This is a genomic window from Propionivibrio pelophilus DSM 12018, assembly GCF_059569095.1.
On record NZ_JCANUT010000013.1, the window covers coordinates 1 to 56768 of the forward strand.

Annotated in this window: 55 protein-coding genes and 2 tRNA genes (1 of these 57 running past the window's edge); 42 read left to right on the forward strand and 15 right to left on the reverse strand. The window is 60.8% G+C overall.

What is annotated here, in order from left to right; genetic code table 11:
- Positions 1-286 (forward strand): IS3 family transposase (locus BO74_RS07720; protein ID WP_496441289.1); only part of this gene is annotated, 286 nt, incomplete at its 5' end.
- A 30-nt stretch (positions 287-316) separates the two neighbouring features.
- Here the strand turns inward: BO74_RS07720 and BO74_RS07725 are convergent.
- A complete protein-coding gene (locus BO74_RS07725; protein ID WP_496441291.1) occupies positions 317-514 on the reverse strand; it encodes a hypothetical protein in 198 nt (65 codons plus the stop codon).
- Between the two features lie 58 nt (positions 515-572).
- Positions 573-2615 carry a transposase gene (locus tag BO74_RS07730; RefSeq protein WP_496441292.1) on the reverse strand — a complete coding sequence of 681 codons (2043 nt, stop codon included), beginning with the start codon at positions 2613-2615 and terminating at the stop codon, positions 573-575.
- A 97-nt stretch (positions 2616-2712) separates the two neighbouring features.
- Between BO74_RS07730 and BO74_RS07735 the strand changes: the two genes are divergently transcribed.
- Entirely contained in the window at positions 2713-2973 is a 261-nt protein-coding gene (locus BO74_RS07735) for a hypothetical protein (protein WP_496441293.1), read from the forward strand.
- 323 nt (positions 2974-3296) lie between these two features.
- On the opposite strand, the gene BO74_RS07740 is transcribed toward BO74_RS07735, so the two are convergent.
- Entirely contained in the window at positions 3297-3509 is a 213-nt protein-coding gene (locus tag BO74_RS07740) for a DNA-binding protein (protein WP_496441294.1), read from the reverse strand.
- A 123-nt stretch (positions 3510-3632) separates the two neighbouring features.
- Here BO74_RS07740 and BO74_RS07745 point away from each other — a divergent pair, with 123 nt between their 5' ends.
- Positions 3633-4421: a S24 family peptidase gene (locus BO74_RS07745; RefSeq protein ID WP_496441295.1), complete on the forward strand. Its 789-nt coding sequence runs from the start codon at positions 3633-3635 to the stop codon at positions 4419-4421.
- Between the two features lie 349 nt (positions 4422-4770).
- Here BO74_RS07745 and BO74_RS07750 read toward each other — a convergent pair.
- Positions 4771-4847, reverse strand: a tRNA-Arg gene (locus BO74_RS07750).
- 159 nt (positions 4848-5006) lie between these two features.
- On the opposite strand from BO74_RS07750, the gene hfq reads away from it, so the two are divergent.
- The 8 genes from hfq to BO74_RS07790 all read left to right on the forward strand — a co-directional run bounded on the left by hfq (position 5007) and on the right by BO74_RS07790 (position 12436).
- Positions 5007-5246 carry an RNA chaperone Hfq gene (hfq, locus tag BO74_RS07755; RefSeq protein WP_496441296.1) on the forward strand — a complete coding sequence of 80 codons (240 nt, stop codon included), beginning with the start codon at positions 5007-5009 and terminating at the stop codon, positions 5244-5246.
- A 95-nt stretch (positions 5247-5341) separates the two neighbouring features.
- Entirely contained in the window at positions 5342-6490 is a 1149-nt protein-coding gene (hflX, locus tag BO74_RS07760) for a ribosome rescue GTPase HflX (protein WP_496441297.1), read from the forward strand.
- A gap of 38 nt (positions 6491-6528) precedes the next feature.
- Entirely contained in the window at positions 6529-7782 is a 1254-nt protein-coding gene (hflK, locus tag BO74_RS07765; RefSeq protein ID WP_496441298.1) for an FtsH protease activity modulator HflK, read from the forward strand.
- Complete coding sequence (hflC, locus tag BO74_RS07770; protein WP_496441300.1) at positions 7782-8672, forward strand: protease modulator HflC; 891 nt, start codon at positions 7782-7784, stop codon at positions 8670-8672. The genes hflK and hflC overlap by 1 nt, the downstream gene beginning before the upstream one ends.
- Positions 8672-8857 carry a DUF2065 domain-containing protein gene (locus BO74_RS07775; RefSeq protein ID WP_496441302.1) on the forward strand — a complete coding sequence of 62 codons (186 nt, stop codon included), beginning with the start codon at positions 8672-8674 and terminating at the stop codon, positions 8855-8857. Before hflC ends, BO74_RS07775 begins: the two co-directional genes overlap by 1 nt.
- On the forward strand, positions 8854-10008 hold the full coding sequence (locus BO74_RS07780; RefSeq protein ID WP_496441303.1) for an ATP phosphoribosyltransferase regulatory subunit: 1155 nt from the start codon (positions 8854-8856) through the stop codon (positions 10006-10008). Before BO74_RS07775 ends, BO74_RS07780 begins: the two co-directional genes overlap by 4 nt.
- Positions 10009-10014: 6 nt before the next feature.
- Positions 10015-11322 (forward strand): adenylosuccinate synthase, encoded by a 1308-nt coding sequence (locus tag BO74_RS07785; protein WP_496441305.1) that lies wholly within the window; start codon positions 10015-10017, stop codon positions 11320-11322.
- 91 nt (positions 11323-11413) lie between these two features.
- Positions 11414-12436, forward strand: coding sequence for a hypothetical protein (locus BO74_RS07790; RefSeq protein WP_496441307.1), 1023 nt, complete (start codon positions 11414-11416; stop codon positions 12434-12436).
- A gap of 133 nt (positions 12437-12569) precedes the next feature.
- Here BO74_RS07790 and BO74_RS07795 read toward each other — a convergent pair.
- Positions 12570-12656: transfer RNA gene (locus BO74_RS07795), tRNA-Leu, on the reverse strand.
- A 39-nt stretch (positions 12657-12695) separates the two neighbouring features.
- Here BO74_RS07795 and rnr point away from each other — a divergent pair.
- Positions 12696-15053, forward strand: a complete 2358-nt coding sequence (gene rnr / locus BO74_RS07800; protein WP_496441308.1) for a ribonuclease R — start codon at positions 12696-12698, stop codon at positions 15051-15053.
- Here rnr and BO74_RS07805 read toward each other — a convergent pair.
- Entirely contained in the window at positions 15050-17896 is a 2847-nt protein-coding gene (locus BO74_RS07805; protein ID WP_496441309.1) for a cation-translocating P-type ATPase, read from the reverse strand. The two genes, rnr and BO74_RS07805, sit on opposite strands and share 4 nt — an antisense overlap.
- 119 nt (positions 17897-18015) lie before the next feature.
- Between BO74_RS07805 and rlmB the strand changes: the two genes are divergently transcribed.
- On the forward strand, positions 18016-18753 hold the full coding sequence (rlmB, locus tag BO74_RS07810; RefSeq protein WP_496441310.1) for a 23S rRNA (guanosine(2251)-2'-O)-methyltransferase RlmB: 738 nt from the start codon (positions 18016-18018) through the stop codon (positions 18751-18753).
- A gap of 34 nt (positions 18754-18787) precedes the next feature.
- On the opposite strand, the gene BO74_RS07815 is transcribed toward rlmB, so the two are convergent.
- Positions 18788-19261 (reverse strand): YbaK/prolyl-tRNA synthetase associated domain-containing protein, encoded by a 474-nt coding sequence (locus tag BO74_RS07815; protein ID WP_496441312.1) that lies wholly within the window; start codon positions 19259-19261, stop codon positions 18788-18790.
- Between the two features lie 80 nt (positions 19262-19341).
- Between BO74_RS07815 and BO74_RS07820 the strand changes: the two genes are divergently transcribed.
- The 5 genes from BO74_RS07820 (at position 19342) to BO74_RS07840 (ending at position 25813) form a co-directional block, all read left to right on the forward strand.
- Positions 19342-19812 (forward strand): DUF1178 family protein, encoded by a 471-nt coding sequence (locus BO74_RS07820; protein WP_496441313.1) that lies wholly within the window; start codon positions 19342-19344, stop codon positions 19810-19812.
- A 164-nt stretch (positions 19813-19976) separates the two neighbouring features.
- Positions 19977-20216, forward strand: a complete 240-nt coding sequence (locus BO74_RS07825) for a hypothetical protein (RefSeq protein ID WP_496441315.1) — start codon at positions 19977-19979, stop codon at positions 20214-20216.
- Between the two features lie 157 nt (positions 20217-20373).
- The gene (locus tag BO74_RS07830; RefSeq protein WP_496441316.1) at positions 20374-21414 is read left to right on the forward strand and encodes an efflux RND transporter periplasmic adaptor subunit; all 1041 of its coding nucleotides are present in this window, start codon (positions 20374-20376) and stop codon (positions 21412-21414) included.
- Positions 21415-21419: 5 nt separating this feature from the next.
- Positions 21420-24647, forward strand: a complete 3228-nt coding sequence (locus tag BO74_RS07835; protein WP_496441318.1) for an efflux RND transporter permease subunit — start codon at positions 21420-21422, stop codon at positions 24645-24647.
- Positions 24647-25813 carry an MFS transporter gene (locus BO74_RS07840; RefSeq protein WP_496441387.1) on the forward strand — a complete coding sequence of 389 codons (1167 nt, stop codon included), beginning with the start codon at positions 24647-24649 and terminating at the stop codon, positions 25811-25813. The genes BO74_RS07835 and BO74_RS07840 overlap by 1 nt, the downstream gene beginning before the upstream one ends.
- 35 nt (positions 25814-25848) lie before the next feature.
- Here the strand turns inward: BO74_RS07840 and BO74_RS07845 are convergent, their stop codons facing one another.
- Complete coding sequence (locus BO74_RS07845) at positions 25849-26736, reverse strand: LysR family transcriptional regulator (protein ID WP_496441320.1); 888 nt, start codon at positions 26734-26736, stop codon at positions 25849-25851.
- 119 nt (positions 26737-26855) lie between these two features.
- Between BO74_RS07845 and BO74_RS07850 the strand changes: the two genes are divergently transcribed.
- Complete coding sequence (locus BO74_RS07850) at positions 26856-28013, forward strand: L-talarate/galactarate dehydratase (protein ID WP_496441322.1); 1158 nt, start codon at positions 26856-26858, stop codon at positions 28011-28013.
- 289 nt (positions 28014-28302) lie between these two features.
- Here the strand turns inward: BO74_RS07850 and BO74_RS07855 are convergent, their stop codons facing one another.
- Together BO74_RS07855 and BO74_RS07860 are read right to left on the reverse strand one after the other, a co-directional pair.
- Positions 28303-28503 carry a hypothetical protein gene (locus BO74_RS07855; RefSeq protein ID WP_496441324.1) on the reverse strand — a complete coding sequence of 67 codons (201 nt, stop codon included), beginning with the start codon at positions 28501-28503 and terminating at the stop codon, positions 28303-28305.
- A 123-nt stretch (positions 28504-28626) separates the two neighbouring features.
- Positions 28627-29634, reverse strand: a complete 1008-nt coding sequence (locus BO74_RS07860) for a LacI family DNA-binding transcriptional regulator (protein ID WP_496441325.1) — start codon at positions 29632-29634, stop codon at positions 28627-28629.
- A gap of 257 nt (positions 29635-29891) precedes the next feature.
- Between BO74_RS07860 and ptsP the strand changes: the two genes are divergently transcribed.
- The 3 genes from ptsP to BO74_RS07875 are packed head-to-tail and all read left to right on the forward strand — an operon-like array spanning position 29892 to position 35140.
- On the forward strand, positions 29892-32369 hold the full coding sequence (gene ptsP, locus BO74_RS07865; protein WP_496441326.1) for a phosphoenolpyruvate--protein phosphotransferase: 2478 nt from the start codon (positions 29892-29894) through the stop codon (positions 32367-32369).
- Entirely contained in the window at positions 32366-33346 is a 981-nt protein-coding gene (gene pfkB / locus BO74_RS07870) for a 1-phosphofructokinase (RefSeq protein WP_496441327.1), read from the forward strand. Before ptsP ends, pfkB begins: the two co-directional genes overlap by 4 nt.
- Before the next feature lie 57 nt (positions 33347-33403).
- Entirely contained in the window at positions 33404-35140 is a 1737-nt protein-coding gene (locus tag BO74_RS07875) for a PTS fructose-like transporter subunit IIB (protein WP_496441328.1), read from the forward strand.
- Positions 35141-35266: 126 nt separating this feature from the next.
- On the opposite strand, the gene BO74_RS07880 is transcribed toward BO74_RS07875, so the two are convergent.
- Together BO74_RS07880 and BO74_RS07885 are read right to left on the reverse strand one after the other, a co-directional pair.
- The gene (locus tag BO74_RS07880; RefSeq protein WP_496441330.1) at positions 35267-36616 is read right to left on the reverse strand and encodes a nicotinate phosphoribosyltransferase; all 1350 of its coding nucleotides are present in this window, start codon (positions 36614-36616) and stop codon (positions 35267-35269) included.
- A gap of 2 nt (positions 36617-36618) precedes the next feature.
- On the reverse strand, positions 36619-37188 hold the full coding sequence (locus BO74_RS07885; RefSeq protein ID WP_496441331.1) for an isochorismatase family protein: 570 nt from the start codon (positions 37186-37188) through the stop codon (positions 36619-36621).
- A gap of 128 nt (positions 37189-37316) precedes the next feature.
- Between BO74_RS07885 and BO74_RS07890 the strand changes: the two genes are divergently transcribed.
- Genes BO74_RS07890 through BO74_RS07905 form a run of 4 tightly spaced genes read left to right on the forward strand, consistent with a single transcriptional unit; the run spans position 37317 to position 40428 of the window.
- Positions 37317-37892, forward strand: a complete 576-nt coding sequence (locus BO74_RS07890; RefSeq protein WP_496441332.1) for a phosphoribosyltransferase family protein — start codon at positions 37317-37319, stop codon at positions 37890-37892.
- 6 nt (positions 37893-37898) lie between these two features.
- Complete coding sequence (locus tag BO74_RS07895; protein WP_496441333.1) at positions 37899-38537, forward strand: phosphoribosyltransferase; 639 nt, start codon at positions 37899-37901, stop codon at positions 38535-38537.
- A gap of 16 nt (positions 38538-38553) precedes the next feature.
- Complete coding sequence (locus BO74_RS07900) at positions 38554-38967, forward strand: archease (RefSeq protein WP_496441335.1); 414 nt, start codon at positions 38554-38556, stop codon at positions 38965-38967.
- A gap of 27 nt (positions 38968-38994) precedes the next feature.
- Positions 38995-40428 carry an RtcB family protein gene (locus BO74_RS07905; RefSeq protein ID WP_496441336.1) on the forward strand — a complete coding sequence of 478 codons (1434 nt, stop codon included), beginning with the start codon at positions 38995-38997 and terminating at the stop codon, positions 40426-40428.
- A gap of 25 nt (positions 40429-40453) precedes the next feature.
- On the opposite strand, the gene BO74_RS07910 is transcribed toward BO74_RS07905, so the two are convergent.
- Positions 40454-41266, reverse strand: a complete 813-nt coding sequence (locus tag BO74_RS07910) for an inositol monophosphatase family protein (protein ID WP_496441338.1) — start codon at positions 41264-41266, stop codon at positions 40454-40456.
- Between the two features lie 80 nt (positions 41267-41346).
- Here BO74_RS07910 and BO74_RS07915 point away from each other — a divergent pair, with 80 nt between their 5' ends.
- From BO74_RS07915 to BO74_RS07980, 14 genes are all read left to right on the forward strand, one after another.
- Positions 41347-42138, forward strand: a complete 792-nt coding sequence (locus BO74_RS07915) for an RNA methyltransferase (RefSeq protein ID WP_496441339.1) — start codon at positions 41347-41349, stop codon at positions 42136-42138.
- Between the two features lie 62 nt (positions 42139-42200).
- Entirely contained in the window at positions 42201-42953 is a 753-nt protein-coding gene (gene cysE / locus BO74_RS07920; RefSeq protein ID WP_496441340.1) for a serine O-acetyltransferase, read from the forward strand.
- A 54-nt stretch (positions 42954-43007) separates the two neighbouring features.
- Positions 43008-43499, forward strand: a complete 492-nt coding sequence (iscR, locus tag BO74_RS07925) for a Fe-S cluster assembly transcriptional regulator IscR (protein ID WP_496441342.1) — start codon at positions 43008-43010, stop codon at positions 43497-43499.
- Positions 43500-43508: 9 nt separating this feature from the next.
- Entirely contained in the window at positions 43509-44666 is a 1158-nt protein-coding gene (locus BO74_RS07930; RefSeq protein ID WP_496441344.1) for a cysteine desulfurase family protein, read from the forward strand.
- Positions 44667-44695: 29 nt separating this feature from the next.
- Entirely contained in the window at positions 44696-45907 is a 1212-nt protein-coding gene (locus BO74_RS07935; RefSeq protein ID WP_496441345.1) for an IscS subfamily cysteine desulfurase, read from the forward strand.
- A 55-nt stretch (positions 45908-45962) separates the two neighbouring features.
- The gene (gene iscU / locus BO74_RS07940; protein WP_496441346.1) at positions 45963-46346 is read left to right on the forward strand and encodes a Fe-S cluster assembly scaffold IscU; all 384 of its coding nucleotides are present in this window, start codon (positions 45963-45965) and stop codon (positions 46344-46346) included.
- A gap of 31 nt (positions 46347-46377) precedes the next feature.
- Entirely contained in the window at positions 46378-46701 is a 324-nt protein-coding gene (iscA, locus tag BO74_RS07945) for an iron-sulfur cluster assembly protein IscA (protein WP_496441348.1), read from the forward strand.
- A 52-nt stretch (positions 46702-46753) separates the two neighbouring features.
- Positions 46754-47302: a Fe-S protein assembly co-chaperone HscB gene (gene hscB, locus BO74_RS07950; RefSeq protein WP_496441349.1), complete on the forward strand. Its 549-nt coding sequence runs from the start codon at positions 46754-46756 to the stop codon at positions 47300-47302.
- A 22-nt stretch (positions 47303-47324) separates the two neighbouring features.
- Positions 47325-49229: a Fe-S protein assembly chaperone HscA gene (gene hscA, locus BO74_RS07955; protein ID WP_496441351.1), complete on the forward strand. Its 1905-nt coding sequence runs from the start codon at positions 47325-47327 to the stop codon at positions 49227-49229.
- Complete coding sequence (gene fdx / locus BO74_RS07960) at positions 49226-49567, forward strand: ISC system 2Fe-2S type ferredoxin (protein WP_496441352.1); 342 nt, start codon at positions 49226-49228, stop codon at positions 49565-49567. The genes hscA and fdx overlap by 4 nt, the downstream gene beginning before the upstream one ends.
- On the forward strand, positions 49564-49758 hold the full coding sequence (gene iscX, locus BO74_RS07965) for a Fe-S cluster assembly protein IscX (RefSeq protein ID WP_496441354.1): 195 nt from the start codon (positions 49564-49566) through the stop codon (positions 49756-49758). The genes fdx and iscX overlap by 4 nt, the downstream gene beginning before the upstream one ends.
- A 109-nt stretch (positions 49759-49867) precedes the next feature.
- Positions 49868-50290, forward strand: a complete 423-nt coding sequence (locus BO74_RS07970) for an Hsp20/alpha crystallin family protein (protein WP_496441355.1) — start codon at positions 49868-49870, stop codon at positions 50288-50290.
- Positions 50291-50521: 231 nt separating this feature from the next.
- Positions 50522-52135: a methyl-accepting chemotaxis protein gene (locus tag BO74_RS07975; RefSeq protein WP_496441356.1), complete on the forward strand. Its 1614-nt coding sequence runs from the start codon at positions 50522-50524 to the stop codon at positions 52133-52135.
- 16 nt (positions 52136-52151) lie between these two features.
- Entirely contained in the window at positions 52152-52649 is a 498-nt protein-coding gene (locus BO74_RS07980; protein WP_496441357.1) for a low molecular weight protein-tyrosine-phosphatase, read from the forward strand.
- Between the two features lie 122 nt (positions 52650-52771).
- Here BO74_RS07980 and BO74_RS07985 read toward each other — a convergent pair whose 3' ends face one another.
- Positions 52772-53566, reverse strand: a complete 795-nt coding sequence (locus BO74_RS07985; RefSeq protein ID WP_496441358.1) for an outer membrane lipoprotein-sorting protein — start codon at positions 53564-53566, stop codon at positions 52772-52774.
- 52 nt (positions 53567-53618) lie between these two features.
- Here BO74_RS07985 and BO74_RS07990 point away from each other — a divergent pair, with 52 nt between their 5' ends.
- The gene (locus BO74_RS07990) at positions 53619-54350 is read left to right on the forward strand and encodes an ABC transporter ATP-binding protein (protein ID WP_496441360.1); all 732 of its coding nucleotides are present in this window, start codon (positions 53619-53621) and stop codon (positions 54348-54350) included.
- 21 nt (positions 54351-54371) lie between these two features.
- The gene (locus BO74_RS07995; RefSeq protein WP_496441362.1) at positions 54372-55772 is read left to right on the forward strand and encodes a DUF1302 family protein; all 1401 of its coding nucleotides are present in this window, start codon (positions 54372-54374) and stop codon (positions 55770-55772) included.
- 77 nt (positions 55773-55849) lie between these two features.
- Here the strand turns inward: BO74_RS07995 and pepA are convergent, their stop codons facing one another.
- Positions 55850-56768, reverse strand: partial view of a flocculation-associated PEP-CTERM protein PepA gene (pepA, locus tag BO74_RS08000; RefSeq protein ID WP_496441364.1) — the 3' portion only. 44 nt of this gene lie beyond the right edge of the window; only the last 919 of its 963 coding nucleotides appear in the window; the start codon falls outside the window, past its right edge — the gene reads right to left on this strand; its stop codon occupies positions 55850-55852.

Sequence of the window (56768 nt, forward strand, 5' to 3'; positions counted from 1 at the left end):
GTACTGCGCCCACGCTTATCGAAAGCAACTGCAACAATTCGGCATGCAAGCTTCCATGAGCCGCAAGGGCAATTGTTGGGACAACGCGCCGATGGAGAGTTTCTGGGGTTCCCTGAAAAACGAGTTGGTGCATCACAGGCGCTTTACTACGCGCACACAGGCCCGGCAGGAAATCACCGAGTACATTGAAATCTTCTACAACCGAATTCGTAAGCAGGCGAGACTGGGCTATCTGTCGCCGGCACAATTCACCCAGCAATACCATGCAAAACAGATAGCCGCTTAACCCGTTGGACTCTACGGTTGACGACCTACCTCAGTTCATGCCGACGTGCCCCTTGACCAGCACGGCCCCGGAGGCCGCGCCCCAATGGCTGATGTTGCGCGTCTTGCCCACGCCCGGCTCGCCGTGCAGCAGGCACAGGCAGGCGCTCGGACTGCCGCGCTCTTCCATGAACGAGACGGCGGCCATCAGTAGCCGGTGGTTCTCCGTTTTGACGAAATGCTGTTTCATGCGTCTTCCTTTCTTGTTGCTGTTGTAGAAAAATCGTCGCGTTAAACGGCGCCGGTTTTTACCGGGCCGCGTTCTCCCCGGACGCCGCGTCGCTGCTTCCTTCCTCGTCGTCCGCATCCTTCGGTCCGTACAGCCAGCGCACCATCTCCTCGTGGCTCATCGTTTTTTCCGGCGCTTCGTCCTCGTCCACCGGCACCGGCATGTAATCCGGCTGCGCCACCGGCATCGTCACGGCCGGGGCCAGGTCGATGACCTCGCCCAGCTCGGCCTGCGCTTCCTTGATGATTTCCTCGCCGCGCTTGACCTTGCCGGCCGCGCGGTCGGCGCGCAGCCTGTCCATCTTCGGCACCGGGAAGGCGGCGACGCTGTTGCCGTTCCACAGCGCCTCGCCCAGGAACACCCCGTCGAGCGTCAGCAGCCAGACCTTGCCGGCGTCGTGCAAGTCGTAGCGCACGCGCACCTTCTCCCCCTCGCGCAGCACGTCGACGAGGTCGCGCTTGAAATACTCGTTGCCGAACAGGCTGACCTTGCCGCGCTGCGGCTTTCTAACCTCCTCCGGCATCCACAGGGCGTGAATCTCGTTGTCCGACGGGCCGAACTGGATCGAGTCGCGGTCGAGCTTCGCCTGGTACTCGTCTTCCGGCGTGTTGCCCTTCAGTTCCCGGTGCTCGTGCTCCAGGTTGTACCGGGCGACGCACTTCTCCACGTCGTCGAGCAGCTGCCGGAACGAGGGGATGACGATCCCGCCCTGATCCTTGCGGTTCAAGAGCTTCAGCATCTTCGTCGTATGGTTCTGGTCGGCCCCGCGCCAGGTGCAGGTGGGGTAGGTGCGCGCCAGCGGAATCAGCGTCACCTGCCACAACCGCTCCAGGATGCCGCGCCCCTGCGGGTTGCCCGGAATGCCGGTTTCGTGGGCAATCCCTTGCCGTGCCAGCGTTCCGGCGATCGGGCAATCGATCATCTTGCCGGTCTGGCCGCTGCCGTTGTCGCTGTAATAAACCAGCGGCCGGGCGCGGGTCACCAGCTGGGCGTGGCGGAAAGCATCCGACACCGCCACGGTCGATTCCGAAAGGGCCACCGACCAGCCGACGATCTTGCGGCTGACCCAGTCCAGGATGAAGGTGATTTCCGGCGTGAAGGGCTGGCCGTGGATCGGGTGCTGCACCTTGGCCTTGAAACTGTGCCCGTCGCCAACCCAGATATCGTTGGCGTGGAACATCGACACGTCGCGATCGACGTAGGGTTTGAGGCCGCGCCACTCGCTTCCGGTGACCCGGCCGCGATACTTCAGCGTGACCGGCAGGCTCTTTTCGATGCGCGTCACCGTCGAATAGGACGGCACGTCGATCCCTTGCTGTACCAGCCACGTCTTCATCTGCCGGTACGCTTCGGACACCGGCGGGCGCGAGGGATGGCAGTAAAAACGCAGGAAGGCGGCGATATGCACCGGGTTATGGCCTTCCTTCTCGCGTTTCCCGGCGACCAGGAACAGACCGACATCACCGGCCAGCCGCCCCTGCTCGAAGAAGGCCATCATCCGCTGCAGGCGGGCGGCCAGCGCCTCGACACCGCCGAAAGAAGGCGCATTGCGGCGCGGTTTTACGTAGGTAACACCGGCGGCGTAGAGCAATTCCGGCCGCGCCTCGCCGGCCACCAACCGTCCCGCCAGTTCATGGCAGGCCCGCTTGATCGAACAATCCGTCGCAGCCATCGCCGCCTCAACCGCCCGGCAGAGCACCACGGCACCGTCGCGATAGGCCCGCTGGCTGTCGTCCAGGGAGGTTTCGTCGCGCTTCCGGCGCACCTGGCCACGAACGGTGACCGCATTGGAGGGGGCCTTCACGGCGGGTAGCGGGGACGTTTCGGCGACAGCGGGTAGGGCGGTCGGCGCAGCGAAGGCGAGGCCGAGAATGTGGCGTTGGGTCGCCTCGGGGAGTGAACGCAGGGCGTATTCAGTGCCTTTGCCGCGCACTTTGGTGCGATTTGCCCACAAATTTTTTTTCGCAGAACGAATCACCGCAGAGTAACTCTCTGGCATTCCCGGTAACCCGGCCAGTTCCTGGGCCGTGTACCAGCCCTTGGAAGGATCAAGCGCTTTCATGGCACTTCTCGATAAGGGGGAGGCGTCCCGCCGCTCCGCTAGAATGGCTAGGCAGGCTACCAACTTGCATATCCATCAATTTCACGGGAGACGCCTCATGGGAAAAGAAATTGCACATAGCTTCGATGCACTAGAAGACAAGGTTTACGCGCTGGAATGGGCTTATATGGCGATGGCTAAGGCGTTGCATCAGGCGAAAGCGCTGGATCTGCTTCATCTGGTGGGCGCTTTGCAGGATTGCTCGGCTCAGATGCGGGCGGGATCGCATCAGGAGCCGTATGATCTTGGGCCTGTTGCCGACGAAGTCGACTCGCTGCGCGCTTCTGTCTGGTCGCTTCAATCAACGATTGAGGAATAGCCATCGGCGCGCGTTGCGGAAGACTGGATTGGCGCTGGAGTTGCTCTCCAACGAGTGCTTGGCGGTGCATTTGATTGGCCCAGGCAATGAGCGGTTCGTGTGCCTTCTCTATTGAGTACTGGCGGCGCACGGGCCCATAGAGTCGCACCGTCGTGTGAAGTACTTCGCAGTCATCGGCCGCGGCCAGCAACGCGGCCGCAATCGCTCGTGCATCTGCCGGGGTCAGTTCCGCCCCCTCTCCGGGTAGATTGGCCAGTTCCAACAGGGGAGATTCCGTGTACGTGACGGTGTGTTTGACCATCAAGGTGCGTGGCATGCCCATCTCATTCCTCCTCGATCACGCCGTCCTTCAGCCCCAGAAGGACGGCAATCTTGTGCGACTTGCCACGGTGGCAGGGGCGTCTACCCTTCAAAATCTCATGCACCATCGAAGGGGAAAAACCATGTTCCAGCGCCCAGGCCGTCATCGTCGTCCCCGTTCGGTGAAACTGCGCCAGCGCCTTATCGCATCGCGCCTTGGACAATCTCGATTTCATCGCTTAACCTTTCTCTTTGTTTCTTTGTGTTGTGCGAATTATTCGCCGTTAAGTGCGACAAGTCAACACGAAAAGGCGATTTATTTTCGCGTCACATTCTTTTTTTTGCCAAAGGAGTAATAAATGGCGGTGAACCGCGTGAACACTGAGGTTCCAGAGAAAGTGACAACGTCACTTTCTTCAGCACCGTCGCGTCACATTCCATCGGCAGAAAGTGACGCTGTGGCAAAGCGCATCGCAGAGATCATCGGAGACCAAAAAGTGTCGTGGTTTGCGAAGGAGTGTGGCTTTGGTGAAAGCCTTCTGAGGAAGTATCTGCAAGGGGCTCAGCCGAACACGTCAAATCTTGTTTCTATGGCCAATGCAGGAGGGGTCACCGTAGATTGGTTGGCCACCGGTCGTTTGCCGAAGACGCGCTCTTCCCTTGCTGATGGAGGCTATGCGCGGCCAGAGCCTTCGGCCCCGCAAGGCACAGGGGAGGCGCGGGCCGACTATGTTGCAATTCCGCTTTATTCGGAGATCCGCGCCGCTGCCGGCTACGGCGTCGTCAATGGCCACGCGATGGCTGATGATGCCCTGATGTTCAAGGAAGAGTGGATTCGCCACGAGCTGGGCGCTCGCCCGCAGGATCTCTGGCTGATCCGCGTGCATGGCGATTCGATGGAGCCGACCTTACGGGCCGGGGATGTCATCCTGGTGGATAGTCGGGCGTCCAGGCCTGATCGGGAGGGTATCTACATCCTGCGCTTGGGCGATGCGCTGCTCGTGAAGCGCCTGCAGGTGATGCCGGGCCGAAAAATCCGCGTAACCAGCGATAACACAGCCTTTGAGCCGTGGATGATTGATCAGGAAGGAGGGGGCGACGATATGGCGATAATTGGTCGCGTCGTCTGGTCTGGAAGAAGGATGTAGCTGACCGCCTATATGTATACAGCCAGTGCCGCGTTACTTTTTTTTGGGGAATTTAAAATGCGGCCATTTATTTAACGCACGTAGACCAAATTTCGTGCAAATCCGACCATTTTTTAAGCAGTTCCGATAAAAACCGTCGCAAATGCGCGGCGCCGATTTTTTCCGGCCTCCGCCCGCCAATCCCTTGCAACACAAGGCGTCTATTACGGGGCCGCTTTTTTTGGTGCCCTGACCAGGGCGTGTCAAATGATCAGCTCCCCCATAATATGCTGGACTGAGTTCCGGTTGGCTGGAACCATAAAGCAAAAAAGCCAGTCATAAGACTGGCTTGATTGATTTTTCGCTGAATTGGCGCGCCCGGAGCGATTCGAACGCCCGACCCCTTGGTTCGTAGCCAAGTACTCTATCCAACTGAGCTACGGGCGCGCTGCAGCAACGAAGACACGCATTATATAGATGTTTTTATTTTTTTCAAGACTTTTTTAATTGAACGAGTTTGTGGTCCAGTGGTCTGTCTGTAGCCAACGTTCTGAAAATCAATTAAGCTTAAAAATCGTGCTAACAATTAGACATGGAGTATGAACCATGAGTAATAAAGGGCAACTGTTACAAGACCCCTTCCTGAACGTGTTGCGTCGCGAGCATGTTCCTGTTTCGATCTATTTGGTTAACGGGATTAAGTTACAAGGGCAGGTCGAGTCGTTCGATCAGTACGTGGTGCTGCTGAAGAATACCGTTACACAAATGGTTTACAAGCACGCTATTTCCACTGTGGTGCCCTCGCGTCCGATCAGTATTCAACAGGATGGCAATAGCGCTGAGTAGTGCAATTTTTTCTTCAGCATCGGCCTTGCTTGATCACCCACCGGCTGTTTTCGGCTTTCGTCGGTTGCCCGTTCGGGGTGCTGTGAGTTTGTGTCATGTTTGACCGGCACGCGGGTGGCGAGCGGGTTGTCATCGTTCAACTCGACTTTGGAGAGGGCGACTGCGACGAGCGTCTTGAAGAGGTTCGTCTGCTCGTGGAGTCGGCTGGTGCCGAGGTGTGCGGCGTGGTCGGCGGTCGAAGGCAAAGTCCGGATCCGGCAACGTACGCTGGCAAGGGAAAGGTCTTGGAGATCGCGGCGGAAGTGTCTGCATCCCAAGGTGAGCTTGTGGTGTTCAATCATGAGCTGTCCCCTGCGCAGGAAAGAAACCTTGAGCGATCACTGCAGTGCCGGGTCATCGATCGTACCAGTCTGATTCTCGATATCTTTGCGCAACGGGCGCAGAGTTCCGAAGGAAAACTGCAGGTCGAGCTGGCTCAGCTTGACCATTTGGCAACGCGCCTCGTTCGAGGGTGGACTCACCTTGAGCGACAGAAGGGTGGTATTGGCTTGCGCGGTCCGGGCGAGACCCAGCTCGAAACCGACAGGCGGTTGCTTGGCAACCGGGTGAAGGTATTGCGCGAGCGGCTTGGTCGACTTCAGCGGCAACGGAAAGTGCAGCGCAAGGCAAGATCCCGGGGCGACGTGCTTAGTGTCTCGCTTGTAGGGTATACCAATGCGGGCAAGTCGACGCTGTTTAATGCCCTGACGCATGCAGGGGCTTATGCGGCGGATCAACTATTCGCGACGCTCGATACGACTTCCCGGCGGCTCTGGATCGGCGATGCGGGCAATATCGTGATTTCCGATACGGTGGGTTTTATTCGGGATCTGCCTCACGAGTTGGTCGCTGCTTTTCATGCAACCCTCGAAGCGACGGCTGATGCTGACGTGCTGTTGCACGTGATTGATTGTGCAAGTCCGGCGAGAGAGCGCCAGCGGGCCGAGGTAAATAAGGTTTTGGAAGAAATCGGCGCGAGCCAGGTGCCTCAGTTGTTGGTGATGAACAAGCTTGATCTGACGGATTTACCGCCGGGCGTCGAGAAAGACGAGTATGGTAGAATTTCGAAGGTTCGGCTTAGTGCAAAAAACGGAGATGGCATGAGCTTCCTGCGTGATGCACTTGCTGAAATTGCAATGGATAGGGTTCGTTCTTCTCGCGAACGGTCAGATAAAACTGGCACAGATTTGTCCCTGGCGATTTGACGTCAGGTTCCCTCTACGAATAGACCATTGGAGTGCTTATGTCGCTTAACGACCCGCAGTGGGGAAATCGCGGCAGTGATAATGGAGGCGGCCGGCGACCCAATCAGGGCCCGCCGGATCTTGAGGAGTTGTGGCGCGACCTCAATAAAAAGCTCTCCGGGTTCCTCGGCAACAAGCGTGCTGGTGGTAATGGGGATGGTGGGGGAAGTGGCGAGCCTCCTGTCGAGATCAATCCGAGATTTCTCGGCGGTGGCATTGGCTTATTGGTCGTGCTCGTGTTGCTGGTATGGCTCGGAAGCGGTTTTTACATTGTCGATGCATCCCAGCGCGGAATCGTGCTGCAATTCGGGCGATACAAGGAAAGCACCGAGTCGGGGTTGCGTTGGCGTTTGCCTTATCCGATCCAGTCGCATGAACTTGTGAATATTTCCGGGGTTCGAACGCTTGAAGTTGGCTATCGCGGCAGCGAGAAGAACAAGGTTCTCAAAGAAGCGCTGATGCTTACCGATGATGAAAACATCATCAATATCCAGTTCGCGGTCCAGTACATTTTGAAAGACCCTGTCGACTACGTTTTCAATAACAGGGGGCCGGACGAGGCGGTTATGCAGGTTGCAGAGACGGCAATCCGTGAGATCGTCGGCAAGAACCGGATGGATTTCGTGCTCTACGAGGGGCGTGAGCAGATCGCCGTCAAGGCGGCCGAGCTTATGCAGACGATTCTCGACCGTTATGAAACAGGTATTCTGATCTCCAAAGTTACGATGCAGAATGCGCAGCCTCCCGAACAGGTTCAAGCGGCATTTGACGATGCGGTAAAAGCGGGTCAGGACAGAGAGCGTCAGAAAAATGAAGGCCAGGCGTATGCGAATGATGTAATCCCGAAAGCGAGGGGAACCGCCGCTCGCCTTTTTCAGGAAGCGGAAGGTTACAAGCAGCGGCTGATTGCCATGGCCGAAGGTGACGCCAGTCGTTTCAGGCAGTTGAATTCAGAGTATGCGAAGGCGCCGGAAGTAACTCGCAATCGCCTGTATCTCGAGACGATGCAGCAGGTTTATTCGAATACGAGCAAGGTTATGGTCGATGTGAAAGGGCAGGGCAATCTGCTGTACTTGCCGCTCGACAAGCTGATGCAGGCATCGGGCGCAACTGTTCCACAAATGAGTGGCGTGGCAGGTGATGCCATCGGTTCCTCAAGGCAAGGTGTTGGAGGGGAGGTGTTCGTGCCGGCTGATAGGGCCGATACGCGTTCCCGTGACGCCTTGCGTTCAAGAGACAGGGAGGCTCGTTGATGAGAGCAGGTCTGAATTTTTCGATAGGCATCCTCGCTGCGATCATTGCCGTTCTGGGAACGTCGATCTTCACCGTTGATCAGCGGCAATATGCGATCGTCTTCCAGTTGGGAGAAGTGCGTGATGTTCTTTCAGAACCCGGCCTTTACTTCAAGTGGCCGCTGATTCAGAACGTTCGCTACTTCGATAAGCGTATTCTCACGCTGGATACTTCGGAGCCCGAGCGCTACATCACTTCGGAGAAGAAGAACGTCCTCGTCGATTCCTTCGTCAAGTGGCGTATCGTCGATCCGAAACTGTACTACGTCTCCGTCGCGGGTGACGAGGCTCGCGCAAAAACCCGATTGTCGCAGACCGTCAATGCAGGCTTGCGTGAGGAATTCGGCAAACGCACCGTGCATGATGTTGTATCCGGTGAGCGTGACCAGATCATGGAACAGATGCGCGAGAAGGCTGACCAGGATGCGCGCAAGATCGGCGTCCAGATTATCGACGTTCGTGTGAAGCGTGTTGATTTGCCGACTGAGGTTAGCGAATCGGTCTACCGGCGGATGGAAGCGGAGCGGAAGCGTGTTGCCAACGAACTGCGTTCCGAAGGCGCCGCGGAAGCGGAGAAAATTCGTGCCGATGCCGACAAGCAGCGTGAGGTGATCGTCGCGGAGGCTTATCGCGATGCCCAGAAAGTCAAGGGCGAGGGGGATGCGAAAGCGGCGGCCACCTACTCTCAGGCGTTCAACCAGAACCCCGAGTTCTACGCGTTCTACAGGAGCTTGGAGGCCTATCGCAACAGCTTCAAGGGGAAATCCGACGTCATCGTCGTAGAGCCCAATTCTGACTTCTTCAAGTACATGAAGAGCATGGGCCGGGGAGGCGAGCACGCGGGTAAATAATGAATGCCTCGTTGCTGCTTGCCTTCGCGTTGATGCTCGTCCTCGAAGGATTGATGCCTTTTGTCGCGCCGGCGGTCTGGCGTGAGACATTTCGCCGCCTGATTCAGTTTACTGACGGCCAGATTCGTTTTGTCGGTCTCGCCTCGATGGCGCTTGGGTTAATTATTTTGATGGTTTTTCAATGAACTGGCTTCTTCCCGAACATATTGCCGATGCGTTGCCTCATGAAGCTGCGCGAATCGAACGGCTCAGGCGCACCGTCCTTGATCTGTTCCGCGTTCATGGCTACGAGCATGTCATGCCGCCGATGCTTGAATATCTGGACTCGCTGCTTACGGGGACCGCATCGGACCTGAAACTGCGTACTTTCAAGCTGGTCGATCAGCTTTCCGGGCGAACGCTTGGGCTGCGTGCCGACATGACTCCGCAGGTAGCACGAATCGATGCTCATCTGCTCAATCGACAAGGTGTTACTCGGCTCTGCTACTGCGACAGTGTGTTGCATACGCTTCCTGCGTCGCTGGCGGCGAGTCGCGAACCTATTCAACTTGGGGCGGAGATCTACGGGTTTGCCGGGATCGAGGCTGATATTGAAGTCATTCGCCTCATGGCGGAGTCGCTTGTCGCAGCGGGCGTGCCAGCATCGCGAGTCGACATCAGCCATGTCGGGGTATTCCGGGCGCTGGTGAAAGCGGCCTCGTTGTCTGAGGATCTAGAATTACGCATCCTGCAATTGCTTCAAAGCAAGGATGTACCGGGGCTTGCCGATTGCTGCGTTGCGGTGGCAGAACCGTATCGCTCGGCGTTACTTCGCTTGCCGGAACTCTACGGCGGGGCGGAGTTGTTCGAGCGAGCCGCTTCCGTACTGCCAGCGCTGCCGGAAATCGAGTCGGCCCTGAAAACCATGCGAGACCTGCAGGCCGCCATGCCGGAATTGCGTTTGTCATTCGACCTGGCCGATCTGCGCGGTTACAACTATCACAACGGTATTGTTTTTTCCGCCTATTTCCCAGGCTTTCCTAGTGCGATCGCGCAAGGCGGACGCTACGATGGTGTCGGCCAGGCGTTCGGGCGTGATCGCCCGGCAACGGGTTTTTCGATGGATTTGCGCGAAATCGCCCGGTTAAACAGAGAGGACGCGCCGAAAACGGCCATCCTGGCTCCGTATGCTTCGGGTAACCCGGCTCTATCCCAGCGGATTGCCGCCCTGCGCGGAGCTGGTGAGATCGTGGTGGAGCTTTTGCCCGGCGAGTCGCGGTGTGAGGGGCCCGTTTGTGGCAAACGATTGGTCGAGCGCGACGGACAATGGATTATCGAGACTGCTGACGGAGAATAATTGAAAATGGCCAAGAACGTTATCGTAGTGGGGACCCAGTGGGGGGACGAGGGGAAAGGCAAGATCGTCGACTGGCTGACGGATCACGCCAAAGGCGTCGTGCGTTTTCAAGGAGGGCACAACGCCGGGCACACTCTGGTTGTCGGCGAAAAGGTGTACAAGCTGAATCTCGTCCCGTCGGGAATCGTGCGTGATGGCGTCAATTGCTACATTGGCAACGGCGTCGTGCTGGACACGCACCACCTGCTCCACGAAATCAAGGAATTGGAAGCTGGCGGGATCGAGGTGCGCTCCCGCCTGAAGATCAGCCCGGGATGTCCGTTGATTCTCCCCTATCACTCGGCGCTGGACCGCGCGCGCGAAGCGGTGAAAAGTGCCGATACGCGTATCGGGACGACCGGCAAGGGGATCGGGCCAACGTATGAAGACAAGGTGGCGCGGCGGGCGTTGCGCGTCTATGACCTCTTTTATCCCGAGCGCTTCGCCGAGAAGCTCAAGGAAAACCTTGACTACCATAACTTCGTGCTGACCAAGTATCTTGGCGCGGAAGCTGTCGATTATGACGAAGTGCTGACGCGGGCGATGGCCGACGCCGAGCAGATCAAGCCCATGGTTGCAGACGTCTCTGCGGCGTTGCACGCGGTCAACAAGGCGGGATTCAACCTGCTGTTCGAAGGTGCGCAAGGCGCCTTGCTCGATATCGATCACGGTACCTATCCGTTCGTTACCTCGTCGAACTGTGTGGCGGGCCAGGCTTCGGCCGGATCCGGCGTCGGTGCCTGCATGTTGAACTACGTGCTGGGAATCACCAAGGCTTACTGCACGCGTGTTGGCGGTGGTCCGTTCCCGAGCGAACTGGATATCGAAACTGCCGGAACGCCGGGGTACCAGATGTCGCAAAAGGGGCGGGAATTCGGCACGGTCACCGGACGCAAGCGTCGTTGCGGCTGGTTCGACGTACCTGCGCTCAAGCGTTCGGCCCAGATCAACGGCGTGACCGGTTTGTGCATCACCAAGCTGGACGTGCTCGACGGCCTCCCGGAACTGAAGATCTGCACGGGCTACCGGTTGCATGGAGGCGTCGTTGATTTGTTGCCGATGGGTGCGGACGATGTCGCCGGTTGCGAGCCGGTGTTCGAGACCTTGCCGGGATGGAGCGAATCGACCGTTGGCGTGAAATCGTTCGACGCGCTCCCCGCCGCGGCGCGGGCCTATCTCCAGCGAATCGAGGCATTGTGTGAAATGCCGATCGACATCGTTTCGACCGGACCGGAGCGCGACGAGACGATTTTGCGTCGCCACCCGTTCCAGTAGTTCGTGCAAGCCTCGGTCATTCGTCCCGAAAACCGGCGTTACGCCGGTTTTCTGCTTTCGTTGAGCGGAAATACTGAGGCACGGGTAAATCATGGGGCTGCTTGACTGGTTCAAAAACCGATCGGAGCAGTTCAGCTCCGACGAGCCCACCGACGAAATTCTGGCGAGGGCAGTTGAGAAAGCGGTGACGCTGACCAATCCGCGCCTGAAACTCGTCGATGATTATCTGGAAAGACTGCGCGGGCCGGTGGCTCGCAGTGTTGACTACCTCCGTACGAAACTGGCGGATCTTCCTCCGGAAATAGATGTTTCGGTTGCCAATTGGGCAACAGAACCGGCATTGCGCGCATTTTTCGCCAGACCGGAGGATTTGTCCGGCGCCTTGGGGCGCTCGCGCAATCTGCGAACCTTTTTCGGGAAATATCCGGAACTGGAGCAAGCCCACATCATTCTCGGGATGACCTACAATGAACGACATGTTCAGGGGTTATCTCTGCGCGGTGATGTCATCAGGCAGGACGCCACGCAAGCCGTCATCGACTTCTCCGTGCCGCGAATGAGAATCTGCGGTCACACGGATCAGGAGGTCAGGCGCTTGCTCGGGGCGCAGTCGTTCGAATATCTCGTTGCCCAGGCGATGACCGAGATTTCGGAAGTGCGTTCGGAGCGTTTGGAACTCGAGGATAGCCGTAACCTGATTCGTGCCAGGCTACGTCTCCTGCAACAGCAAGGGCCGGGGCTCGGGTCTGTTTTCGAGGCGGCTCCGGAGAGCGCGGAACACATGAAACTGGAGTCCGCGCTCCTCGAAAACGAGCGGCTGCTGGATGAACTGGGCAGTTCGCAGGAAGTCCTGGAGCACGAACTCCAGGCTCTCTGCAAGGTGCTGGATGATCCGGAGCGATACTTCCGTTTCGAGCGTACACGGCTACGCCTGAGTACGTTGAACGTTGTGCTCGACGAATCGAGCAGTGACGTCGCTTCGGACGTCGAATTCACGATGGCCGTTCTGTCCGGCGTTCCCAAGGTCAAGCGGGCATTCGTGCTTGGGCGGATGAAGCGTTCGGAACTTCCGGCGTTGAAACTTGATATCGCGAATGCCGAACGCTTTCTGTAATCAGCGTCTTTCGGTCGAGGGCGGGATGCAGTACGTTGTGCATCTCGTTGGTACGGCAACAAAAAAGCCGCAAACCCGATGGTCGTGCGGCTCTCTGTTGCTTCTATGGCTTCTTTGCCCGGAATCGCTTTTTTGGTGCCCAGGAGAGGACTCGAACCTCCACAGTGTTGCCACCACCAGGACCTGAACCTGGCGCGTCTACCAATTTCGCCACCTGGGCGATTCCGGAGAAGCGCGCATTCTAAAGGAACATAAAAAAATGTCAATAAAGAAACTCTCGAAGATCAGAAGGAAAGACCCGCATTTTCACCGCGAGGCGGCCAAATACGACCAGCCTTTGCCGTCGCGCGAGTACGTGGTCATGATCCTTGAACAGCAGGGCAAGCCGGTGAGTTTTGCTCATCTCTGCGACTTGCTCGACATCCACAAGGGCGAAGAGACTTCGTTCGAGCGGCGCCTGGGGGCGATGGAGCGCGAAGGGCAACTGATGCGCAACCGCAAGAACGCCTACATCCTGCCCGAACGTGCCAGCCTGATCGCCGGCCGGATCGAGGGGCACGCGGACGGCTACGGCTTCCTCGTTCCCGACGATGGCGGCGACGATCTTTACCTCGATGCCAAGCAGATGACCAAGGTATTGCATCGCGATCGCGCCCTGGCGCGGGTCATCGGCCTCGATCGCAAAGGTCGGCGCGAGGGGGCGATTGTCGAAGTACTGGAGCGGGCGAACAGCAAGGTCGTCGGGCGGGTGCTGATCGAACACGGAATTACGGTCGTTGTGCCGGAGAACAAGCGGATCAATCAGGACATCCTGGTCGTTCCCAACCGGCAGGCGGACAAGCGGCTGAAAGTGAAGGCCGGGCAGGTCGTGGTGGTTGAGATCATCGAGCAGCCCGACCGGCATTCCAAACCGATCGGGCAAATCATTGACATCCTCGGCAACTACGCCGATCCGGGCATGGAAATCGAGATTGCCCTGCGCAAGCACGATCTGCCTTTCGAGTTCTCGGCCACAGCGATGGCCGAAGCGGAAAAATATCCCGAGAAGATTCGCAAATCGGAATGGTCAGACCGCGTCGATCTGCGTGACGTGCCGCTGGTGACGATCGACGGCGAGACGGCGCGCGATTTCGACGACGCCGTCTTTGCCGAGAAGAAGGGCAAGGGATGGCGCCTGGTGGTGGCCATCGCCGACGTCAGCCATTACGTGAAGCCAGGGATGGTGCTCGATCGCGAGGCCATGGAGCGCGGCAACTCGGTTTATTTTCCGCGCCGGGTCATCCCGATGCTGCCCGAGAAACTGTCCAACGGGCTGTGCTCTCTCAACCCGGACGTCGATCGTTTGGCCATGGTCTGCGACATGGACATCAACACGCGCGGCAGCATCAAAGACTTTCGTTTCTACCCGGCAGTATTTCGTTCCAAGGCGCGCCTGACCTATACGCAGGTCTGGGGCTGGCTTTCCAAGGCAACGAAGCCCGAGGGCGATCTCCATGTCGGTCTACAGCCGCAGTTGCAGGACCTTTACGCGTTGTTCAAGGTCTTGCTCCGGGCGAGACACCGGCGGGGGGCGATCGATTTCGAGACCATCGAGACGATGATGCTGTTCGACGATCAGAGCAAGATCGAGAACATCGTGCCGACCGTGCGCAATGACGCGCATCGGGTGATCGAGGAATGCATGCTGGCGGCCAACGTGTGTGCCTCGGCCTTCCTGCAAAAGCACAAGCAGACCTGCCTCTACCGCGTCCACGAGGGGCCGACGCCGGAAAAGCTCGAAGGACTGAACAACTTCCTCAAGGAGTTCGGCCTGACGCTGCCCGGTGGGGAGGATCCGACGGCCAAGGACTACGCGGCGCTGCTCGAAGCGGTGAAGAATCGTCCGGACGCCCAGTTGCTGCAGACGGTGATGCTGCGCTCGCTGCGCCAAGCGATGTACAGCCCCGACAACGTCGGCCATTTCGGGCTTTCCTACGAACACTACACGCATTTCACCTCGCCGATCCGGCGCTATCCCGATCTGCTGGTGCACCGCTCGATCAAGGCGGTGCTGAAGGAAAAGCACTATTCGCCGGGGGACTGGGAGCAGATCGGACTGCATTGTTCGATGACCGAACGGCGGGCCGACGAGGCGACGCGCGATGTGGTGAACTGGCTCAAGTGCTACTACATGCGTGACCGGATCGGCGAGGAATTCGACGGTACGATTGCGTCCGTGGTGCCGTTTGGCGTGTTCGTGGCGCTCGACGCGGTGTACGTCGAGGGGTTGGTGCATGTGTCCGAGCTCGGCGAGGATTACTTCCAGTTCGATTCAACGAAGCATCAGATGCTTGGCGAGCGCAGCGGCCAGCGCTTCCGGCTGGGCGACCGCCTGCGTGTGCGGCTGGTCCGGGCCGATCTGGAAACCGGGCGCATCGACTTTGTCCTGGGAACGCCGTCGTTCGACATGATGCCGGCGATTCCGCCCGCGCCGGTGATCAAGAAGAGGGCAAGCGCGAAGCGCGTCCCGGCGAAGAGTGCCAAGGTCGCGCCGACTGCTTCCCGGAAACCTTCGAGCGCATCAGCAAAAGTCGCGTCGAAGGCCAAGCCGCGTAAACCGGCGAAATCCAGGCGCTAGTCATTCGCCTGTCCGGCGCGGTGGACGAGCTTTCGCAGTTCCACCGTCCACAATACGCAGCTGCTGATGGCGATGCTGACCGCCCACTCGCCTACGGTGAGTGGCTCGGTGTGAAATGCCGTCTGCAGGAAGGGGGTATGTACGACGGCTACCTGCGCCAAGCTGACGCCGATGGCGGCGGCCCAGAGCCAGAAATTGCTGAATAACCCGGCAAACGCGCTGCGCGTACGAGAGCGCGCGTTGAAAGCGTTGAACACCTGGAAGAAGACCAGTGTGGTAAACGCCATCGTCTGGGCGCGCGAGGCGTCACCGGTACCGCCGGGGATCAGGCCACCGGGGAGTATCCAGTCGGTTGCCGCCAACGTTCCCACGCCCATAATTGCACCGACGAAATAGATGTCGCGCCACATCGGTGCGTCGATCACGTGGCTTGCTGGATCGCGGGGCGGGATGCGCATCACGTCGTGGTCGACCGGGTCGGCGCTCAGGGCCAGCGCCGGCGCGGAGTCGGTCAGCAGGTTGACCCAGAGGATCTGGACGGCGAGCATGGGCACGGTGATCGTCGAACCGGCTTCGCCCTGCAGGCCGATGACGCCGGCCAGGAGCACGCCGAAGAACATGAAGAACACCTCGCCGGCGTTCGACGAGAGCAGGAAGCGCAGGCATTTCTGGATGTTGGCGAAGATCGTCCGGCCTTCTTCCACGGCGGCGACGATCGAGGCGAAGTTGTCGTCGGTCAGCACCATGTCCGCTGCACCCTTGGAAACATCGGTGCCGGTGATGCCCATGGCGATGCCGATGTCGGCCTTCTTCAGCGCCGGCGCATCGTTGACCCCGTCGCCGGTCATCGCCGCGACATAGCCTCCGTCCTGCAAGGCGGAGACAATGTGCAACTTATGCTCCGGCGCGACGCGCGCATAGACCGAGCAGTTGCGTACGGCGTCGCGCAGCTGGGCGTCGTTCATCTTCTGCAACTCGGTGCCAGAGATTGCCCGTGCGCCTTTCTCGATGATTCCCAGTTCGGCGGCGATCGCGGCGGCGGTGACCTGGTGGTCGCCGGTGATCATGATCGTGCGCACGCCGGCGGTGCGTGCCGCTTCAACGGCCACGGCAGCCTCCGGGCGCGGCGGGTCGATCATCCCGACGACGCCGAGAAACACCATTTCGTCCTCATGCTGTTCCGTCAGGCCCTGTTTCACCGCCTCGTGTGGCAGCAGACGATAGGCGACCCCGAGAGGACGCAGCGCATCGGCGGCCAGTCCGTCGATCGCATTCGCCCATTCGTTGCGCCGTTGCTCGGTGAGCGGACGGGGCTCGTCGCCTACCTGCTCGTACGTGCAGCACCCCAGCAGGATGTCAGGCGCCCCCTTGGCCGTGATGCCGACGAGGCCCTCATTTATGGCATCGCGGTGGGCGGTACTCATCATCTTCCGTTCGGAGGTGAATGGCATTTCGCTAATGCGGATGAAGCGCTCATCAAGGCGGTCTCTGCTGATTCCGGCTTTGCGGGCAGCTACGATCAGTGCCCCTTCGGTCGGGTCGCCCTGGATCGTCCAGCGCTCGCCCGACTTGACCAGCCGGGCGTTGTTGGCGAGTTCCGCAGAATAAAGCAGGCGTTCGACTGCTGCATGCAACGGACCCTTCTCCAGCGGCACACCGTCATGCGACAGGCCGCCCTCGGGCGTATAGCCGGTTCCTGAAATGTCGACCGAGCCGTCCGGCACGACGACACGACGTACGGTCATCTCGTTGCGCGTGAGTGTTCCGGTCTTGTCGGAACAGATTACCGTCGTCGAGCCGAGCGTTTCCACTGAGCTAAGTCGGCGGACGATCACGTTGCGTTTGGCCATCCGGGCCATGCCCATCGACAGCGTGATCGTGTTGATGACCACCAGCCCGGCCGGAACCGCTGCCACGGCGAGGGCGACCGAGAACATCAGGATTGCCACGAAATGCCCCAGCGAGTGTTCTCCCCAGTTGAGCCACAGCAGCGTCGCACCCATGATCACGGCCAGCGTGATGACCAGCCGCCCGAGGAAATAGCCGACGTGGTCGAGTTCCTTCTGCAGTGGAGTGGGTGCCTCCAGTGCCGTCTGCAGGCTGCCGGCGATGCGCCCGATCTCGCTATTTTCTCCGGTCGCCACGACGACGGCCGAGCCGCGGCCGGTGGTTACCGACGTGCCGCTGAAGACCATGTTTTCCTGATCGCCGATGCCGGCTTCCGCGGCAATGACCTCCGGATTCTTCGACGCCGGCGAACTCTCGCCGGTCAGCGCGGCCTCCGCGACACGCAGGACGATCGATTCGATGACCCGCGCGTCCGCCGGCAGGGTGTCGCCTTCCTCGATCAGCAGGATGTCGCCGGGGACCACCTCGCGCGCAGGGATCTGGCACGGTTCGCCATCGCGCAGCACACGCGCCGTCGGTGCGGCCATCGCCTTCAGCGCTTCCACCGCTTCTTCGGCATGCCGTTCCTGCAGGTAGCCGAGCACGGAGTTGAAAATGACGATTGCCACGATGGTCAGCGTTTCGTACGGGATGCCGTGGGCGCCTTCGATCAGCCACGCGGTAAGCGAGATCGCGCTGGCAAACAGCAGCAGGATGATCAGCGGATCGGCGAACTGTCGAAGAAACTTCACCCACTCCGGGACCGGGCGCGGCGCCGGCAGCTCGTTCGGGCCGTGCAGGCGCAACCGTGCCTCTGCCTCGGAGGGGGGCAAGCCGCGCGTCCGGTCGGTGTCCAGTTGCGTGATCAGGTCGTCAACGGCAACCCGGTAAGGCGGCAAAGTCTGGCGAGGGGAGGGCTCCACCGGTCGTGTTACGGTCGCTTCGTCTGCGTTCATGGCGTCATCTTCCTTGAGATCCGTGAGACGGGGCGTTCTCAGATTTCATTCAAGACCATGGCACAGAGGTCGCCAAGGTAAAATACGCGCCCCATTCGCGCAGATTGTCGAGTCCAGCCATGTCCCAGACCACCTTCATTTACGGTTTTCACGCCATCATCGCCAAGTTGCGACATCAGCCGGAGGCGGTGCTGGAAATCTTCATCGCCGCGGATCGCCATGATGCCCGGGCGCGGGACCTGCTCAAGCACGCCGAACTGCATTCGGTCCGCGTCGTTCCCGTCGATACCGGGCGGCTGGATGGCATGGCCGGCGGTGGACGGCGGCATCAGGGCGTGGTGGCGCGGATCTCGGCGGAGGTGCGCCACGTTTCGCTCGACGACGTGCTCGATACGCTGGAAGAACCGGCTTTCCTGCTGATCCTCGACGGCATCCAGGACCCGCACAACCTCGGCGCCTGTCTGCGGGTGGCCGATGCGGTCGGAGCGCACGCCGTAGTGGCGCCGAAGGATCGCGCCGTCGGCCTGACGCAGACGGCGATCAAGGTTGCCAGCGGTGCGGCGGAAACCGTTCCCTACATCACCGTCACCAACCTTGCGCGTACCTTGCGCGAGCTGAAGGAGCGCGAAATCTGGGTGATCGGCACCGACGCCGAGGCGCAGGATGACTTGTACACGGCCGAGTGGCCGCAGGCCACGGCTTGGGTGCTCGGTGCGGAGGGCGACGGGATGCGTCGCCTGACGAAGGAGACGTGCGACCAACTGGTGACGATCCCGATGCTCGGCTCGGTGCAGAGCCTGAACGTTTCGGTGGCGGCCGGCGTCTGTCTTTACGAAGCGCGCCGCCGTCGCGGCTGAAAATCCACTACCAGGCGGCTCCAATCGGCTCCAATCAGCTCTCGGCACAGATGTCCGCGAGCAGCGGTGCGGCGATCCGGGCGTAGTCGACCGAGTTGAGGACGATCGACGTATCGAGCCGTCCGGCGTTGAAGGCGATTTCCGCGTGCTGGGCGAGCAGTTGCGGATCGACGACCAGACGGATCTCCGGTGTGAACGAAAACGGCGGGATCGCCCCGATGACGCAACCCGTCGCCGCGCTCGCCTCGTCGGGCGAAGCCAGCGAGACCTTTTTACTGCCGACAGCCTGCGCCACTTTCCTGAAATCCACCTTCCGGTCGCCCGGCAATACCGCGAGGACGAGCGTTCCCCCTTGGTCCCTGGCCCGGCACAGCATGGCCTTCGCGCCCTGGCTGACCTGCGTCCCTCGGATCGTCGCGACCCGCTCGGAGTTGCCCTCGGCGGGGTGCCGGATGACCCGAAAACGCGCATTTTCTTCCTTCAGCAAGGATTCGAGACGGTCGAACACGTTCTTCCCCTGTAATCTCAAGAAGCGAAATCGTACCGCCAAACAGTGGGTGACGATCTGATAAACTTGCCGGCCATTTCTTGCTGAACCCGGCCGGCGCGGCCCTTCTCCAGATGATCATCTTCGACCTGACCTGCAACAACGACCATGGCTTCGAGGGCTGGTTCCAGTCCCCCGAAAGCTTCGAACAACAACTCGAATCCGGCCTGGTTTCCTGTCCGTGCTGCGGCTCCGTCGACATCCGTCGGGTTCCTTCCGTCGTGCATGTCGGAAAATCAGTGTCGCAGGCGACGAACTCCGGCGACGGCGTCACGGCTGTCAATCCTCAAGGTGAACTGCTCGGGGTCTATCAGAAACTGATCTCGGCGATCCTCGCCGGGAGCGAGGACGTGGGCAAGGAATTCGCCAGCGAAGCGCGGAAGATTCATTACCTGGAAGCGCCGGCGCGATCGATTCGCGGTCAGGCGACCACGGAGGAGTTCGAATCCCTGCGTGAGGAAGGTATCGAGGTAGTGCAGTTCCCGGTTCTCAACAAGGATGAACTGAATTAGCGCTTGTGGTTCTAAGTTTCCCCAGAACGTCTTGGTAACCCTGTGGATAAGGTCTGGATAAGCGCGCTAGGTCGATGGCGGGGCAGGGTTTTTTTGCCTTGCACAAAAAATGGGCACGACGCTGATCCGCGCCGCGATGTCGATTGTTTTTCGGGGCAAAGTTGATGCAGAACCCCGGGGGCGATGATCTGCCGCGCGAACTGCCGCGCGAACTGCCACGCGAATTGCCGCGATGCACCGATTGCATCCATTACTACATTACCCACGAACCTCGCTTCCCGTATGGCTGTCGCCAGTTGGGGTTCAAGTCGGCGCAGTCGCCGGCCCGGGTCGTCTTCCAGGCATCCGCTCAGCCATGCCTGAATTTTTCACGCAAGGCCGGTCGTCCGGTTCCCGGCGGATAGACGCGAGACTCGTTCGCTGAGCACGCCTCATCTTCGTACGACCTGATCCAACGTGCGGAATGGAAGATGGGAATGTTCTGAACTAGATTGAAAAGCGAAAACAGGTTCAGTTCATCAACCGGGGTCCAGCTTGGGCCGTTTTGCGCAAGAGCCGTCCATGAAGATCCACTACGTGTTCGTACTCCTGGCGGGTTTAGGGGCGGCGGTGACTGCGTTGGCCGAGGTTGACGTTGTTCCGGTCGGGCAGACAGCGGCGACGGAGGTCTATGTCGCGGATGGCACCGTCCAGGCGATCAAGCAGAGTGTTGTTTCCGCGCAGGTGCCCGGGCGCGTATTGCAGTTGGACGTGCGGGTCGGCGACACGGTCCGCGCCGGACAGGTCGTAGCCCGACTGGATAACCGGGAATGGGTGGCGACCGAGGCCGCCAGGAGCGCCGCAATAGTCGAAGCGCAAGCCAATCTGGCGCGCGCCGAATCGGATCTCAAACGCACACAGGAACTGGCCCGGCGGAATTTCGTCAGCGCTGCCGCGCTGGATCAGGCGGAAAGCCAGGTGAAGGCCCTGCGTGCTCGCGTCGAATCGTTGCAGGCATCCAGCCGGGCCGCGGGAGCGACACGCAGTCATTCCCTGATCGCGGCGCCTTACGCCGGCGTGGTAGCGGCAACACACATCGAAGTCGGCGACATGGCCATGCCGGGCAAGCCGCTGGTGACGATATTCGAACCGGGCCGGATGCGCGTCGTGTCCTATGTTCCCGAAGCGCGCATGGACAGGCTGCGGGCGAGTCTGTCCAAAACGCCGCCGGTGGTCGAGATCGACGGACGTCGTCTATCAGGGTTGCAGACATCCATTGTTCCGGTGGCGGATCCGGGTACCCGAACCACGGAGATCCGCATCGATCTGCCGGAGAACGTAGCGGCCGTTCCGGGGCAGTTTGCCCGGACGCACTTTGCACTGGCCATGCCGGAATCCCCTTCGCGGCTGTCGATTCCGCAGGTCGCCGTACTGCGTCGAGGGGAGTTGACGGCTGTATACGTCAGGGCTGGCGACAGGTTCCAGTTGCGGCAAATCCGGCTTGGCGAGGCTTTGCCCGATGGTAGCGTCGAAGTACTGGCTGGCCTCAAGGCGGGCGAAAACGTGGCGCTCGATCCTGTCAGGGCAGGCATCGAGGCCGTGGTGCCTCCGGCAGGGAAATAGGTGGCATGAGCGACAACGCGACGTCGCGTCTCGGAATCTCCGGCCGCATCACGGCCTTGTTTCAGCGCAACGCAATAACGCCGCTACTGGCGTTGGTCCTGTTTCTGCTGGGTCTCTTCGCTTCAGTGATTACTCCCCGGGAAGAAGAGCCGCAGATCAACGTGACCATGGCCAATGTGCTCATTCCGTTCCCGGGAGCGTCCAGCGCGGATGTCGAGCGCCTGGTTGCCGGGCCGGCGGAACAGGTGCTCGACCAGATCGCCGGTGTCGAGCACATTTATTCAGTATCGCGACCCGGCATGGCGATCCTGACCGTGCAGTACAAGGTCGGTATTCCGCGGACGGAGGCGCTGGTCCGCCTTTACGACACACTGGACAGCAACGGCGACTGGCTGCCGCAAGGGCTGGGAGTCATGGCGCCCATCGTCAAACCGAAAGGGATCGACGATGTGCCCATCGTTGCCCTGACGCTTTGGTCGCGGGACATGCAGGCCTCGGCGTTCGAACTCGAGAGGATGGCGCATGCGCTCGAAGTGGAACTCAAACGCGTCAAGGGAACGCGCGAGGTAACGACACTCGGCGGCCCGGGCAATGCGGTCAACGTTCTGCTCGACAGCGAGCGCCTGGCGGCGCACGGCATGTCGATCGGCGAAGTCACGCAGGCCTTGCAGGCACGCAATCTGGTGCTTCCCGGGGGCGATCTGGTTGCCGATAACCGCCTGATCCATGTCAATGTCGGCACCTTCCTGCGCGACGCGAGGGAGGTGGGCGAAGTTGTCGTGGGGACAAGCAACGGGCGGGTTGTCTACCTGTCCGATGTGGCAACGGTGCAGGGCGGCCCGCCCGTATCGTCCCGTTACGTGTGGCATGGCCTGGCCGGAAGGAATGTGGGCGAATATCCGGCCGTGACGGTGCAGGTGACCAAGAAGCCGGGCGAGAATGCCGTCGATGTGGCCCGCTCGGTCATCGAGCGGACGCGGATGCTGAAAAACCAGTTGATCCCCGCCAACGTCGAGGTGACGGTGACGCGTGACTATGGGCAGACCGCCGACGACAAGGCCGGCAAGCTGATCCACAAATTGATATTCGCCACCGCTTCGGTCATCGCCCTGATCTGGCTTGCGCTGGGCCGGCGCGAATCCGCCATCGTCGGGGCTGCGGTCGTCCTGACGCTGGCGGCCACGCTATTCGCCAGTTGGGTGTGGGGCTTCACGTTGAATCGGGTCTCGCTGTTCGCACTGATCTTCTCGATCGGCATCCTTGTTGACGACGCCATCGTGGTCGTCGAGAACATTCACCGCCACCGGGCACTGGAACCCGAAAAGGCGTTGTGGGAGATTATCCCCGGCGCAGTTGACGAAGTCGGCGGTCCCACCATACTGGCCACGCTCACGGTCATCGCCGCGCTGCTGCCGATGGCCTTTGTGACCGGACTGATGGGGCCGTACATGAGTCCGATCCCGATCAATTCGAGCATGGGCATGCTCATCTCGCTGGCGGTCGCTTTTGTCGTTACACCGTGGCTGGCGAATCGGTGGCTCGGCCACCATCACGCGGCGGCTGCGGCTGCCGGCGAGAGTCGCATGATGCGCCTTTCGCGCCGCGTGCTCGGGCCATTCCTTGATCCACGGAGAGGGAGGCGCGCGCGCCGCAGGCTTTGGCTTGGCGTCGGTTTGGCCGTGATTGCCTCCCTGGGCCTGCCGGTCATGGAATGGGTAGTACTGAAAATGCTGCCGTTCGACAACAAGAGCGAGTTCCAGGTGGTGGTCGACATGCCTCCGGGAACGCCGGTCGAGACGACGGCGGCCGTGCTGCACGAGATGGGCGCGGTTCTGGCCCAAGTGCCGGAGGTGACCGACTACCAGGCGTATGCGGGGGCAGCGAGCCCCATCAATTTCAATGGCTTGGTGCGGCAGTATTACCTGCGTGCCGCGAGTGAACTCGGCGACCTGCAGGTCAATCTCGTCGATAAGCATCAACGGTCGAGGCAAAGCCATGAAATCGCCCTGGCGGTGCGCCCGGCCTTGCAGAAAATCGCTGCCGCGCATGGCGCGCGGGTGAAGGTTGTGGAGGTGCCGCCCGGTCCGCCCGTGCTCAGCCCGATCGTGGCGGAGGTATACGGACCGGACGAGCTGGGCCGGCGAGCCGTCGCCCGGAAAATCCTGGCGGCCTTCGAGGCGACGCCGCATATCGTCGATACGGATACCACCGATACGGCAGCGTCCCCGCAATTGACGCTTCGTGTGTTGTACGGCAAGGCGGCCAGAATGGGCGTAAGTCAGGCGCAGATCGTTCAGGCGGTGAGTGCCGCCGGAGAAGGCGCCGACGTCACGTTCCTGCACGACGAGCAAAGCAAGTACGCGGTTCCGGTCCGCCTGCAGTTGCCGTCCGAAAAGCTGTCGCGGATCGACGCGCTGCTTAAGCTGCCGATCAAATCCGCTGACGGGCGCAGCGTTCCGCTCACCGATTTCGTCGAGGTTGCAAGGGGTGAGCGCGACCGCGTCTTCCATCACAAGGATCTCATGCCCGTAACCTACGTTCTTGGCGACATGGCGGGCGGACTGGACAGTCCGTTGTATGGCATGTTCGCGGTCCGTGCCAAGCTCAACGACATGCCGCTCCATGAGGGCGGTCGCCTGGGCCAGAACTACATTCGCCAGCCTGCCGATGCCTGGCGCGGCTACGCGTTGAAATGGGATGGGGAATGGCAGGTGACCTATGAAACCTTCCGCGACATGGGCGCGGCCTACGCGGTCGGACTGATCCTGATTTATCTGCTCGTTGTGGCGCAGTTCCGCAGCTACCAGACCCCGTTGGTGATCATGGCGCCGATTCCGCTCACCCTTGTGGGCGTCATGCCCGGGCATGCACTGCTCGGAGCACAATTCACGGCGACCTCGATGATCGGCATGATTGCCCTGGCCGGAATCATCGTGCGCAACTCGATCCTGCTCGTCGATTTCATCAACCTGCAAGCCGCGGATGGCGTGCCGTTCGCCGAGGCGGTGATCCGTTCCGCCGGCGTGCGTGCGCAGCCGATCGGACTGACCGCCCTGGCCGCCATGATGGGGGCGCTGTTCATCCTTGATGATCCGATCTTCAACGGCCTGGCGGTATCGCTGCTCTTCGGCATCGCCGTATCCACACTGCTCACGCTGATCGTGATCCCGCTGCTGTACTACGCGCTGAATCACAAGCGCCTTGACCAATCGCCGAATGGATCGATCACGTGATGATCGGACCCGGAATCCCTCGGGCCGTCTGGGCTCTCGGCTTTGTCAGCCTGCTGATGGACGTGTCGTCGGAGCTGATCCACAGCCTGCTGCCCGTGTATCTCGCCACGACACTTGGTGTTTCGGTGTTTGCGATCGGCATCGTCGAGGGTATCGCCGAAGCGACGGCGCTGATCGTCAAGGTTTTTTCGGGTGCACTGTCCGACTGGTGGGGGCGGCGCAAGCCGCTCGCGCTTCTTGGCTATGGCCTTGGCGCTGCTTCGAAACCTTTGTTTGCATTGGCAACGGGGGCCGGGTTGATCGTTATTGCGCGATTTGTCGATCGCGTTGGCAAGGGCATTCGGGGCGCGCCCCGCGATGCACTGATCGCCGATATCACGCGAGCAGAAACACGCGGTGCGGCGTTCGGCTTGCGCCAATCGCTCGATACCGTCGGCGCGTTTCTCGGGCCGTTGCTCGGGATGGTCCTGATGCTGCTGTGGAACGACGATTTTCGGGCCGTTTTCTGGGTGGCCGTCATTCCGGGCTTTCTTGCCGTTTTGCTCTTGTTCCTGGGCGTGCAGGAGCCGGAGCATCTCGCGGGGCAGAAACGCACGAATCCGATCAAGCGGGAAAATCTGTCCCGGCTGCCGGCCTCGTACTGGCGGGTGGTGGGAATCGGCGCGGTGTTCACTCTGGCCCGTTTTTCGGAAGCCTTTCTCGTTCTTCGCGCGAACGAGGGCGGTCTTCCACTCGCCTATACGCCGCTGGTGCTGATCGGCATGAACATCATCTACGCAGCCGCGGCCTATCCCTGCGGCAGACTGGCCGACTCGATGAGCCACGGCCGGCTGCTCGCCTGGGGCGTGATCCTGCTGGTGGCCGCCGATGGGGTACTCGCCGTCAGCAACCATTGGACGTGGGTCTGGGCTGGCATCACGCTCTGGGGGCTGCACATGGCGATGACGCAGGGTCTGCTCGCCACCATGGTTGCTGATGCGTCTCCCCGGGATTTGCGCGGGACAGCCTTTGGTTTCTTCAACCTCGTTTCAGGTGTCGCGATGCTGCTGGCCAGCACGCTTGCCGGTTTGTTGTGGACGCAGCTTGGGGCGCGCTTCACCTTTGCCGCGGGAGCGCTGTTGGGCGCGATGGCCTTGCTGGGGATGGTGTGGCGGCGTCGGGAATGAGTTGCGCAAGAGGGGAGGGCAAAAAGGGGCAGCCATCACGCCGCGCAATCGTCCACCAGCTTTTCTAGAATCAACGGCAGCGCCGGGTTGTCATTGTCGTTGCGCCAGATCAGATGCAATTCGCTGCAAATGCCTGCTTCCAGCGCAATCGGGCGATAGGCGATGTGTTCAAAGTGCAATTGACTGGTACTTTGCGGAACCAAGGCTACGCCCAATCCGGAATTCACCAGCGCCAGCATAGTCAGCGTGGAACCGACCGTCTGCACGTAATCCGGTTCAATTTGGGCTGCGCGGAACATGCCGGTGATCATTTCATGGAACGGTTGCCAGCCGGTAAATGAATAGTTGATGAATGGCTGCTGGTGCAGAGCCTGCGACGCAAGCTCGCTCTGGTTGGCCAGTGGATGGCTGATCGGAACAGCCAATACAAAAGGCTCGCGTAGCAGACAGCGGGTCTCACAGTCTTTCTGTCCCAGCGTCGAACGCACGATGCCCAGGTCGATCTGGCGGGTGCGCAACGCCTGCAGCTGCTCGAAACTGGGCATCTCGTGCAGGGTGATGTGGATATCAGCATGGCTGAGATGCAGGTCGGTGACTACGCGTGGCAGAAGTGCATAAGCTGCGCTGGCTACATGGCCAAGATTCACCGCGCCGACATCGCCTCGGGCAATCTTTTGCGCTGCCAGCACGGCACTGTGCGCCCGTTCCAGCAGACTTTGCGCCTCGATGTAAAACGCGCGCCCGGCAGCGGTCAGCTGGACCGAGCGGTTGGTGCGGTTCAGCAGTCGCACGCCAAGCTGATGTTCCAGAAGCTGGATCTGCCGCGTCAGTGGCGGCTGCGTCATGTTCAGCCGCTCCGCGGCGCGACGAAAATTGAGTTCGGAGGCGACGGCGACGAAGCTGCGAAGTTGTCCAAGCTCCATGATTGATTCAATCCAGGTATCAAACAATCGCCACTATAGATTGGACGGGTATCGCTGGCGAATCCATTATGCGGACATTCATTTGTTTCTTTCGATCAACCTGGATGGAGTCGATTTCGATGACCGCTGCTACCCCGATTGTTTCCTCTCGTCAGGATCGCATCTGCTGGATCCAGCTGACCTCAGTCAATCTGCCGCTCAAGACCGCCGTGAGCGATGCCAAGGTGCTTACGGGTCGTCAGGCGGCGCTGAAGGAAGTTTCGCTGCTGTTCGCCGAAATCGAAACGGCGGATGGTCACTGCGGGCTGGGTTTTACCTACACCTTGCGCACCGGCGGCCCGGCGCAATTTGCGCATGCGGTAGAAGTGGCGCCGGCGCTGATCGGCGAAGATCCGAACGATATCGGCCGGCTGTGGGGCAAACTGGTGTGGGCGAGCGCATCGGTCGGACGCAGTGGTCTGGCGACGCAGGCCATTGCCGCTCTCGATACCGCACTATGGGACCTGAAAGCCAGGCGGGCCGGCTTGTCGCTGGCCAAGCTGCTGGGTGCGCATCGCGACTGCGTGCGCTGCTACAACACCTCCGGCGGCTATTTGCAGGCGTCGGTCGAGGAAATTCTGGAAAAATCCACGCAGTCGCTGGAACGCGGCATCGGCGGCATCAAGATGAAGGTAGGCCACCCGGACCGGGCGCGGGATCTGGCCCGCGTCGCTGCCGTACGCAAGCATATCGGCGATCAGGTGCCGTTGATGGTTGACGTTAACCAGCAATGGGATCGCACCACGGCCCTGCGCATGGGTGTGGCGATGGAACAGTTCAACCTGGAATGGCTGGAAGAGCCGCTGGATGCCTACGATGTCGAAGGGCACGCGGCGCTGGCGGAGAAGCTGATCATCCCCGTCGGCACCGGGGAGATGCTGACCAGTGTTGGCGAAGTCGCGGCCTATATCAAGCGCGGGGCGATCGATCTGGTCATGCACGACGCGCCGCGCGTCGGAGGGATCACGCCATTCCTGAAAGTGGCGGCGATGGCGGAAGAGGCCGGGCTGATGATGGCGCCGCATTTCGTGATGGAGATCCATCTGCACTTGGCGGCCGCCTATCCGCACGCGGCCTGGGTGGAGCATTTCGAATGGCTGGAGCCGGCCTTCAACGAGCGACTGGAAATCCGCGACGGCTACATGATCGTGCCGGATCGACCGGGTCTGGGCCTTTCGCTGGGCGAACGGCTGGGCGACTGGACTGTGGCGAAAAGCGAGTTCGGCAAGCGCGCCTGATTCGACAATGCGCGATGAACCAAAAAAAATCCCGGGCCGGTGCGGCTCGGGATTGAAATCCCATCGTTGCGATGGGTCAGGGAGGGTCAAACAGTGTCAGCGGGGGCCGCTGAAGCACGACTGCATCTTATGTCTGCTGCGAATATTCTGTCTGTACGTGTAATCACTGATTTCGTAACAGTCTGTGCTGCCTGTTTTTGAGGCGACAGGAATTTTCCCTTTTCCGATAAGGCACTACGGTACTTGTCCCGGTGTTTTCCACAGGCTTGTCCCAAGGTTCTGTGAATCGCTAGAGGCTGGAGTCCAGTTCTTCGTCCAGCCATCCATCCGGCATGGTGTTCTTCAGGAAAGCTTCTCGCTGCGATACATGGTAGGCGGCGATCGATACCCACCGCCGGCGCACCTCTTCGGTTATATCCAAAAGCGAGCCCTCAAGATTTCTGGCCTTCGGAGCGGGCTCGCGGGTGATGGTGGAATGAAGACTTGCCATGTCGTATCCCCAGACGTTCTTGTCTTGTTGCTGGGTACGTTAGGCGCGCTGCGAAACGGGTACAAGGGAGTTTTTGTAACAGAGGCGGGTGCGCGGAGTAGCGGTGACGGCGGGCCAGGCGTGTCAGCCGGCGGCCAATGCCGCGTTGGTGCGCGCACTCGATCCGCGCACCAGTAGTTCACCGCGCAGCACGATGCGGCGCACGGCCTGCGCTGGCTGGGCGATGCGGGCAAGCAGGAGCTCGATGGCTGAGCGGCCGATGTCGTAGGTGGGTTGAGCCATGACGGTGATGGCGGGGGTGACGACGCGCGTCCAGGGCATGTCGTCGAAGCCGGCGAGGGCGACGTCCTCGGGAAAACGCAGGTTGGCTTCGCGCAGCGCTTGCACCAGACCGAGCAGGATCAGCCCGCTGCTGGCAACGATGGCGTCCGGCAATTCGGCGTTTTTTTGCAGGAACTCGCGCATGGCGGCGAAGGCTTCGTCGGTGGTCGGCTTGAGCGCCTGCGTCACCGAGGGCAGCCCGGCGCCGGCCAATGCGTCTAGGTAGCCCTGCAGGCGCTGCCGTCCGGTGGCGCTGGCGGCACCATAGAAGAAGGCGATGCGGCGATGCCCGGCGTCGATAAGATGGCGGATCAGTCGTTGCGCGGCGTCGGTGTTGTCGAGCAGGACCGCGTCGGCGTCGGTGTCGCTCTCGCAACGGTCGACAAGCACGACGGGGAAGGGGAAATCGGTCGGGTGGTAGCGGGAGAGCAGGTCAAGAGTCGGGGATAGTATGACGCCGGCGACGTTCTCGTCGCGCATCATTTCCAGATAGAAATTTTCCTTTTCCGGATCCTCGTCTGCATTGCACAGCATCACCCGCATTCCGTTGGCGTAGGCGACATCCTCCACGGCGCGGCCGACTTCCATGAAGTACGGGTTGCGGATGTCCGAGACGATCAGCCCGAGGGTGTCCGTACGTTGCGAACGGAGGCGCCGGGCCGCCAGGTTGGGGCGGTAGCCGAGGGCTTCCACCGAAGCCATCACGCGCTTGCGGGCGTTCTCGCTGACGCCGGGCAGGCCGGAAAGGACGCGGGAGACTGAGGCGACGGAGAGGCCGGCGTGCTTCGCGACATCGAGGATTCGTACCATTTTGAGCGTCCTGTGAAAACGATTACGTTATATTTTCGCGGAATTATGCCTTAGTGCCGGCGTAATGGAAAAGCATTTACGTTGAATTGTTCTCCCGCTCGGTGGTCTCAAGAGGGTGCTTATAGCCTTGATGAAAGGGGTTGTCGGACGGTTTTTCAAGAGGCTTGTTGTGACGTTGTGAAAAAATGTTTGACAGAGAATATGTAATCGATTACAAAGACGCCTGTCCGATTAAGTTGTTTTCTTTTGGGGGTCAAATGGAAACGATTACAAAGCAATGTGTGGTCATCCAGGCGCCGGTTCAGACCAAGGAAGAGGCGATCCGCCTCGCCGGGAACCTGCTGGTTGAGGCCGGCTACATCGCGCCGCCGTACGTCGAGAGCCTGATGAAGCGCGAGGCGGTGTCCAATACGTTTCTCGGTGTCGGTGTGGCCATCCCGCACGGGATGATCGAGGACCGGCATCATGTATTGAATACCGGCATCGCTGTCGTTCAGGTGCCGGCGGGTGTGCAGTGGCAGGAGGGGAAGCTGGCACGGCTGATCGTGGCGATCGCTGCGCAATCCGACGAGCACATCGCCATCCTGCGTCGCCTGACCCGGCTGATGCAACAGGATGGCGCGATCGAGGAGTTGTGTACCTGCACCGATCCGGAGCGCATCATCGCCGCCTTGACCGATACCCCGTATGCGCCGGCGGTAGCGCCCGCCGCGCCGTGGCCGGCCGACGCGCAACTGGAGATCGTGCTCGATTACCCGAACGGCCTGCATGCCCGGCCCGCTACCCAGTGGGTGGAAACGGCCAAGCGTCACGCTTGCGAGATACGCGTGCTCAAGGATGGCGAACATGCCGACGCCAAGGCGCTGACCACCCTGCTCGGGTTGGGCATCGTCTGTGGCAGCAAGCTCGTTCTGGCTGCACGCGGAGAAGGTGCCGAAGCGGCTGTGGGTGACCTGGCAGAAACCATAACCCGGCTCTCGGCTGAGGAAATCGCCGACGCCGAGCGGGCACGCGTTGCCGCGGCCAAGGCACGCGCCAACGCGCCGGTGTGGAAGCCGGTAGCGGCGGCCCGTGTACAGCAGGGCGTGGCGGCAAGTCCGGGGCTGGCGGTCGGCAAGATCGTGCGCCACGAGAGCGCAGCGCTGGTCGTCGAGGATCGCTCGGCTGGCGCGATAGAAGAAGGAACGGCGCTGGAAGGCGCGCTGGGTAAGGTCGCGACCGAATTGACCGAGATGGAAGCCGAGACCCGTCGCCGGCTGGGCCCGGGCGAAGCAGCCATCTTCGCGGCGCAGCGTGAGTTGGTCGGCGATCCGCTGCTTCTGCGCTCGGCCATTGGCGATGTCATGCGCGGCCACGGCGCCGCCTGGGCGTGGAAGAAGGCGCTGGACGCACGCGTCGATCAACAGCGCCAGTTGCCCGATCCGTTGCTGGCAGCCCGCGCGCTGGACCTCAAGGATGCCGGTGAACGGGTCATCGCCGCGCTGCTCGGCGTCGAGCGCCGGGCAATGGTTCTGCGCGAGCCGACGGTTCTGGTTGCGGAAGATCTGACGCCGTCCGACACGCTGCAACTCGACATGCGCTACGTGGTTGGTCTGGCGATCAGCAGTGGCGGTCCGACCTCGCACACCGCGATCCTCGCCCGCACGCTCGGCCTGCCAGCGCTGGTCGCCGCCGGTCCCTCACTCCTGCAGATTGAAAACGGGGCTGAAGCAGTGATTGACGGTACGGCGGGTTCCCTCTATCTCGATTGCAGTGCCGCCGACATCGAGTCAGCGCGGGCCGCGATTGCTGCGCAGGCGGAGCGCAACGAAGCGATGCGTGCCGACCGCCACCAGTCGGCGACGACCGCCGACGGACACACGATCGGCGTCTTCGCCAACGTGGCCAACGCCAAGCAGGCGGCCGCTGCGGTCGAGGCAGGGGCGGAGGGCGTCGGGTTGATGCGTACCGAATTCCTCTTCCTGGAGCGAGAGACTGCGCCGAGCGAGGAGGAGCAGTACGTCGTCTATCGCGACACGCTGGCGGCGCTCGAAGGTCGTCCGTTGATCATCCGCACGCTCGACATCGGTGGTGACAAGCAGGTGCCGTATCTCGACCTGCCGCGCGAGGAAAACCCCTTCCTCGGCGTGCGCGGCGCGCGCCTGCTGCTCGCCCGTCCGGAATTTCTGCGTACCCAGTTGCGTGCGCTGTACCGCGCGGCGGCGCACGGCCCGGTGTCGATCATGTTCCCGATGGTCACCGATTTGGCCGAGGTGGCGGCCCTGCGCGCCGAGTGCGAACAGGTACGCAGCGCCCTGAACGCACCGAAGGTGCCGCTCGGCATCATGGTCGAAGTACCGGCCGTAGCGGTGATGGCCGACCGCTTCGCCCGCGAGGTGGATTTCTTCTCGATCGGTACCAACGATCTCACCCAGTACGTGCTGGCCATGGACCGCCAGCATCCGCAGCTCGCGGCGCAGGCCGATCCGCTGAATCCCGCGGTGCTGGCACTGATCGGGGCGACGGCGAAAGCGGCGGAGGCGGCCGGCATCCATGTCGGCGTCTGTGGCGGGCTGGCCGGCGATCCGCTCGGTGCGCGCATCCTGGCCGGGCTCGGCGTGACCGAGCTGTCGATGAGCGCGCAGGACGTGGCGGCGGTGAAGACGGTGATCCGTGCCGAAACGTTTTCGGCGATGCAGCAGCTGGCGCAGCGCGCGTTGGCCGCCCGCAGCGCCGCCGAGGTGCGTGCGCTATGAGTCCGGTGAAACATGCCGCAGGACCGGCGACCGTCCTTTGTGTTGCTCTCAATCCGGCGGTCGATTTGACCATCGAGGTCAGCGATCTTCTCGTCGGCGAGGTTAACCGCGCTCAGCGCGCCCAGCAGGACGCCGGTGGCAAGGGGATCAACGTGGCCTCCTGCCTGGCCGACTACGCGGTACCGGTAGCCGTTACGGGGCAGTTGGGGCGGCAGAACCCGGCGCTGTTCGAGGCGTTGTTCGAGGCCAAGGGGATCGACAACCGTTGTCTGTACATCGACGGCTACACGCGGGTGAATACCAAGGTCGTCGATCCCGATAAAGGGCAGACGACGGACATCAACCTGCCCGGACCGAGTCTGACGGAGAAGGAGATCGCCGTTCAGATTGCGACCTTGATGGACGTCATGAAGACGCTTTCGGTGTCGCTGCGCTGGGTCGTTCTTTCTGGCAGCTTGCCACCGGGCTGGCCGGTCGGGACCTACGCTTTGCTGATCCGGCATGTGCATGCGCTCGGCGGCAAGGTGCTGCTCGACACCAGCGGCCCGGCGTTGTCCGAGGCGCTCAAGGCGGGGCCGGAGATCGTCAAGCCGAACCGCGACGAGTTGGCCGAGCATCTGGGCCGGAAGCTTGGTTCGATCGCCGAGGTGATCGACGCGGCGCGCGCACTGATCGCCGCGCATCCCGGCATGCAGACCGTGGCCGTGTCGATGGGCAGCGAGGGGGCAGTGTTCGTTTCGCCGGAGCAGGCAGTTGTCGCCCAGCCGTTGCCGGTCGAGCCGATCAGTTCGGTCGGGGCGGGCGATGCGATGGTCGCCGGCATCGTCGCGGCACAAATCGACGGGCTGCCGCTCGATGGTTGTGCCCGGCTGGCGACGGCGTTCGCTGCCGGCAAGCTGACGCGCCTCGGGCCGCATTTGCCCGGCTACGCGGAGGTTCGCGCGCTGGCTGAAAAAGTGTCTATAGAAAAACAATAAAGTTTTTAATCAACTAGTTGAAACGTTAACCTAAACAGTTTTATCAAGGAGGTTCATATGGCAACCATCGTAGCGATTACCTCGTGTCCGACCGGCATCGCGCATACCTTCATGGCCGCCGAGGGGCTGGAGCAGGCGGCGGTCAAGCTTGGCCACACGATCAAGGTCGAAACGCAAGGCTCGGTCGGCGCGCAGAATCAACTCAGCGAAGCCGACGTGGCGGCGGCGGATATCGTCGTGATCGCCGCCGATACCACGGTCGATTTGACGCGCTTCGCCGGCAAGCGGATTTACGAGACGAGCACCAAGGCGGCGATCAACGACGGCGCCGCGGTGATCCAGAGCGCGTTGAAGGAGGCTGCCGTACCGGGGTCGAAGCAGGGCGGGCCGCAGCGCATCGTCGCCATCACCTCGTGTCCGACCGGCATCGCGCACACGTTCATGGCCGCCGAAGGCTTGCAGCACGGCGCTACCAAGCTGGGGCACATGATCAAGGTCGAGACGCAGGGCTCGGTTGGGGCGCAGAACGCGCTGACGGCGGATGATGTGGCGGCCGCGGACATCGTGCTGATCGCCGCCGACACGACGATCGACAAGACGCGCTTCGCCGGCAAGCGGATTTACGAGACGAGCACCAAGGCAGCGATCAACGACGGCGCCGCCGTCGTCCAGGAAGCGCTGGCAAAGGCAGCGGTACAGAGCGTCAAGGCCGGCAGCGACAAAGGGTTGGCCGACCAGGCGCTGGACGCCAAGGCCGCGCAATCGGCGTCACGCACCGGCGTCTACAAGCACCTGATGACCGGTGTTTCCTACATGATTCCGTTCGTCGTGGCCGGCGGCCTGCTTATTGCGCTGGGCTTCGCGCTCGGCGGCATTTATGTCTATGAGGACGCGTACAAAGGCACGCTGGCAGCCAACCTGTTCTGGATCGGCAAGGCCAGCTTCCAGTTGATGGTGCCGATTCTCGCCGGCTACGCCGCCTTCTCCATCGCCGACCGTCCCGGCATCGCGCCGGGGATGATCGCCGGCGTCATCGCTGATGGCATCGGCGCCGGCTTCCTCGGTGGCATCGTTGGCGGCTTCATTGCCGGCTACACCGTGCGCTGGCTCAGCCAGACAATCAAGCTGCCGCGCACGCTCGACGGCCTGAAACCGGTGCTGATCCTGCCGCTGCTCGGGGCGACGATCACCGGCCTCCTGATGTACTACGTGGTCGGTGGCCCGGTGGCCTCGATCCTCGCCACCATCTCGGCCTGGCTGAAGAGCATGCAGGGCAGCAGCGCGATCGTCCTCGGCCTGTTGCTCGGCTGCATGATGGCCTTCGACATGGGCGGCCCGGTCAACAAGGCGGCCTACACCTTCGGCACCGGCCTGCTGGCCAGCCAGATCTACGAGCCGATGGCTGCGATCATGGCTGCGGGCATGACCCCGCCGCTCGGTATCGCCCTGGCGACCATGCTGTTCCGCAACCGCTTCTCCGCCGACGAGCGTGAAGCCGGCAAGGCGGCCGCCGCGCTGGGCATCTCGTTCATCACCGAAGGCGCCATCCCGTTCGCCGCCAAGGATCCGCTGCGGGTGATTCCGTCGATCATGGTCGGTTCGGCGATTACCGGGGCGATCTCGATGGCCGTCGGCGCGCAACTGCACGTCCCGCACGGCGGCATCTTCGTCCTGCCGATGCCGAATGCCGTATCGGGGCTGCTCGGTTACACGGTGGCGATTGTCGTTGGTACGGTGGTGACGGCGTTTGCGCTGTTCCTGCTGAAGAAGCCGCTGGAGAACAGCGCAGCGTAAGCAGCACACGTCATTCCGGCCTGTGCCGGAATGAGGCTGCTTTTCGCTCGTCGTCCCGGCGAAAGCCGGGACCCAGCGGGATGCCTCAGAAGCCGCTCTTGGATTCCGGCCTGCGCCGGAATGACGTCATGAAGGTCGCTGGTCGCGCAGATCGACTTCCTTGACCAGCGCATGCAGCGCGGCAGAGACCTCGACCGGGTAGCGTGGTGCGGCTTCGACGCCGCGCAGGGCGTCCGGGAGCCGCGCAAGCTGTCCGCGCGTGTATTCCCGCACGTCGGCCAGCGTGGGTGACGGCTTCTGCCTCTTTCCGGCGCGCATCACGCATTCGAGCAGCGGTTCGCCCGCTGCTTCATCGTTTTCCGTGGTCAGCGTGTCACCGATCATCAGGCCGTCGGCGTCGTAGCGCCGGAACACCTGCTTTCTCCCCGGCCAACTGGCCTTGCCTTCCGAACGCTTGCGCCGTGCGCCGCCGGAATACTCCTGCAGCTTGTAGGCGCATTCGAGATAAGGGCAGTCATCGGAGGTGTTCATCCGCGTGCCGACGCCGAAGCCATCGATCGGCGCGCCGGCGTTGACCAGGCGGGTGACCGCGTATTCGTCGAGATTGCCGCTGGCGAAGATGTGGATGTTCGGGAGACCGCCCTCATCAAGAATCTTCCGGACGCGGCGCGAATGCTGGTCGAGATCGCCGCTGTCGAGGCGCACGGCCTGGATGGTGATGCCGTCGGTGGCCAGTTTGCGCGCGAGCGGGATGATGGCCCGCGCGGCGGCTTCGGTGTCGTAGGTATCGATGAGCAGCGTGGTGGCGTTCGGGTGGGAATGGGAGAAGTCGTCGAAGGCAGCGATTTCGTCCACATGCGCCTGAATGAACGAATGCGCCATGGTTCCGTACAGCGGGATGGCCCAGCGCGCGCCGGCGAGGACGTTCGAGGTGCCCTCGAAGCCAGCGAGGAAGCTGGTGCGCGCTGAGAGCATGCCGGCCTCGGCGCCGTGGGCGCGGCGCAAACCGAAATCGACGAGCAGCCGGTCGGGCGCGGCGAGGCGCACCCGGGCGGCCTTGGTGGCGATCAGTGTCTGGTATTGCAGCAGGTTGATGATGCGGGTTTCCACCAGTTGCGCTTCGCGCAGCGGGGCGACGATCCGCAGGATCGGTTCGTCGGCGAAGAACGGCGTGCCTTCCGGCATGGCCCAGACCTCGCCGGTAAAGCGCAGGTCGGCCAGCGAATCGACGAAGGGCCGATGGAAGCGTCCGCAGTTGGCCAGCCAGTCGAGTTCGTGCGGCGAAAGGCTGAAGTTCTCCAGTGTGTCGAGCACCTGCTCCAGCCCGGCGGCGAGCAGGAAATGACGGTTGTCCGGCAGCTTGCGCACGAAAAACTCGAACACGGCGGTGTCGTTCATGCCCTTGTCGAAGTACGCCTGGAGCATGGTCAGTTGGTACAGGTCGGTCAGCAGTACGCTTTCCTCGGCAGTCTTCAAGATCAATCCTCCTCGGTGACGGCGCCAGCCGCCAGCATTTGCACCATGGCGCGCGCGCCGTCGTCCGCCTGGACGTTCACGGCACGCATGGCGTTGGTCAATAACAAAACGTTGTAGCCGAGTTGCCGTGCATCGAGTACGGAATTCAGCACGCAGTAATCGGTGGCCAGCCCCCCGACAAAGAGCCGGCGAACCCCGGCGGCTTGCAGGTGCGCGTGCAAGTCGGTTCCGGCGAAGCCCGAGTAGGCGTCGGCGTCGCTCAGGGCGGCCTTGCTGATGACGGCGGCGTCAGGCGGCAGTTGCAAGGTCGCCGCAAATTGCGCGCCTGCCGTCTCGGCTACACAGTGAATAGGCCACGGGCCACCTTGCGGCTGGAAAGAGCAATGATCGGCCGGGTGCCAGTCCCGGGTGGCGAAGATCGGCAGGCCGGCAGCGGTGAAGCGGGCAATCTGTGCGTTGAGCGGCGCGACGACAGCGTCACCTTCTGGTACGCCCAGCGCTCCGCCGGGTAGGAAGTCGTTCTGTACATCGACGATCAGCAGTGCGTCGTCTTGTTGGAGTGGGGTGGTCATGGTTGCGCCCTCAGGGTGGCTGAGTGGAGAGAGCGGATTATAGAGGTTGTCGGCGGACGGGGAGGTGCATGGAGGTCGGGTTGTCTATGATGAAACCGTGGGGCAACGCCCTCAGGAGGGAGAACGTCATGGACCGACCCGCTGGCAGACGCACGTGCCTTTACGATACCGCACAACTCGAATCCGTCATCGAATCGATGGCTTGCGACGCGGCCGGGCTGCTGACCGGACGGGAGCGTGTCGCCGTGGTCGGCGTGTTGCGCCGCGGGGCGCCGCTGGCCGAGCGCCTGACGGAACGCATGATCCAGCGCTTCGGGATCGTGCCGCCGCAACGCCTGGACCTCGCCGTCAAGCGCTACGCCGACGACCTGACGCTGCTGTTCCCGGAAACCCGGCTGGCGGAAGCGGAGGGACAGCCGACCCCGGAATTGCGCGGCCATACGGTGCTGGTCGTCGACGATGTCCTGTTTACCGGGCATTCGCTGCTTCGCGTTGTCGAGTATCTGGCGCGCCGCCAGCCGGCGGAGATTCGCGTCGTCACCCTGGTCGATCGCGGCGTGACCCGGCTGCCGGTGCGCACCGATGTGGTCGGCGTCCGACTCGATATTGCGCCGTCCGACATCATCGAATGCAACGTGCCGCCGTATGAGGCGGAGTTCAAGATCGAGCTGCTGCAACCGGGGCGGATCCCTGAAAGCCGGTAGGAAAAAATGTTCTTCAACGATCGTCTCGATGCCGCAAAGCAGTTGGCGGCGAAGTTGACCGCATATCGCGACAAGAATCCGCTGATACTAGCCATCCCGCGCGGCGGTGTGCCGATGGGCGAAGTGCTGGCGACGTCGTTGCATGGCGAGTTGGACGTTGTCCTCGTGCATAAGCTGAGTTCGTGCTGGAATCGGGAATATGCGATCGGCGCAATCGACGAGAGCGGCTGGTCGTTCATCGCGGATGCCGATGAGGCCGAATCGTCGTGGCTGGAGAAGGAGCGTTCCTCCCGTCTCGCGGAACTGCGCCAGCGTCGGGCGCTATACTCGCCCGACCGGGCGCCGGCTGATCCGTCCGGGCGCATCGTTATCGTCGTCGATGACGGGCTGGCGACGGGGGCAACGATGATCGCCGCCCTGCACGCCGTCGGGGCGCGGACGCCGCAGCGGCTGATCTGCGCGGTTCCCGTGGCGGCGCCGGACAGCCTGAGAAGAGTGGAAGAGGATGCCGATGAAACGGTTTGCCTCGATGCGCCGTGGGAGTTCCAGGCGGTCGGGCAGTTTTATCGCGAGTTCGGACAGGTAAGCGATGCCGAAGTGATCGACTGCCTGCAGCGTTGTCGCCAGGCAGCGCCGGCATCGTGAGGATCATGAGGATGGAGTGAGCTGGGAAACATTCGAACATGAAGCCGACGTCGGCGTCCGCGGAGTCGGAGTGTCGCTCGCCGAGGCTTTTGCCGGGGCGGCGACGGCGCTGACCGCGGTCATCTGCGATCCACGTACGGTGCAGCCGCGCGAGGCCGTGATCATTGCCTGCTCAGCGCCGGAACTCGACCTGTTACTGGCCGACTGGCTCAATGCACTGGTCTTCGAGATGGCCACGCGACACATGTTGTTCTCGCGCTTCGAGGTGACGATCGAGGGCGGCACTCTGGAGGCGCGTACCTGGGGCGAAGCGGTGGACGTTGGCCGCCATCAGCCGGCGGCCGAGGTGAAGGGAGTGTCGTTCTGCGAGTTGCGGGTCGCCCGGCAGGCCGATGGAAGCTGGTTGGCGCAGTGCGTCGTCGATGTCTGATCACGGCACGCTACAAGGAATTCGGAGATGGATATTTCAACGTTTGAGCAGATTGCAGCCTGTGCCTGGCGGATGCGAAAGCATGGGCGCATGCGCGTTCCGGCGGTCGTTTTCGCTTCGCCCGCGTTGTTGCAGGCGATGGACGACAAGGTTGCCGAGCAACTGGCCAATGTCGCCAGCCTGCCGGGGATCGTCGACGCGGCGTATGCCATGCCCGACGCGCATTGGGGTTACGGCTTCCCGATCGGTGGCGTTGCGGCGTTCGATGCCGAGGCGGGAGGGGTAATTTCGGCTGGCGGCGTCGGTTTCGACATCTCCTGTGGGGTGCGAACTCTGCGCACCGGGCTGCGGTTGGATGATGTCGAGCGGGCCAAGGAACGTCTGGCCGACCTGCTGTATGCACGCATCCCCGCGGGCGTCGGCAGTACCGGCGAACTGCGGCTCTCCGCCGATGGCATGAACGCCATGCTGCGCGGCGGCGCGCGCTGGGCCGTCAGCGAGGGGTTCGGCTGTACCGAAGATCTGGGCTGCATCGAGGAGCACGGCGTGGTTGCCGGTGCCGATCCAACGGCCGTGTCGGAGCAGGCGCGCCAGCGCCAGCGCGACGAGATGGGTACGCTCGGGTCTGGCAATCACTACCTGGAAGTCCAGGTTGTCGATGAGGTGTTCGATCCGGTCGCGGCAAGCGCCTACGGGCTGACGACCGGTGATGTCGTCGTCAGCCTGCATTGCGGCTCGCGCGGGCTCGGCCACCAGATCGGCACTGATTACCTGCGTGAGATGGCGATTGCCGCGCCCCTGTCGGGCGTTGAGCTGGTCGATCGCGAACTGGCCTGCGCCCCATTGAGATCGCCGCTCGGCAAACGTTACCTCGGCGCGATGCGCGCAGCGATCAACTGTGCCCTCGCCAACCGGCAGATTCTCACGCACCTGACACGGGAGGCGTTTGCCGAGGTTTTTCCGGGGAGCCGCTTGCCGTTGCTGTACGACGTCTCGCACAACACCTGCAAGGAGGAAACGCATGTCGTCGGCGGCCGGGAACAGCGACTGTTCGTGCATCGCAAGGGCGCGACACGCGCCTTCGGGCCGGGGCATCCGGAATTGCCGCCGGCGTATCGCGCTGTCGGGCAGCCGGTATTGATCGGCGGCAGCATGGGTACGGCGTCGTATATCCTCGCTGGAGCGATGCCGACGGGTGGGGTGCATGCCTTCGCCTCGGCATGTCACGGCGCCGGGCGGGCGATGAGCCGCAATGCGTCGTTGAAGCGCTTCAACGGTCGTGCCGTGGTCGGGGAACTGGCGGCGCGCGGCATCGTGATTCGCAGTCCGAGTCTGCGTGGTGTCGCCGAGGAAGCGCCGGGCGCCTACAAGGATGTCGGCGCGGTGGTGGAGGCGTCGGATGAGGCCGGACTGGCCGGCCTCGTTACCAGACTGCGCCCGTTGATCTGCATCAAGGGCTGAGTCTGTGTTTGGAACGTGATGAAGATCAGGCCTGCAGGGTCGGGGTAAGGTGGCTGTCGACGACCTGCAGCATCGGCGCGAAAATCTTCGGCGTGCCGGCGACCAGGTTGCCGGTCTTCAGGTACTGGTCACCGCCGGATAGGTCGCTGATCAGACCTCCAGCCTCGGTCACCAGCAACGCGCCGGCAGCGATATCCCACGGCAGCACGCCGATTTCCCAGAAGCCGTCGAAGCGTCCGCAGGCGACGTAGGCGAGGTCGAGCGCCGCCGAGCCGGCACGACGGATTCCCGCGGTACGTTCGGCAAAATCCTTGAATATCCCCAGGTACGGCTTGACGTGCTCGAAGTTGCGGAACGGGAAACCGGTGCCGAGCAGCGCCTGTTCCATGCGGTCGCACTTGGTGACGCGGATGCGGCGCTCGTTGAGGAAGGCGCCGCCGCCCTTGCTGGCGGTGAACAGTTCGTTGCGCACGACGTCGTAGACGACGGCCTGGTTGGGCACACCCTTGTAGGTCAGGGCGATCGACACCGCGTACTGCGGGAAGCCGTGGATGAAGTTTGTCGTGCCGTCGAGCGGATCGATGATCCACTGGTAGTCCTTGCCGCCAGCGCTGGCGTCCGAGGCGCCGGACTCTTCTGCTAGAATCCCGTAGTCCGGATACGCCTGTCGCAGGATCTCGATGATGGCGGCTTCGGCGGCCTTGTCGACTTCGGTGACGAAATCGTTGTTGTACTTCTTCGGTGTGATCCGAAGATGCTCGACGTCCTGAGCGGCGCGGTTGATGATCTGGCTGGCCCGGCGGGCGGCCTTGATCATGATGTTCAGAGCTGGATGCATGGCGTGTCTTTTAAAGAGTCCGGCGGGCGGACGGAGAATTCCGGGTCGCCCGTTTCGTTTTTGGAATCGCGTATTTTAATATGAACCAGCCTTCCCCGTCTTTGATTGATAACGGCATTTCAGGTCAATGTTCCGATCTGGTGCGTGTGCGCATCATTCTTTCCCGAACCAGTCACCCCGGAAACATCGGCGCTGCGGCGCGGGCGATGAAAACGATGGGGCTGTCGAAGCTGTATCTCGTCTCCCCGAAACAGTTTCCCGATCCGGAAGCGGTTTCTCGCGCGGCAGGGGCCGACGATGTTCTGGAAAATGCGGTCGTTTGTTCGACGCTCGATGAAGCGCTGGAAGGGGCTGTCTTCGCCGTTGCGCTGTCAGCGCGTCATCGCAACCTCGGCCCGGCCCGGTTGCAGGCGCGTGAGGCGGCTCCGCTGGTTCTGGAAAAGGCGCTCGAAGGCGACGTGGCGCTGGTCTTCGGCAACGAAACCGCCGGGCTGTCGAACGAGGATGTCCAGCGCTGTCAACGTACCGTGTTCATTCCCGCCAATCCGGACTATACGTCGCTTAATCTGGGGGCGGCGGTGCAACTGCTATGCTATGAACTCCGGTTGGCGGCGCATGTCGGTCGGCCGGCGGAAGTGAGCCGCACGGTTCCCTTCGCCTCGCCACTGGCAACCAGCGACGACATCGAGCGGTTTTACACCCATCTCGAACGCGTCATGGTAGATACCGGCTTTCTCGACCCGGCCCAGCCGAAGCGCCTGATGGCGAAATTGCGGCGGCTCTACGGTCGGGTGGATCTGGAACGCGACGAGATCAACATCCTGCGCGGCATTCTCGATGCCGTGGAACGGAAGCTGCCGCCGAAGTTCTAAATCTTGATAGAAAAAGTCGGGTATTTTAGAATCGCCCATTAAGCCTTCTGGAGACTCCTTTCATGTTCAGCCGCCTGCGAGAAGACATACGCTCGGTATTTGCGCGCGATCCTGCCGCCCGGACGTCGTGGGAAGTGCTGACCTGTTATCCGGGCCTGCACGCGGTGATGATGCATCGCCTGGCGCATTGGTTCTGGATCCGTCAGTTCCGCTGGATGGGGCGTTTCACTTCGCATCTCGCGCGATTCCTTACCGGGATCGAAATTCACCCCGGGGCGACGATCGGCCGGCGCTTCTTCATTGACCACGGTATGGGCGTGGTCATTGGCGAAACAGCGGTGATCGGCGACGACGTGACGCTGTATCACGGGGTCACCCTGGGTGGAACCTCGTGGAACAAGGGAAAGCGCCACCCGACGCTGGAAGACGGCGTTGTTGTCGGTGCCGGGGCGAAGGTGCTCGGGCCGATTACCATCGGCGCAAACTCCAAGGTCGGCTCGAACGCCGTCGTGGTCAAAAACGTTCCGCCAGGAACCACGGCCGTGGGAAACCCGGCGCGCATCATCGACAGCGAGCAGGCGCAAAAGCGCGAGGAAAAGGCCGGCCAGATGGGGTTTTCCGCCTACGCCTTGTCGACCAGTCAGGATGATCCGCTGGCCAAGGCAATCCACGGGCTGCTCGATCACGCGGTGGAAACCGACCGGCGTATCGAAGCGCTGCTCAAGAAGCTGGAATCGAGTGGTGTCAGCATTGAGGACGAATTGGCGACGGCCGACAAGTTCGATCCGAAATACCTGAGCAAAATTGTTGACTAATTTCGGGAACTTGTCCGATAGTTGACAAAACTAATAGGGTATTAAGGAGGAAGCATGCGACTGACAACCAAAGGACGTTTTGCCGTTACGGCGATGATCGACCTGGCGCTGCACAGCGGTGAAGGTCCCGTGACGCTGGCCGGAATCAGCGAGCGGCAGCGGATTTCCCTGTCCTATCTTGAGCAACTGTTCGGAAAATTGCGCCGGCATCAACTGGTCGACAGTGTCCGCGGCCCGGGCGGTGGTTACCGCCTCGCGCGGCCGATGGCCCGTATTTCGGTGGCGGACATCGTCCGCGCCGTCGATGAAGCGCTCGACGCCACACAATGCGGTGGCCGGGAGAATTGCAGGGAAGAAGAGCGTTGCATGACGCACGACCTGTGGATGACCCTGAACGCCAAGATGTACGAGTATCTTGAGTCGGTCTCGTTGGCCGATCTGGTGGCCAAGCAGTTGACGAAAGTCGGCGGTGACGTCGCCCTGCTCAAGGATGCGCGTCGTCCGAATGAGGGCGGGCGAGAACGTTCCCTTTCCGCGTTGGCCTGATAGCGAACGATGGCCGCTACCGTTTATCTCGATCACAACGCGACGACGCCGCTCGACCCGGCGGTGCTGGAGGCCGTGCTTCCGTGGTTGAGCGTGCAGTTCGGCAATGCGTCCAGCCGTCACGAATACGGTCGCGCGGCGCGCAAGGCGATTGACGACGCCCGCAACCGGGTGGCTGCGGCCGTCGGTGCGCATCCCACGGAGGTCGTATTCACCAGTGGTGGGTCGGAAGCGAACAATCTGTTCATCAAGGGCAGTGCGGCGCTCTTCAAGCCGGCCAGCCTGACGATCAGCGCCGTCGAGCATCCGTGTGTGACAAAGCCCGCCGGACAACTCGTCCGTCGCGGCTGGAAACTCGTCGAGTTGGGCGTCGATGCGGATGGGTGCGTCGAGTCGTCGTCCCTTGTCGAGGCCTTGGCGCAAAAGCCGCGACTGATTTCCGTGATGCTGGCCAATAACGAGACCGGCGTCGTGCAGAATGTTCCCGGGCTGGCGGATCGTGCGCGCGCCTCGGGGGCACTGTTTCATTCAGACGCGGTGCAGGCCTTCGGCAAGATCCCGGTCGATTTCCGCCAACTGAACGCCAGCGGCGTGCATGCCCTGACACTGTCGGCGCACAAGATCGGCGGGCCGAAAGGGGCAGGCGCGTTGATCGTCGACAAGCGTGTGGAAATCGAGCCGTTGATCGCCGGCGGAGGACAGGAGCGCGGATTGCGTTCCGGGACGGAAAACGTCGCGGCAATCGTCGGCTTTGGCGTAGCCGCCGAAATCGCCATCCAGCGTATGGATCAGGCAAGCACTTTTCTTGCCGGTTTGCGGAACCGTCTGGAGCAAGGGCTGGTCAGTCTTGGAGCCCGGCTTTTCGCTGTCGGCGTCGAGCGGTTACCGAATACGAGCTATTTTTCGCTGCCCCATCTGGATGGCGAAACGCTGGTGGCTCAACTCGACCGGGCCGGTTACGCGGTCGCCAGTGGTGCGGCCTGCTCCAGTGCCAATCCGGAGCCTTCGCACGTACTGAGCGCGATGGGCGTTCCCGCGGATATCGCGCGCGGCGCCGTGCGGATCAGCCTGGGAACGGGAAACACGATGGAGCAGATTGATGGATTCCTGGTGTCGCTACGCGATACCGTCACCCGATTGCAGCATTTGACCGCCATCGCGGTCTAACTGACAAACTTGAGGAACGGAGCAAAAAAATGCTGAAACTGCCGATCTATCTGGATTACTCGGCGACTACACCGATGGATCCGCGCGTTGCGGAAAAGATGATTCCCTATCTGGTCGAGAAATTCGGCAACCCGGCATCGCGTTCGCATTCGTTCGGCTGGGAAGCCGAGGCTGCGGTCGAGGAAGCGCGCGAGCAGGTGGCAAGACTGGTCAATGCCGACTCGAAGGAAATCGTCTGGACGTCCGGCGCGACCGAGTCCAACAACCTGGCGATCAAGGGGGCGGCGAATTTCTATTCGGGCAAGGGCAAGCACCTGATTACGGTCAAGACCGAGCACAAGGCGGTTCTCGACACGTGCCGCGAACTGGAGCGTCAAGGGTTCGAAGTCACGTATCTGGATGTTCAGGAGAATGGGCTCATCGATCTTGACGTGTTCAAGGCGGCCTTGCGTCCGGATACCATCCTGGTCTCGGTGATGTTCGTAAACAACGAGATCGGCGTCGTCCAGCCGATCGCCGAGATTGGCGAGATCTGCCGCGAGAAGGGCATCATCTTCCATGTCGATGCGGCGCAGGCGACCGGCAAGATCGATATCGATCTGAGTGCCCTGAAGGTCGATCTGATGAGCTTCTCGGCGCACAAGACCTACGGCCCGAAAGGCATTGGCGCACTCTACATCCGGCGCAAACCCCGCGTCCGCCTGGAAGCCCAGATGCACGGAGGCGGTCATGAACGCGGATTCCGCTCCGGCACGTTGGCGACGCACCAGATCGTCGGCATGGGCGAAGCCTTCCGCATTGCACGCGAGGAAATGATCGACGAAAACAAGCGGATCGGCGCCCTGCGCGACAGGCTGCTCAAGGGCGTCTCGGACATCGAGCACGTCTATATCAACGGCGATCTCGAACACCGCGTGCCGCATAACCTGAACGTCAGCTTCGCCTACGTCGAGGGCGAATCGATGCTCATGGCGATCAAGGATCTGGCGGTTTCCTCCGGTTCGGCGTGCACGTCGGCCTCGCTGGAACCGTCCTACGTGTTGCGCGCACTGGGGCGCGACGACGAACTGGCGCACAGTTCGATCCGCTTCACTCTCGGCCGCTTCACGACGGAGGAAGAAATCGACTACGCGATCAAGCTGCTGCACGAGAAGATCGGCAAACTGCGTGAGCTCTCGCCGCTCTGGGAGATGGTGCAGGAAGGCGTCGATCTGAACACCGTGCAGTGGGCCGCGCACTGATTACCATTCGGCAGGCCGGAAATGACCGCCTGCCGCGACTGAAAGGAGTTTTATCATGGCATACAGCGAAAAAGTACTGGATCATTATGAGAACCCGCGCAACGTCGGCTCTTTCGGTAAGGAAGAGGAAGGCGTGGCAACCGGCATGGTCGGCGCGCCGGCCTGCGGTGACGTGATGAAGCTGCAGATCAAGGTCGGCAAGGATGGCGTCATCGAGGATGCCAAGTTCAAGACCTACGGTTGCGGTTCGGCGATCGCCTCGTCGTCGCTGGTGACTGAATGGGTCAAGGGCAAGACGATTGACCAGGCGCTGGAGATCAAGAACACCCAGATCGCCGAGGAACTGGCCTTGCCGCCGGTAAAAATCCACTGCTCGATCCTGGCCGAAGATGCGATCAAGGCGGCCGTGGCCGATTACCGCAAGAAGCAGGGCGAATAAGCGACCCACAGAGAGTGAGGAGATAGAAAAAATGGCAGTAACGCTTTCCGAAAACGCGGCGAAACACGTTGCCAAGTACTTGCAGAAGCGCGGCAAAGGCATCGGCCTGCGTCTCGGTGTGCGCACCAGCGGCTGTTCCGGCGTGGCGTACAAGCTCGAATTCGCCGATGCCGCCGAACCGGACGACATCCTGTTCGAGTCGCATGGCGTCAAGGTACTGGTTGATCCGAAGAGCTTGCCCTATATTGACGGCACGGAGCTCGACTACGCCCGCGAGGGATTGAACGAGGGGTTCAAGTTCAACAACCCGAACGTGAAGGACGCGTGCGGCTGTGGCGAGAGTTTTAACGTCTGAGCGTCGGTGGAGGAAACGACATCCGATGCGATTCTTCTGAAAGGGCGGCCCGGTGGATTCTCCTCGTGACGAGCTCAATTTCAACTCCGACCACTTCGCCTTGTTTGGCCTGACGCCGGCGTTCCGCGTCGATCCCCTGTCGCTGGACAAACGCTTTCGCGAGCTTCAGGCCCGGGTGCATCCCGATCGGTTCGCGCATGCGGCCGAATCCGAGCGTCGCAGGTCGCTGCAACTGGCAACGCGCGTCAACGAGGCTTACCAGACACTGAAGAATCCGTTGCTGCGCGCCCAGTACCTGCTTAGCCTCGCCGGGAACGATGTCGATAAGGAAAACAATACCGCGATGCCGCCCGAGTTCCTGATGGAGCAGATGGAATGGCGAGAGGCGGTTGCCGAAGCGCGCCAGGCAAGCGAATACAGCGAACTGGAACAACTGCACCACCGCGTCCGGCAACGGATGAGCAAACGCTACGAGCAGCTCGCCGAACTGCTGGACGATCAACACGACTACATTCAGGCGGCTGATCGCATCCGTCGCCTGATGTTTCTTGAAAAACTCCTTGCCGAGATCGATGACGGCTTGGCCGAGCTTGAAGCGTAAAAGCTAAAACAACAGGATATTCATGGCACTTCTGCATATTGCCGAACCCGGTGAGTCGGCAGCACCCCATCAACATCGACTGGCCGTCGGCATCGACCTCGGCACGACCAACTCGCTGGTGGCGACGGTCAGGAGCGGCTTGTCGGTCGTTTTGGGCGACGAGCTCGGACGGCCGTTGTTGCCATCCGTCGTTCGCTATCATCCTGACGGCAACACGGATGTCGGCTACGCGGCTCAGGCCGAGCAGGCGCGCGATCCGCGGAACACGATCGTTTCGGTGAAGCGCTTCATGGGCCGTGGGCTTGCCGATATCGCCCATCGTGAATCGATGCCCTATGTCTTCGAGGACGCTCCGGGAATGGTTCGCCTCCATACGGCGGCCGGCGTGAAAAGCCCGGTCGAGGTATCGGCGGACATCCTGCGCACGCTGCGCCATCAGGCCGAACAATCGCTGGGGGGCGAACTCGTCGGCGCGGTCATCACCGTGCCGGCGTATTTCGACGACGCGCAGCGCCAGGCGACCAAGGATGCCGCGAAACTCGCAGGACTGAACGTCCTCCGGCTGCTCAATGAACCGACCGCGGCCGCGATCGCCTACGGGCTGGATAACGCCGCCGAAGGTATCTACGCGGTGTACGACCTCGGCGGCGGCACCTTCGACATCTCGATTCTCCGGCTTTCGCGCGGCGTCTTCGAAGTGATGGCGACCGGCGGCGATTCTGCGCTGGGCGGTGACGACTTCGACCAGCGCATCTTCTGCTGGATTCTCGAAGCGGCGAAGCTCAATCCGCTGTCGGCGGAAGATGCCCGACTGCTTCTGACCTCCGCCCGCGAAGCCAAAGAGTATCTGACCAACCACGGCGTTGCGCCGATCGCGGCGCGGCTCAACAGCGGCGAGCGCGTCGATCTCAAGCTCACCACGGAGGTCTTTACCGAGATCACCAGGACGCTCGTGACCAAGACCATCCAGCCGGTCAGGAAGGCGTTGCGCGATGCCGGGCTGTCTGTATCCGAGGTAAAGGGCGTCGTCATGGTTGGCGGCGCGACGCGCATGCCGCAGATCCAGCGTGCTGTCGGCGAGTTCTTCCAGCAGCAGCCGTTGAACAATCTCGATCCGGACAAGGTCGTTGCGCTCGGCGCGGCGACACAGGCCAATCTGCTGGCTGGGAACCGCAATGCGGGTGACGACTGGCTGTTGCTCGACGTGATCCCCCTCTCGCTCGGCCTGGAAACCATGGGCGGACTCGTGGAGAAACTGATTCCGCGGAATTCGACGATTCCCGTGGCCCGCGCGCAGGAGTTCACCACCTTCCGCGACGGCCAGACGGCGATGGCTCTGCAAGTTGTGCAGGGCGAGCGGGAACTGGTGACGGATTGCCGCTCGCTGGCCCGTTTCGAACTGCGCGGGATTCCGCCGATGGTTGCCGGGGCGGCCCGAATCCGCGTGACCTTCCAGGTCGATGCGGATGGCCTGCTCTCCGTTTCCGCGCGAGAGCAGATTTCCGGTGTCGAGGCCGGCATCACGGTCAAGCCGTCCTACGGGTTGTCGGACGATGAAATCGCCAACATGCTCAAGGATTCGATGGCGCACTCGAAGGACGATGCGTTGCGGCGCGCGCTCAAGGAGGCGCAGGTCGAGGCTCAGCGGCTGATCGAAGCCGTCCAGTCGGCGATGAAGAGCGATCGCGATCTGCTGACCGACGAGCAATTCGTCACGATCGATACCGCCATCGGCCGGTTGCAGGCAGCCGCCCTGGGCGAGGATCGGCGGCTGATTTCGCAGGCGATGAACGACCTGGAAGCTGAAACCCGGGAGTTCGCGGCGCAGCGCATGGACAAGACGATCCGGAAAGCGATGGCCGGCAAGCGGATCGAGGATCTTCCCGGAACCGAGGCTTCACCGGAAAAAAAGGGAGAACACGCATGACGCAAATCATCGTTTTGCCGCATATTGAAATCTGTCCTGACGGGGCAATGATTGAGGCCAAGGAGGGCGAATCGATCTGCCAGAACCTGCTCGACAACGGTATTGCCATCGAGCACGCCTGCGAAATGTCCTGTGCCTGCACCACCTGTCACGTCGTCGTGCGAGAAGGCTTCGATCAACTCGAACCCTCTGACGAGGCGGAGGATGATCTCCTCGACAAGGCGTGGGGATTGGAGCCCAATTCCCGGCTGTCGTGTCAGGCCATCGTGAACAAGGCGCCGCTGGTTGTCGAGATTCCGCGCTATTCGATCAATATGGCCAAGGAGGGGAAGCGATGAAATGGACCGATATCAACGACATCGCAATCGAACTCGCCGAGATGCATCCGGAGATCGACCCGACGAAGGTCAATTTCGTTGATTTGATGCACTGGGTGATGCAGTTGCCGGGCTTCGACGATATGGAAAAACACTGTGGGGAAAAGATCCTGGAGGCCATCCAGCAGGCCTGGATCGACGAGACGGAGTAACGTGGCGACCTGAGTCTGTCCATTATCCGGCGGTTCCTTGAAATCGCCGGGCGCCTCCTTCATATTGAAAATGTGCGGGCCACGCCCGGTTCATCAACGGGAGGATAGGATGGCGAATATTTCACGCTATAACGCACCTGACGATGCGTTGGACGATCTGTTCCGGGGCTTCTTCCTGCGTCCGGTACGTCTGGAAAGCCAGAAAGAGGTACAGATAAAGATCGACGTCAGCGAGGATGACAAGGCATATACGGTTCATGCCGAGATTCCGGGAGTGAAGAAGGAAGACATCCATGTCACTGTCGATGGCGCGCTGGTCTCGATCAGCGCCGAAGTCAAAAACGAGAAGGAAGTGAAGGAGGGCGACAAACTCCTGCGCAGCGAGCGTTATTTCGGCCGGTTGTCGCGGTCTTTCAGCTTGGGGCAGGATGTGGACGACACCGCGGTGGTCGCCAAGTACAACAACGGTGTTCTGGAACTCCAGCTTCCGAAGCGGTCGATCGCCAAGTCACGGCGTATTTCGATCGAGTGACGCAGGATAGTCTGAATTGCCAAGCCGTCAGGGTGTGGATGCCCTTGACGGCTTTGTTTTTTCTCTTTTTTCTTTATCCAGTGCGGGTTTCAGGCGTTTCCCGATTAGGAAAATTGTTGACTCCTTCGTGAATCGCCTTCACGATTGTTGACGTTTTTTTTATTTTTTCATTTGATTCGCTTGGCTCGCGTTTTATCAGGCTTGCTGTTTTCAGAGAGGGATAACCGAAAAATGTTGATAAGCAGAAAAATCTGGTTGCTGGTTGGGATAGCCATGGTGACGTCGGCGGCGGTGTCCAGTTTCGGCCTTTATGGTTTGAAAACCGTCAACGCCAACATGGTGAAAATCGCCGACGAGTCGGTTCCGTCGCTGCTAAAAGTCAGCGACATGCGTAGTGCTTATCTTGCGTTGATTCCCCAACTATATAACCGGGCTACAACAACAGATGCTGACAAGGGAAAAGAGATCGAGCAGGCTCTCGATCAGGGTAACAACGATTTGATCAAGCAGATTAATGTTTACGGTGAACACGTTACGGATGAGGGCGAAAAACAGGCGCTGGACGAAGCCAAGCTCAGCCTCATCTCGTTCGTTACTCGTCTAAAGCAAATCAACACCTTAGCAGGGCTTGGAGAAACGCAGACAGCCCTTGAAATGGTTCAGCGGGATATCGGGCCATTGCACGAGCGCTTGTCAAAATCGTTTGATGTACTCGTAAAGATCAACACGGAGAATGTGGCTGCAGTTAAACAATCAGCAGGCTCTGCTTTTACTCGAACCTTGATGATTACGGTAGCGGCGGCGATCGTCGGGGTGCTTGGTATTGGCGTGTTCGGTTTCTTTGTTGGGCGTTCAATAACTCGTCCGCTTGCGGTGATGCAGAAGGCCATCATTCGTACTGCGACGGAACTCGACTTTACCGACACCATCGAGGTCCGTTCAAGAGATGAGGTTGGCGCCACGTTACAGGCCTACAACGAGCTTCTGGCCAAGTTGCGCAGTAGTTTTGCCGAGATCCAGGCCGTTTCGGCTCGTATGTCGGCGATTACCGCCGAGGTAGATACGACCTCCAAGGAAATCGCCGAAAACTCGCAGCTGCAAAGCGATGCGTCGTCAGGGATGGCCGCAGCGATCGAAGAGTTGACCGTCAGTATCTCGATGGTTGCCACCCAGGCACAGGACGCCAGCCTGCATACCCAGGAGTCGCGGAACAAGGCTGACCAAGGGGCAGAGGTGATCCTGACCACCGTCAGCGGTATCCAGACCATTTCCGAGTCCGTGCGCGAAGCGTCCGAACGGATCGATGCGCTGCGCCACGATAGCGAGAGCATTTCCTCGGTGGCCAATATCATCAAGGAAATCGCCGACCAGACTAACTTGCTGGCGCTCAATGCGGCGATTGAAGCAGCGCGTGCCGGTGAGCAAGGACGCGGCTTTGCCGTGGTCGCCGACGAGGTGCGCAAACTGGCCGAACGTACCTCCAAGTCGACGCAGGAAATCTCTACACTGCTGGCACAGATGCAGGGCAGCGCGAAACAGGCGGTCGATACTATGGCCGCCGCGGTTCGGGAAGTCGATGCGGGCGTGGAGAACGCGCAAGCGGCAGGCCGGTCGATCAGCGACATCAAGGAAGGATCGGGGACCGTGGTCGGCGCCGTGGAAGAGATCTCGGAAGCCGTGCGCGAGCAAAGCGCGGCGAGCACCTCGATCTCGCAACGGATCGAGCAGATCGCCCAGATGACCGAGCGCAACACGGCCGCGGCGGGCAGCACGGCAGAAGCCGTACATGACCTCAGCCGGATGAGTCAGGAGATCGAGACGGCCTTGAAGGCTTACAAGGTCTGAACTGTTGAGCAGCTGGATGGAGTCAAGCTTGGCGGCGCATCGCGTTCTTCTCGTCTGCATGGGCAATATTTGTCGGTCGCCAGCAGCGGAAGTGGTTGTCAGAACCCTTGCACGCCAAGCCGGGATTTCGCGGGCTATTGAGGTCGATTCGGCGGGTACGCACGCTTACCATGAGGGCGAGTCTCCCGATCAGCGGGTAAGAAAGGCTGCGGCAAAGCGCAAGTACGATCTGGGCGGTTTACGTGCCCGGCGCCTGGAAGAGGGGGACTTTCACCGGTTCGACCGTATTCTGGCGATGGATCGGCAGAATCTGGCGTTCATGCGCCGGATATGTCCGCCGGAGCATCTGCATAAACTCGGACTGTTCCTCGATTTCGCCGAAAATACCCAGCAGGAAGAAATTCCCGACCCGTACTACGGCGGGCCGGAAGGATTCGAAGTCGTTCTCGATTTGTGCGAGCAGGCGGCGAGGGGGCTGATCAAGGCTGTCTCAGGATCACCCCGTCGACGCTGAATTCGCCTTAAGAAAGGTTGAAGTATTCGTTACCCCGGCGAAGGCCGGGGTCCAGTTCATTGAAGTTTCTGGATTCCGGTATTCGCCGGAATGACAAATGTTTCTCATAAGTCAGAAACTCCTCAATCGAGCTTCTTCAGGTAATCCTTGGTAAACACCTTGTCCGGCAGGTCACGCAGTTTCATCCGTTCATATTCCAGAACCGACTGTTCGCCGCTACGCATCGAATCCTCCATGACCAGCCGTGTGGGGCGTTCGCGTCCCTCCATCATCTGGAAGCGTTCGTATTTGCACGTTTTCAGCAGGCGATTCGACAACGAATAGAACTCGGCCTTGAACGGCCAATTGTCTTTCTGGCGGACCCAGTAGATCACCTTCTGGTAGGTGACGCCGCGATCCACCGCATTCAACTCCAGGACGTGGTACGTCTCCGCGTCGATGGTTTCGGTGCGGATGATCTTCGCATGGTAGTCGCCCGCGAAATTTGCGCGCGCCAAGTCGCCGTTGGCGACCTGCCCAGTCAGGCGCTGCGACAGGGCGATCCGGATCGGTTGTGAAACATCCGGCATGAATACCCACAGGTCGCGCCCCTTCATCAGGATGATCTGGCCGCGCTCGGAGGCTGGTTCCGTCACCATCACGACCGTGTTGCTGTTGCCCTTCGACAGAACCCGGTATTTTCGGGCTTCGGGGTCCTCTCCCTTTTTTGAGGTCGTGATGCTGACCTCGACCTGGAATCCCTCTGCCGGGAAACGCACCAGGTCGGCCTTCTCAACAATGTTTTTGGCGACAGGATCGTCGGCCGCTACCGAAACTGAATCCTGTCCCAAGGCAGGGAGTGCTGCAAACAACGAGAGCGATGATGCAATTGTCACGGCTGCCTTGACACATTGATGTCGGATGGTCATGATTTCCATGGTTTTTCCTTTACTGCCAAGTTGCCGGCTCGAGACCGGCAGAGGGTCAGACATGAGCGTTGTCCGCATTGAACACGTATACAAGGATTATCTGCTCGGCGATCAGAAAGTCCAAGCGCTCAAGGACATTACGCTGTCTTTCGAGCCCGGGGTGTTTCTGGCGATCGCCGGTCCATCAGGAAGCGGTAAGACGACCCTGCTCAATCTTATCGGGTGTATTGACAGCCCGACGAGCGGAAAAATCTTCATCAACGACGTCGATGTCAGCGGCAAGACACCGGACCAACTGGCCGACTTGCGCAATCGCACGATCGGTTTCATCTTTCAGACGTTCAACCTGCTGCCGGTTCTTTCCGCCGCGGAAAATGTCGAGTATCCGTTGCTTCAGCGCAAGGATGTGTCTCCGGCGGAAAGAAAGCGGCGAGTCGATTATTTCCTTGATATCGTTGGTCTCGCCAAATATGCGGAGCATCGTCCGAACCAGTTGAGCGGCGGCCAGCGGCAGCGCGTCGCCATAGCCCGTGCGCTGGCGATTCTCCCTGCAATCGTGCTGGCGGACGAACCTACCGCCAACCTCGATCACAAGACCGGAGAAGAGATTCTGACCCTGATGAAGCAGATCAACCGGAAGTTCAATACGACGTTCATCTTTTCGACGCACGACAAGCGTGTCATTTCCAAGGCGGACCGGCTTGTCCGTGTCGAGGACGGAGCGGTCAGCATCCTCGGTGTCCGTTCGCAAGAAAAGAAATGGTCGCTGGCTCGCCACCGCCCTCAAAGTTAAAAGGACATTCAAGGATACAAAATGCGTATAAACACCTTCTCGATGCTGGCCGCCTGCTCGGCATTGTCACTGGCCTTCCCGGCCGGGGCGAGTGATTCGGCCTCAAGTATTTTGCTGGCAGCGAGTTCCCAGGAAAAGAGCGAGGACAGCCTGGATGCGCTTTTCGGTGACGATCTGTTTGCGGACGACAAAGCCGAGGAAAAGCCGATCACTTCGGGGGGGCGTGGGCTCAGGGGCTTTATCCAAGTGGAAATGGCGCATACGACCGAGTCCCCGTCGCATTGGTCGAAGATGATCACGCGCGGTGATTTCTCGGGGCAGGGCAACCTCGGCAATGGACTCAAATGGAAGCTCGGTGCGCGCGTCGACTACGACGCGGTTTTCAGTGCAGATGAATACTACTCGAGCAGTGTCGCGCACGACCAACGGTTCAATATCTATCTACGCGAAAACTATCTCGATGTGAGCGCCGGGAACTGGGATTATCGTCTCGGAAAACAGCATGTCGTCTGGGGAGAAATGGTCGGGATGTTCTTTGCCGACGTCGTTTCAGCGCGCGATATGCGGGAGTTCATTCTTCCCGAGTTCGACATGATGCGGATTCCCCAGTGGGCGGCGCGTGCGGAATACTTCAACGATGATTTTCATGCCGAATTGCTCTGGATACCCGTCGCCAGTTACGACGAGATCGGCAAGCCAGGCGCCGAGTTCTATCCGTATCAGATCCAGCCGGCAGGCGTGAATGTCGTTTATAAAAACGAGGATCGCCCTGCACGGAATCTCGCCAATTCCAACTATGGCATTCGCCTCTCGACCTTGACCAACGGCTGGGATATTTCCGGTTTTGCTTACAGCAGCAGGGATGTCTCGCCGACTTTTTATCGTGATGCGGCCAGTGTTCCCGGAACGTACATTTATGAAGCGAAGCATGACCGGATCCATCAGTACGGCGGGACGTTGGCGAAGGATTTCGGCGATGTCGTCCTGAAAGGCGAGATGGTCTATACCCGCGGTCGCCAGTTCTCCGTTCTGGATGTAACGGACAGCAACGGCGTGGTGCCACAGAACACGCTGGATTGGGCCGTGGGGCTGGATTTCACCCTTCCTGCGGAGACGCGCTTCAACTTCCAGGTATTCCAGCGGAAGTATTTTTCCTACGACTCGGACCTGATTTCAGACGAACACGAGAACGGGATGTCGCTGTTGCTTAACCGGAAATTCGGCGATATCGAGGCGCAGGCGCTATGGATTACCAGTTTGAACCGCACTGACTGGCTCTTCCGTCCGAAGGTACTGTGGAATTTCGAGAGGAATTGGCGCTTGGCCGTTGGAGCCGATATTTTCCAGGGGCCGCCGCAGGGCCTCTTCGGGCAGTATGACGGACAAGACCGTGTCTATTCAGAAGTGCGATATAGCTTCTAAGTTATTTGTCTTGTGAATCGCGCAAAAAAAAGTCCCGTGCTTCCACGGGACTCTCTTAACTTAATGTAGTTATTTCATCAGGCCTTGCGGCGACGCGTCACGCCTAAACCGATCAGTCCCAAGCCGAGAAGGGCTAGGGAGGCAGGTTCTGGTATTGCAAATACGGCACTGATATCACCCGTAATCTCACTATAAGTCCCTGGTCCTGGTACTGTCGGGAATGCATCAAAGTCGCCGTTGGTTTCGAGAACTAGATGGAAGGGGTCGGGGGCGACGAAATAGTTTTCACCTGCTGCTGTGAGCGTGAAATCATCAAACCACAGGTCAAAGGCCCCCGGTGTTCCTACTACGCCGACTGCAGACGTCAGGCTCGTAGCAAATGCAACCTGGTAATCATCGTCGTCGCTGTCAACCACAACCGTACCCAATCCTGTTCCCGGAAGAGTGAAGAGCGTATCTTGGTTCGGGTCGACCCAGACGTAAAGGTATCCGGTTTGGCCAACGAACCCCGTAGCTGTGAGATTACCGCTTGAACTAAACAGGGTGTACAAGTTGTAGCCGCCAGGGCTGCCCAAGTAGGACACAATCGCGTTCGCACCGTCGTTGTAGGCATATTGCCCCCACTCGGCGTAACCCACCGAGTCAAATGTGCCGTTGGTGTTAACTGTCAGCACTTCATTGTAGAGACCGTTAAGTTTGTCGGCCTCAAAATAAGTGAAGTTATCGCTAAACCCTAGAACACTGGATTCGTCTACAGTGAACTCGTTGAACGTGCCGATGGCCGAAGCTGAGGCACTTGCAAGACCCAAAACCGATGTGACGGCCAGGGAAAGCAAAGTTTTTTTCATAACAGTTCTCCTTTCGATAAGAACATTATCCAGCCATTTTGGCCTCACCCTAACTAATGCAAGTGGTGTGCCATACGTCGTAACTTTATGAATATAAAGGATTGGTGTTGTTTTTTGCTTTGTTTTTTGTTTTGCTGTGTAAAGTATC

Coding starts and splice junctions, on each gene's coding strand:
- BO74_RS07725 (WP_496441291.1), bottom strand. CDS start 514: ATGAAACAGCATTTCGTCAAAACGGAGAACCACCGGCTACTGATGGCC.
- BO74_RS07730 (WP_496441292.1), bottom strand. CDS start 2,615: ATGAAAGCGCTTGATCCTTCCAAGGGCTGGTACACGGCCCAGGAACTG.
- BO74_RS07735 (WP_496441293.1), top strand. CDS start 2,713: ATGGGAAAAGAAATTGCACATAGCTTCGATGCACTAGAAGACAAGGTT.
- BO74_RS07740 (WP_496441294.1), bottom strand. CDS start 3,509: ATGAAATCGAGATTGTCCAAGGCGCGATGCGATAAGGCGCTGGCGCAG.
- BO74_RS07745 (WP_496441295.1), top strand. CDS start 3,633: ATGGCGGTGAACCGCGTGAACACTGAGGTTCCAGAGAAAGTGACAACG.
- hfq (WP_496441296.1), top strand. CDS start 5,007: ATGAGTAATAAAGGGCAACTGTTACAAGACCCCTTCCTGAACGTGTTG.
- hflX (WP_496441297.1), top strand. CDS start 5,342: ATGTTTGACCGGCACGCGGGTGGCGAGCGGGTTGTCATCGTTCAACTC.
- hflK (WP_496441298.1), top strand. CDS start 6,529: ATGTCGCTTAACGACCCGCAGTGGGGAAATCGCGGCAGTGATAATGGA.
- hflC (WP_496441300.1), top strand. CDS start 7,782: ATGAGAGCAGGTCTGAATTTTTCGATAGGCATCCTCGCTGCGATCATT.
- BO74_RS07775 (WP_496441302.1), top strand. CDS start 8,672: ATGAATGCCTCGTTGCTGCTTGCCTTCGCGTTGATGCTCGTCCTCGAA.
- BO74_RS07780 (WP_496441303.1), top strand. CDS start 8,854: ATGAACTGGCTTCTTCCCGAACATATTGCCGATGCGTTGCCTCATGAA.
- BO74_RS07785 (WP_496441305.1), top strand. CDS start 10,015: ATGGCCAAGAACGTTATCGTAGTGGGGACCCAGTGGGGGGACGAGGGG.
- BO74_RS07790 (WP_496441307.1), top strand. CDS start 11,414: ATGGGGCTGCTTGACTGGTTCAAAAACCGATCGGAGCAGTTCAGCTCC.
- rnr (WP_496441308.1), top strand. CDS start 12,696: ATGTCAATAAAGAAACTCTCGAAGATCAGAAGGAAAGACCCGCATTTT.
- BO74_RS07805 (WP_496441309.1), bottom strand. CDS start 17,896: ATGAACGCAGACGAAGCGACCGTAACACGACCGGTGGAGCCCTCCCCT.
- rlmB (WP_496441310.1), top strand. CDS start 18,016: ATGTCCCAGACCACCTTCATTTACGGTTTTCACGCCATCATCGCCAAG.
- BO74_RS07825 (WP_496441315.1), top strand. CDS start 19,977: ATGCAGAACCCCGGGGGCGATGATCTGCCGCGCGAACTGCCGCGCGAA.
- BO74_RS07830 (WP_496441316.1), top strand. CDS start 20,374: ATGAAGATCCACTACGTGTTCGTACTCCTGGCGGGTTTAGGGGCGGCG.
- BO74_RS07835 (WP_496441318.1), top strand. CDS start 21,420: ATGAGCGACAACGCGACGTCGCGTCTCGGAATCTCCGGCCGCATCACG.
- BO74_RS07840 (WP_496441387.1), top strand. CDS start 24,647: ATGATCGGACCCGGAATCCCTCGGGCCGTCTGGGCTCTCGGCTTTGTC.
- BO74_RS07845 (WP_496441320.1), bottom strand. CDS start 26,736: ATGGAGCTTGGACAACTTCGCAGCTTCGTCGCCGTCGCCTCCGAACTC.
- BO74_RS07850 (WP_496441322.1), top strand. CDS start 26,856: ATGACCGCTGCTACCCCGATTGTTTCCTCTCGTCAGGATCGCATCTGC.
- BO74_RS07855 (WP_496441324.1), bottom strand. CDS start 28,503: ATGGCAAGTCTTCATTCCACCATCACCCGCGAGCCCGCTCCGAAGGCC.
- BO74_RS07860 (WP_496441325.1), bottom strand. CDS start 29,634: ATGGTACGAATCCTCGATGTCGCGAAGCACGCCGGCCTCTCCGTCGCC.
- ptsP (WP_496441326.1), top strand. CDS start 29,892: ATGGAAACGATTACAAAGCAATGTGTGGTCATCCAGGCGCCGGTTCAG.
- pfkB (WP_496441327.1), top strand. CDS start 32,366: ATGAGTCCGGTGAAACATGCCGCAGGACCGGCGACCGTCCTTTGTGTT.
- BO74_RS07875 (WP_496441328.1), top strand. CDS start 33,404: ATGGCAACCATCGTAGCGATTACCTCGTGTCCGACCGGCATCGCGCAT.
- BO74_RS07885 (WP_496441331.1), bottom strand. CDS start 37,188: ATGACCACCCCACTCCAACAAGACGACGCACTGCTGATCGTCGATGTA.
- BO74_RS07890 (WP_496441332.1), top strand. CDS start 37,317: ATGGACCGACCCGCTGGCAGACGCACGTGCCTTTACGATACCGCACAA.
- BO74_RS07895 (WP_496441333.1), top strand. CDS start 37,899: ATGTTCTTCAACGATCGTCTCGATGCCGCAAAGCAGTTGGCGGCGAAG.
- BO74_RS07905 (WP_496441336.1), top strand. CDS start 38,995: ATGGATATTTCAACGTTTGAGCAGATTGCAGCCTGTGCCTGGCGGATG.
- BO74_RS07910 (WP_496441338.1), bottom strand. CDS start 41,266: ATGCATCCAGCTCTGAACATCATGATCAAGGCCGCCCGCCGGGCCAGC.
- BO74_RS07915 (WP_496441339.1), top strand. CDS start 41,347: ATGAACCAGCCTTCCCCGTCTTTGATTGATAACGGCATTTCAGGTCAA.
- cysE (WP_496441340.1), top strand. CDS start 42,201: ATGTTCAGCCGCCTGCGAGAAGACATACGCTCGGTATTTGCGCGCGAT.
- iscR (WP_496441342.1), top strand. CDS start 43,008: ATGCGACTGACAACCAAAGGACGTTTTGCCGTTACGGCGATGATCGAC.
- BO74_RS07930 (WP_496441344.1), top strand. CDS start 43,509: ATGGCCGCTACCGTTTATCTCGATCACAACGCGACGACGCCGCTCGAC.
- BO74_RS07935 (WP_496441345.1), top strand. CDS start 44,696: ATGCTGAAACTGCCGATCTATCTGGATTACTCGGCGACTACACCGATG.
- iscU (WP_496441346.1), top strand. CDS start 45,963: ATGGCATACAGCGAAAAAGTACTGGATCATTATGAGAACCCGCGCAAC.
- iscA (WP_496441348.1), top strand. CDS start 46,378: ATGGCAGTAACGCTTTCCGAAAACGCGGCGAAACACGTTGCCAAGTAC.
- hscA (WP_496441351.1), top strand. CDS start 47,325: ATGGCACTTCTGCATATTGCCGAACCCGGTGAGTCGGCAGCACCCCAT.
- fdx (WP_496441352.1), top strand. CDS start 49,226: ATGACGCAAATCATCGTTTTGCCGCATATTGAAATCTGTCCTGACGGG.
- iscX (WP_496441354.1), top strand. CDS start 49,564: ATGAAATGGACCGATATCAACGACATCGCAATCGAACTCGCCGAGATG.
- BO74_RS07970 (WP_496441355.1), top strand. CDS start 49,868: ATGGCGAATATTTCACGCTATAACGCACCTGACGATGCGTTGGACGAT.
- BO74_RS07975 (WP_496441356.1), top strand. CDS start 50,522: ATGTTGATAAGCAGAAAAATCTGGTTGCTGGTTGGGATAGCCATGGTG.
- BO74_RS07980 (WP_496441357.1), top strand. CDS start 52,152: ATGGAGTCAAGCTTGGCGGCGCATCGCGTTCTTCTCGTCTGCATGGGC.
- BO74_RS07985 (WP_496441358.1), bottom strand. CDS start 53,566: ATGGAAATCATGACCATCCGACATCAATGTGTCAAGGCAGCCGTGACA.
- BO74_RS07990 (WP_496441360.1), top strand. CDS start 53,619: ATGAGCGTTGTCCGCATTGAACACGTATACAAGGATTATCTGCTCGGC.
- BO74_RS07995 (WP_496441362.1), top strand. CDS start 54,372: ATGCGTATAAACACCTTCTCGATGCTGGCCGCCTGCTCGGCATTGTCA.